49 protein-coding genes, 4 tRNA genes, 2 pseudogenes and 1 riboswitch (1 of these 56 cut by a window edge) are annotated in these 50,993 nt (G+C 75.6%); of the genes and pseudogenes, 31 read left to right on the top strand and 24 right to left on the bottom strand.

All coding sequences use genetic code 11. The features are described 5' to 3' along the window. The first annotated feature begins 293 nt into the window (after positions 1-293). From rph to rdgB, 3 genes are all read left to right on the top strand, one after another. On the top strand, positions 294-1,025 hold the full coding sequence (rph, locus tag IE106_RS22655; protein WP_189536978.1) for a ribonuclease PH: 732 nt from the start codon (positions 294-296) through the stop codon (positions 1,023-1,025). A gap of 92 nt (positions 1,026-1,117) precedes the next feature. Continuing rightward, the gene (locus IE106_RS22650) at positions 1,118-1,498 is read left to right on the top strand and encodes a DUF8711 family protein (protein ID WP_189536976.1); all 381 of its coding nucleotides are present in this window, start codon (positions 1,118-1,120) and stop codon (positions 1,496-1,498) included. Positions 1,499-1,563: 65 nt separating this feature from the next. After that, complete coding sequence (rdgB, locus tag IE106_RS22645) at positions 1,564-2,166, top strand: RdgB/HAM1 family non-canonical purine NTP pyrophosphatase (protein WP_189536974.1); 603 nt, start codon at positions 1,564-1,566, stop codon at positions 2,164-2,166. 56 nt (positions 2,167-2,222) lie between these two features. On the opposite strand, the gene IE106_RS22640 is transcribed toward rdgB, so the two are convergent. From IE106_RS22640 to bcp, 4 genes are all read right to left on the bottom strand, one after another. Continuing rightward, positions 2,223-2,295 (bottom strand) — tRNA-Leu (locus tag IE106_RS22640). An 11-nt stretch (positions 2,296-2,306) separates the two neighbouring features. Then, on the bottom strand, positions 2,307-2,990 hold the full coding sequence (locus IE106_RS22635; RefSeq protein ID WP_229840699.1) for an HNH endonuclease signature motif containing protein: 684 nt from the start codon (positions 2,988-2,990) through the stop codon (positions 2,307-2,309). A gap of 8 nt (positions 2,991-2,998) precedes the next feature. After that, a complete protein-coding gene (locus IE106_RS22630) occupies positions 2,999-3,649 on the bottom strand; it encodes an HNH endonuclease signature motif containing protein (RefSeq protein WP_189536970.1) in 651 nt (216 codons plus the stop codon). 141 nt (positions 3,650-3,790) lie between these two features. Then, positions 3,791-4,258 (bottom strand): thioredoxin-dependent thiol peroxidase, encoded by a 468-nt coding sequence (gene bcp / locus IE106_RS22625; RefSeq protein ID WP_189536968.1) that lies wholly within the window; start codon positions 4,256-4,258, stop codon positions 3,791-3,793. Between the two features lie 138 nt (positions 4,259-4,396). Between bcp and IE106_RS22620 the strand changes: the two genes are divergently transcribed. The 3 genes from IE106_RS22620 to IE106_RS22610 all read left to right on the top strand — a co-directional run bounded on the left by IE106_RS22620 (position 4,397) and on the right by IE106_RS22610 (position 5,530). Beyond that, on the top strand, positions 4,397-4,717 hold the full coding sequence (locus IE106_RS22620) for a DUF3618 domain-containing protein (protein WP_189536966.1): 321 nt from the start codon (positions 4,397-4,399) through the stop codon (positions 4,715-4,717). 47 nt (positions 4,718-4,764) lie between these two features. Then, the gene (locus IE106_RS22615; protein WP_189536964.1) at positions 4,765-5,103 is read left to right on the top strand and encodes a GroES family chaperonin; all 339 of its coding nucleotides are present in this window, start codon (positions 4,765-4,767) and stop codon (positions 5,101-5,103) included. After that, positions 5,104-5,173, top strand: a riboswitch (guanidine-III (ykkC-III) riboswitch). A 36-nt stretch (positions 5,174-5,209) separates the two neighbouring features. Then, the gene (locus IE106_RS22610) at positions 5,210-5,530 is read left to right on the top strand and encodes a DMT family transporter (protein WP_189536962.1); all 321 of its coding nucleotides are present in this window, start codon (positions 5,210-5,212) and stop codon (positions 5,528-5,530) included. A gap of 95 nt (positions 5,531-5,625) precedes the next feature. On the opposite strand, the gene IE106_RS22605 is transcribed toward IE106_RS22610, so the two are convergent. Beyond that, positions 5,626-7,899, bottom strand: a complete 2,274-nt coding sequence (locus tag IE106_RS22605; RefSeq protein ID WP_229840698.1) for a transglycosylase domain-containing protein — start codon at positions 7,897-7,899, stop codon at positions 5,626-5,628. Positions 7,900-8,129: 230 nt separating this feature from the next. Between IE106_RS22605 and IE106_RS22600 the strand changes: the two genes are divergently transcribed. From IE106_RS22600 to IE106_RS22580, 5 genes are all read left to right on the top strand, one after another. After that, positions 8,130-8,930, top strand: coding sequence for an ABC transporter permease (locus tag IE106_RS22600; RefSeq protein WP_189536960.1), 801 nt, complete (start codon positions 8,130-8,132; stop codon positions 8,928-8,930). Positions 8,931-8,985: 55 nt separating this feature from the next. Then, on the top strand, positions 8,986-9,753 hold the full coding sequence (locus IE106_RS22595) for an ABC transporter permease (RefSeq protein ID WP_189537023.1): 768 nt from the start codon (positions 8,986-8,988) through the stop codon (positions 9,751-9,753). Positions 9,754-9,765: 12 nt separating this feature from the next. Then, a complete protein-coding gene (locus IE106_RS22590; RefSeq protein ID WP_189537021.1) occupies positions 9,766-10,734 on the top strand; it encodes an ABC transporter ATP-binding protein in 969 nt (322 codons plus the stop codon). 102 nt (positions 10,735-10,836) lie between these two features. Then, a complete protein-coding gene (locus tag IE106_RS22585) occupies positions 10,837-11,142 on the top strand; it encodes a hypothetical protein (RefSeq protein ID WP_189536958.1) in 306 nt (101 codons plus the stop codon). Positions 11,143-11,287: 145 nt separating this feature from the next. Then, positions 11,288-12,595 (top strand): DUF445 domain-containing protein, encoded by a 1,308-nt coding sequence (locus IE106_RS22580; RefSeq protein WP_189536956.1) that lies wholly within the window; start codon positions 11,288-11,290, stop codon positions 12,593-12,595. A gap of 78 nt (positions 12,596-12,673) precedes the next feature. On the opposite strand, the gene IE106_RS22575 is transcribed toward IE106_RS22580, so the two are convergent. The 3 genes from IE106_RS22575 to IE106_RS22565 form a co-directional block, all read right to left on the bottom strand. Beyond that, on the bottom strand, positions 12,674-12,991 hold the full coding sequence (locus IE106_RS22575; protein ID WP_189536954.1) for a hypothetical protein: 318 nt from the start codon (positions 12,989-12,991) through the stop codon (positions 12,674-12,676). Positions 12,992-13,152: 161 nt separating this feature from the next. Beyond that, positions 13,153-13,659 (bottom strand): excalibur calcium-binding domain-containing protein, encoded by a 507-nt coding sequence (locus IE106_RS22570; protein WP_229840696.1) that lies wholly within the window; start codon positions 13,657-13,659, stop codon positions 13,153-13,155. A 145-nt stretch (positions 13,660-13,804) separates the two neighbouring features. Beyond that, the gene (locus tag IE106_RS22565; RefSeq protein WP_189536952.1) at positions 13,805-14,821 is read right to left on the bottom strand and encodes an SEC-C domain-containing protein; all 1,017 of its coding nucleotides are present in this window, start codon (positions 14,819-14,821) and stop codon (positions 13,805-13,807) included. A 144-nt stretch (positions 14,822-14,965) separates the two neighbouring features. Here IE106_RS22565 and IE106_RS22560 point away from each other — a divergent pair, with 144 nt between their 5' ends. The 3 genes from IE106_RS22560 to IE106_RS22550 all read left to right on the top strand — a co-directional run bounded on the left by IE106_RS22560 (position 14,966) and on the right by IE106_RS22550 (position 17,065). Then, positions 14,966-15,259 carry a DUF6412 domain-containing protein gene (locus IE106_RS22560; RefSeq protein WP_189536950.1) on the top strand — a complete coding sequence of 98 codons (294 nt, stop codon included), beginning with the start codon at positions 14,966-14,968 and terminating at the stop codon, positions 15,257-15,259. Positions 15,260-15,388: 129 nt separating this feature from the next. Further along, a complete protein-coding gene (locus IE106_RS22555; RefSeq protein WP_229840695.1) occupies positions 15,389-16,102 on the top strand; it encodes a YidC/Oxa1 family membrane protein insertase in 714 nt (237 codons plus the stop codon). A gap of 105 nt (positions 16,103-16,207) precedes the next feature. Then, entirely contained in the window at positions 16,208-17,065 is an 858-nt protein-coding gene (locus IE106_RS22550; RefSeq protein ID WP_189536946.1) for a fumarylacetoacetate hydrolase family protein, read from the top strand. Positions 17,066-17,187: 122 nt separating this feature from the next. Here IE106_RS22550 and IE106_RS22545 read toward each other — a convergent pair whose 3' ends face one another. Beyond that, positions 17,188-18,267: a Gfo/Idh/MocA family oxidoreductase gene (locus IE106_RS22545; protein ID WP_189536944.1), complete on the bottom strand. Its 1,080-nt coding sequence runs from the start codon at positions 18,265-18,267 to the stop codon at positions 17,188-17,190. Between the two features lie 58 nt (positions 18,268-18,325). On the opposite strand from IE106_RS22545, the gene IE106_RS22540 reads away from it, so the two are divergent. From IE106_RS22540 to IE106_RS22515, 6 genes are all read left to right on the top strand, one after another. After that, on the top strand, positions 18,326-19,408 hold the full coding sequence (locus IE106_RS22540) for an ROK family transcriptional regulator (protein WP_189536943.1): 1,083 nt from the start codon (positions 18,326-18,328) through the stop codon (positions 19,406-19,408). A 294-nt stretch (positions 19,409-19,702) separates the two neighbouring features. After that, a complete protein-coding gene (locus tag IE106_RS22535; RefSeq protein ID WP_189536941.1) occupies positions 19,703-20,467 on the top strand; it encodes a hypothetical protein in 765 nt (254 codons plus the stop codon). A 65-nt stretch (positions 20,468-20,532) separates the two neighbouring features. Then, positions 20,533-21,288: a GntR family transcriptional regulator gene (locus IE106_RS22530; protein ID WP_189536939.1), complete on the top strand. Its 756-nt coding sequence runs from the start codon at positions 20,533-20,535 to the stop codon at positions 21,286-21,288. A 169-nt stretch (positions 21,289-21,457) separates the two neighbouring features. Continuing rightward, positions 21,458-22,237, top strand: coding sequence for an HAD-IIA family hydrolase (locus IE106_RS22525; RefSeq protein ID WP_189536937.1), 780 nt, complete (start codon positions 21,458-21,460; stop codon positions 22,235-22,237). Between the two features lie 178 nt (positions 22,238-22,415). Further along, positions 22,416-23,045: a hypothetical protein gene (locus IE106_RS22520; protein WP_229840694.1), complete on the top strand. Its 630-nt coding sequence runs from the start codon at positions 22,416-22,418 to the stop codon at positions 23,043-23,045. A 41-nt stretch (positions 23,046-23,086) separates the two neighbouring features. Further along, on the top strand, positions 23,087-23,713 hold the full coding sequence (locus IE106_RS22515; RefSeq protein WP_189537016.1) for a class F sortase: 627 nt from the start codon (positions 23,087-23,089) through the stop codon (positions 23,711-23,713). A gap of 104 nt (positions 23,714-23,817) precedes the next feature. On the opposite strand, the gene IE106_RS22510 is transcribed toward IE106_RS22515, so the two are convergent. Beyond that, positions 23,818-23,891, bottom strand: a tRNA-Lys gene (locus tag IE106_RS22510). 169 nt (positions 23,892-24,060) lie between these two features. Here IE106_RS22510 and IE106_RS22505 point away from each other — a divergent pair. After that, positions 24,061-25,371: a peptidoglycan-binding protein gene (locus IE106_RS22505; RefSeq protein WP_189537015.1), complete on the top strand. Its 1,311-nt coding sequence runs from the start codon at positions 24,061-24,063 to the stop codon at positions 25,369-25,371. A gap of 1,697 nt (positions 25,372-27,068) precedes the next feature. Next, the gene (locus IE106_RS22500; RefSeq protein WP_229840693.1) at positions 27,069-28,007 is read left to right on the top strand and encodes an SPFH domain-containing protein; all 939 of its coding nucleotides are present in this window, start codon (positions 27,069-27,071) and stop codon (positions 28,005-28,007) included. A 51-nt stretch (positions 28,008-28,058) separates the two neighbouring features. Here IE106_RS22500 and IE106_RS22495 read toward each other — a convergent pair. The 4 genes and pseudogenes from IE106_RS22495 to IE106_RS22480 all read right to left on the bottom strand — a co-directional run. After that, a tRNA-Lys gene (locus tag IE106_RS22495) sits at positions 28,059-28,132 on the bottom strand. A 152-nt stretch (positions 28,133-28,284) separates the two neighbouring features. Further along, positions 28,285-29,043: an IclR family transcriptional regulator gene (locus IE106_RS22490; protein ID WP_189536932.1), complete on the bottom strand. Its 759-nt coding sequence runs from the start codon at positions 29,041-29,043 to the stop codon at positions 28,285-28,287. Between the two features lie 165 nt (positions 29,044-29,208). After that, positions 29,209-29,358: pseudogene (locus IE106_RS22485) on the bottom strand (L-cystine ABC transporter ATP-binding protein YecC); the annotation flags it as partial. Positions 29,359-29,462: 104 nt separating this feature from the next. Beyond that, positions 29,463-30,356, bottom strand: a pseudogene (locus IE106_RS22480) (transporter substrate-binding domain-containing protein); the annotation flags it as partial. A 66-nt stretch (positions 30,357-30,422) separates the two neighbouring features. On the opposite strand from IE106_RS22480, the gene IE106_RS22475 reads away from it, so the two are divergent. From IE106_RS22475 to IE106_RS22465, 3 genes are all read left to right on the top strand, one after another. Beyond that, positions 30,423-31,109 (top strand): aspartate racemase/maleate isomerase family protein, encoded by a 687-nt coding sequence (locus IE106_RS22475; protein ID WP_189536929.1) that lies wholly within the window; start codon positions 30,423-30,425, stop codon positions 31,107-31,109. A gap of 256 nt (positions 31,110-31,365) precedes the next feature. Next, positions 31,366-32,415 carry an LLM class flavin-dependent oxidoreductase gene (locus IE106_RS22470; protein ID WP_229840709.1) on the top strand — a complete coding sequence of 350 codons (1,050 nt, stop codon included), beginning with the start codon at positions 31,366-31,368 and terminating at the stop codon, positions 32,413-32,415. Positions 32,416-32,610: 195 nt separating this feature from the next. Then, on the top strand, positions 32,611-34,305 hold the full coding sequence (locus IE106_RS22465) for a glycosyl hydrolase family 18 protein (protein ID WP_229840692.1): 1,695 nt from the start codon (positions 32,611-32,613) through the stop codon (positions 34,303-34,305). Positions 34,306-34,395: 90 nt separating this feature from the next. Here the strand turns inward: IE106_RS22465 and IE106_RS22460 are convergent, their stop codons facing one another. Further along, a complete protein-coding gene (locus IE106_RS22460; protein ID WP_229840708.1) occupies positions 34,396-36,087 on the bottom strand; it encodes a putative bifunctional diguanylate cyclase/phosphodiesterase in 1,692 nt (563 codons plus the stop codon). Between the two features lie 548 nt (positions 36,088-36,635). On the opposite strand from IE106_RS22460, the gene IE106_RS22455 reads away from it, so the two are divergent. Then, positions 36,636-37,880 carry a M6 family metalloprotease domain-containing protein gene (locus IE106_RS22455; RefSeq protein WP_189536925.1) on the top strand — a complete coding sequence of 415 codons (1,245 nt, stop codon included), beginning with the start codon at positions 36,636-36,638 and terminating at the stop codon, positions 37,878-37,880. Positions 37,881-37,937: 57 nt separating this feature from the next. Here the strand turns inward: IE106_RS22455 and IE106_RS22450 are convergent. From IE106_RS22450 to IE106_RS22425, 6 genes are all read right to left on the bottom strand, one after another. Beyond that, positions 37,938-38,011 (bottom strand) — tRNA-Lys (locus IE106_RS22450). Beyond that, positions 38,002-38,658 (bottom strand): hypothetical protein, encoded by a 657-nt coding sequence (locus IE106_RS22445; RefSeq protein WP_189536923.1) that lies wholly within the window; start codon positions 38,656-38,658, stop codon positions 38,002-38,004. Before IE106_RS22445 ends, IE106_RS22450 begins: the two co-directional genes overlap by 10 nt. Before the next feature lie 133 nt (positions 38,659-38,791). Further along, on the bottom strand, positions 38,792-39,148 hold the full coding sequence (locus IE106_RS22440; RefSeq protein WP_189536920.1) for a DUF8844 domain-containing protein: 357 nt from the start codon (positions 39,146-39,148) through the stop codon (positions 38,792-38,794). 266 nt (positions 39,149-39,414) lie between these two features. Further along, positions 39,415-40,752, bottom strand: a complete 1,338-nt coding sequence (locus IE106_RS22435) for an AAA domain-containing protein (RefSeq protein WP_189536919.1) — start codon at positions 40,750-40,752, stop codon at positions 39,415-39,417. After that, a complete protein-coding gene (locus tag IE106_RS22430; protein ID WP_189536915.1) occupies positions 40,749-42,359 on the bottom strand; it encodes a hypothetical protein in 1,611 nt (536 codons plus the stop codon). Before IE106_RS22430 ends, IE106_RS22435 begins: the two co-directional genes overlap by 4 nt. Then, positions 42,350-43,738 carry a hypothetical protein gene (locus IE106_RS22425; protein WP_229840691.1) on the bottom strand — a complete coding sequence of 463 codons (1,389 nt, stop codon included), beginning with the start codon at positions 43,736-43,738 and terminating at the stop codon, positions 42,350-42,352. The genes IE106_RS22430 and IE106_RS22425 overlap by 10 nt, the downstream gene beginning before the upstream one ends. A 155-nt stretch (positions 43,739-43,893) precedes the next feature. Here IE106_RS22425 and IE106_RS22420 point away from each other — a divergent pair, with 155 nt between their 5' ends. Then, on the top strand, positions 43,894-44,490 hold the full coding sequence (locus IE106_RS22420) for a histidine phosphatase family protein (protein WP_189536913.1): 597 nt from the start codon (positions 43,894-43,896) through the stop codon (positions 44,488-44,490). Between the two features lie 115 nt (positions 44,491-44,605). Here the strand turns inward: IE106_RS22420 and IE106_RS22415 are convergent, their stop codons facing one another. Beyond that, positions 44,606-45,994, bottom strand: a complete 1,389-nt coding sequence (locus IE106_RS22415) for an NsdA family TPR-like regulatory protein (RefSeq protein ID WP_189536912.1) — start codon at positions 45,992-45,994, stop codon at positions 44,606-44,608. A gap of 235 nt (positions 45,995-46,229) precedes the next feature. On the opposite strand from IE106_RS22415, the gene IE106_RS22410 reads away from it, so the two are divergent. Both IE106_RS22410 and IE106_RS22405 read left to right on the top strand, forming a co-directional pair. Further along, positions 46,230-46,742: a hypothetical protein gene (locus tag IE106_RS22410; protein WP_229840706.1), complete on the top strand. Its 513-nt coding sequence runs from the start codon at positions 46,230-46,232 to the stop codon at positions 46,740-46,742. A 122-nt stretch (positions 46,743-46,864) separates the two neighbouring features. Next, positions 46,865-47,737 (top strand): spermidine synthase, encoded by an 873-nt coding sequence (locus IE106_RS22405; RefSeq protein ID WP_189536910.1) that lies wholly within the window; start codon positions 46,865-46,867, stop codon positions 47,735-47,737. Between the two features lie 55 nt (positions 47,738-47,792). Here the strand turns inward: IE106_RS22405 and IE106_RS31025 are convergent, their stop codons facing one another. After that, positions 47,793-48,365, bottom strand: a complete 573-nt coding sequence (locus tag IE106_RS31025; protein WP_189536908.1) for a hypothetical protein — start codon at positions 48,363-48,365, stop codon at positions 47,793-47,795. Between the two features lie 449 nt (positions 48,366-48,814). Between IE106_RS31025 and IE106_RS22395 the strand changes: the two genes are divergently transcribed. Together IE106_RS22395 and IE106_RS22390 are read left to right on the top strand one after the other, a co-directional pair. Next, a complete protein-coding gene (locus IE106_RS22395) occupies positions 48,815-49,501 on the top strand; it encodes a response regulator transcription factor (protein ID WP_189536906.1) in 687 nt (228 codons plus the stop codon). Continuing rightward, positions 49,498-50,886, top strand: coding sequence for a sensor histidine kinase (locus tag IE106_RS22390; RefSeq protein ID WP_189536904.1), 1,389 nt, complete (start codon positions 49,498-49,500; stop codon positions 50,884-50,886). The genes IE106_RS22395 and IE106_RS22390 overlap by 4 nt, the downstream gene beginning before the upstream one ends. Before the next feature lie 27 nt (positions 50,887-50,913). Here IE106_RS22390 and IE106_RS22385 read toward each other — a convergent pair whose 3' ends face one another. Further along, on the bottom strand, positions 50,914-50,993 hold the 3' portion of the coding sequence (locus IE106_RS22385; RefSeq protein ID WP_229840689.1) for a serine/threonine-protein kinase. 1,849 nt of this gene lie beyond the right edge of the window; 80 of the gene's 1,929 nt are visible here — the last part of the coding sequence; the start codon falls outside the window, past its right edge; its stop codon occupies positions 50,914-50,916.

The raw sequence follows: 50,993 nt of genomic DNA, 5'->3' as shown, positions 1-50,993 counted from the left end.
GCACTCGGCGGACACCCGCCCATCAGCCGCGTCAACAACGCTCCGGGTCAATACACCTAGGTCGTGTCTTCAAAGTCTCGTCTGCCCTACGGGCGAACGACACCGCTTCGAAGACACTCCCCAGCCCCACGACACGGCCCGCCCCCACCCCGACCGGCACGGAGGCGGGCCGCGCCACACCCCCGACGGAACAGGGACCCGGCACGGACGAACCCCCCCGCCCACCCGAACCGCACACCCCCGCCCCCGACCGGCCGGCGCCCCACCCCCACGACACGGCCTAGGCTCTCCCCATGACCCGTATCGACGGCCGCACCCCCGAACAGCTCCGCCCGGTCACCATCCAGCGCGGCTGGAGCAAGCACGCCGAGGGCTCCGTCCTCATCTCCTGCGGCGACACCAGAGTCTTCTGCACCGCCTCCGTCACCGAGGGCGTCCCCCGCTGGCGCAAGGGCAGCGGCGAAGGCTGGGTCACCGCCGAGTACTCCATGCTGCCCCGCTCCACCAACACCCGCGGCGACCGCGAGTCCGTCCGCGGCAGGATCGGCGGCCGCACCCACGAGATCTCCCGCCTCATCGGCCGCTCCCTGCGCGCCGTCATCGACTACAAGGCACTCGGCGAGAACACCATCGTCCTCGACTGCGACGTCCTCCAGGCCGACGGCGGCACCCGCACCACCGCGATCACCGGCGCGTACGTCGCCCTCGCCGACGCCGTCGCCTGGGCCCAGCGGCAGAAACTCGTCAAGGCCGGCCGCAAGCCCCTCACCGGCACCGTCGCCGCCGTCTCCGTCGGCATCGTCGACGGCACCCCCCTCCTCGACCTCTGCTACGAGGAGGACGTACGCGCCGAGACCGACATGAACGTCGTCTGCACCGGCGACGGCCGCTTCGTCGAGGTCCAGGGCACCGCCGAGGCCGAACCCTTCGACCGCAAGGAACTCAACGCCCTCCTCGACCTCGCCACCGGCGGCTGCGCCGACCTGGCCGCACTCCAGCGCGAAGCCCTCGAAACGACCCTCTGAGCAACCGCGCCGCCACCCGGCGGCGTCTCACCGGACACGGGCGTGCGGAAGGTACCGTACGCCCGTAACCAGCCAGGGGAGGACACCCGCTCATGCGCCGTCACCGCACCACCGCCCTCGTCTCCGGCGTCGCCCTCGCCGCCGCCCTCACCCTCACCGGCTGCGGAGCCCTGGACAAGGCGTTCGACTGCGTCCAGGCCGCCGAGGCCATCGCCACCAGCGTCGACCGCCTCAGCCAGGCCGTCGCCAACGCCGGCGACCCCACGCAGATCGAGGAATCCCTCAACGCCATCGACAAGGAACTGACCACCCTCAAGGACAAGACCGGCAACGCCGACCTGTCCAAGGCCGTCGACGACCTGGCGAACGGCGTCGAACAGGTCCGCACCTCCGTCAAGAACGGCGACACCACCCCCGACATCAAGCCCGTCACCGACGCGGCCACCGAAGTCGGCAAGGTCTGCACCCCATAACGCACCGCGCACCCCGCACCCCGCACCCCGCACCGCGCAACGCACCGCCCGCGATACTGGACGCCATGACCCGCCTGATCCTCGCCACCCGCAACGCCGGGAAGATCACCGAACTGCGCGCCATCCTCGCCGCCGCCGGGCTCACCCACGAGCTCGTCGGCGCGGACGCCTACCCCGACGTCCCCGACGTCAAGGAGACCGGCGTCACCTTCGCGGAGAACGCCCTGCTCAAGGCCCACGCCCTCGCCCAGGCCACCGGCCACCCGGCCGTCGCCGACGACTCGGGCCTCTGCGTCGACGTCCTCGGCGGCGCCCCTGGCATCTTCTCCGCCCGCTGGGCCGGCCGCCACGGCGACGACCGGGCCAACCTGGACCTCCTCCTCGCCCAGCTGTCCGACATCGACGACCCGCACCGCACCGCCCACTTCGCGTGCGCCGCCGCACTCGCCCTGCCCGACGGCACCGAACGGGTGGTCGAGGGCCGACTGCCGGGCGTCCTGCGGCACACCCCCGCCGGCACCGGCGGCTTCGGCTACGACCCGATCCTCCAACCCGAGGGGGAGACCCGGACCTGCGCCGAGCTGAGCCCCGAGGAGAAGAACGCGATCAGCCACCGGGGCAAGGCGTTCCGCGCCCTGGTACCGGCCGTCCGCGAGCTGCTGGGCTGATCACACGAAAAGACCCCGCACCTTGGAATCCAAGGTGCGGGGCCCTTTCCACCCTGTGCGCCCGGTCGGATTCGAACCGACAAACACGACCACCTAAAGATCGCCGCTCAGCCCTTGGCGTACGGGCGCCTGGCCGCGCCCTACTTTACTGGCCCGGCCCCCCGGCCGGGAGGCGGACGCCGGACACCTCCTCGCGGACGGCCCCCGCGGCACCAGGTGCCGGTGACGGCATGGCAGTTGGGGCACAGCAGCCGCAGGTTCTCGCGCCGGTCGTCGCTCCAGTCGCCGTTGACGTGGTCGACCTCCAGCGTCATGGGTTTCCCCCGCCACTCGGGCCCCACCCCGCACCCGGCGCACACCTCGGGCACACCGACTTCGTGAAGCGCGCGGCGCAGGAGGAGGGTCCTGGTGCGGCGCTCGCCCCCGTGCTTGACCAGGATCTCCTCGGCGCGCCTGACCGGCGTCGCGCCCGGCTTGCCGCGCCGGTGCGCCTGCCCCAGGAAGTGCGCGGTCGAAAGGCCGTCCTCGGCCACCCACTGACGGAACTTCCTCCGCTGGGTGCCGCTGTCCGGCCGGCCCAGGCGGCGCAGCGCCTCGGCGAGGGAGACCGACTTCGCGACCGCCTCACGCAGTTCGCCGGGCGTCGGCCGGGCCGGGCCGTCACAGGGGGCCAGGTGCGAGATGTCGATGCCGAACCGCGCGAACCGCCCGACGAGGTACGCGCGGAGCTTGCCGCACGGCCGTGCGCCGAGGAAGGCGATCACCTCGTCCAGGTCCGCGCACTGCTCGGCCGCCTGCGCCAGCCGCTCACGGGTGTACCTCACGCCCCCGCTCACGCGGCTCCCTCCGCGGGGCGCCTCTTGGCGCGGCCCCGGTAGCCGTCCGTGGTGGAGTGGCAGTTGGGGCAGAGGTAGCGCAGGTTCTCGATCCGGTTGTCGCGCCAGTCGCCGTCGACGTGGTCGACCTCCAGGGGCAGAGGGCTGCCCCGCCAGACCGGTCCCGTGCCGCACAGGGCGCACCGCTCCGGGACCCCCAGTGCCGCCATGGCGGACCTGAGCCGGTCGCCCGGGACGCGCCTGGCCCGGTCGGCGGGCTGCCGGACGAGCACGTGTTCCGGCGTCCCCGGGCGCCGGGGCACCCCGCGGCGTTCGGGTGCCCGGAAGTGCGAGGTGTCGATGCCGTACGCCCTGATGCGGCGGCTGATGTGGGTGTGGTGTCCGCCGACGACCCCGAGGCCGAGGTGGCGCAGGACCTCGCACATGTTCGTGGACGCCGCGACCGCGGACCGGAGGACGTCCCTGGTCCACTTCGTCTCCCGTTCGAAGTGCGAGGTGTCCACCCCCAGCCGCCTCATCCGCTCGCGTAGGTAGCGCCGTGTCGGACTCGCCGGGTCCACCCCGAGCCGCTCCATCGCCTCCGACAGTGATCGCGCCCCTCGGGCGGCCTGCTCCAGGCGTTCCTTCGTGTACGGGCTGACCGGCATCGCTTCCTCCCCCACGCGGCCGTCTGTTCGTGGCCTCGTACGGAGTAACGAACCGATGGTCGGATGGTTGCGTCCGGAGAACGGAGCGGCCCGCGCCGCCGGTGGGGCGGTGCGGGCCGTTCGGGGCCGGGGGAGCGGGGCTCAGATCCCCAGGTCCTTGATGATCTTCGCGACGTGGCCGGTGGCCTTCACGTTGTACAGCGCGCGCTCGACCTTGCCGTCCTCGTCGACGACCACCGTGGAGCGGATGACGCCCGTCACCGTCTTGCCGTAGAGCTTCTTCTCGCCGTACGCGCCGTACGCCTCCAGCACCTTCTTCTCCGGGTCGCCCACCAGCGTGACCTTCAGGTCCTCCTTCTCCCGGAACTTCGCCAGCTTCTCCGGCTTGTCCGGGGACACGCCGATCACGTCGTAGCCGGCGTCCGCGAGCAGCGCCAGGTTGTCCGTGAAGTCGCACGCCTGCTTGGTGCAGCCGGGCGTGAGCGCCGCCGGGTAGAAGTAGACGATGACCTTGCGGCCCTTGTGGTCCGCGAGCGAGACCTCTCCGCCGTCCGCGTCGGGCAGGGTGAAGGCGGGGGCGGTGTCGCCGGGCTGCAGTCGCTCGCTCATGGCTGTGGCTCTCCTCACGGGGTACGGGCGGGTACGCGACCGAGCCTAACGGGGGTCTGGGACAGCTCCGGGCCGGTGGAGCTGACAGACTGTCCTGACGAAGCGACCGCAGATCACGGCCACCAAGGAGGCAGCTCGGTGTCGGACGCCAGGACCCCCGCGCAGATCGAGGCGGACATCGTCCGCCGCCGCGAGCAGCTCGCCGTCGCGCTCGACGAGATCGGCGTGCGGTTGCACCCGAAGACGATCATCGGTGACGCGAAGGCGAAGGTGGCGTCGACCGTCGACGAGACGGCCGGCCGGGCCTTCGTGGCCGTCAACCGGGTGGTGACCGACGTGAAGGCCCGTTTCGTGGACGAGGGGGGCGCGCCGCGTCTGGAGCGGGTGGTGCCGGTGGCGCTCCTGGCGGCCGGCGTGATCGGGCTGGTCGTCGTGTCGTCCCGCCGGCGCGGGGTCTGAGGGGCCCCTGGGGCCGGGAGCGGCGTCCGGCCGGGTAGGTTCGTGGGGTGAGCGAGAACACCCACGACAAGTTGCCCATCCGGATGCTGCACGACCGGGTGCTGGTCCGGTCCGACGTTCCCGAGGGCGAGCGGCGCTCGGGAGGCGGCATCCTCATCCCTGCGACCGCCGCGGTGGGCCGCAGGCTGGCCTGGGCCGAGGTGGTCGCGGTCGGCCAGAGCGTCCGTACCGTGGAGCCCGGTGACCGGGTGCTGTACGACCCCGAGGACCGTGCCGAGGTCGAGGTGCGCGGTGTGGCGTACGTCCTGATGCGCGAGCGCGACCTGCACGCGGTCGCCGCCGACCGTTTCGAGGGCTCCGAGGACTCCACGGGGCTCTACCTCTGACGGTTGTCACCGTGGAGGCACCACCCGACGAGACGCGCCGTACCGGGTCCCGAGGCAAAGACGACGCACCCCGAGAACCTCTCGTCCCCGAAGGGTGTGTGTGGTCATGGCCTGGGTCCTGCTCGTCGTCGCCGGTCTGCTGGAGGTCGGCTGGTCGGTCGGCATGAAGTACACGGATGGTTTCACCCGGTTCTGGCCGAGTGTGCTGACCTGTCTCGGCATCGTCGCCAGCATGGTCCTGCTGGCCCAGGCGACCCGGACGCTGCCGATCGGCACGGCGTACGGGGTGTGGGTCGGCATCGGTGCCGCGGGGGCGGCGGTGGTGGGGATGCTCGTCCTCGGTGAGCCCGTCACCGCGGCCCGGATCTTCTTCGTGTGCCTGCTGCTGGTCGCCGTGGTGGGGCTCAAGGCCACGTCGGGCCACTGAGGTCCCGCCGGCTCCGGCCCCGCCCCGGTCGCGGCCGGGGCCCCGCCGGGGTGCGGCGGGGCGCGGGCGGTGTGCGGCGGCGGTGTGCGCCGCCGTCACTCCGTGATGCGGATCTCGTCCTCGGGCGCCGTCCGGTCGGGCGGCGGCGGGTCCTGGGGCCGGGGCCGGTCGTCCGTCGCCTGGTCGGTGGTGTCCTCGGCGCCGGCCTCCTCCGTGAGGTCCTCCGGTTCCCGGTCCCTGTCGATCTCCGAGCCCTCCGGGAGCCGCAGGTCGAAGTCCCGGGCGGGGGTGCCGTCCAGGGCCGTGCCGGTGTAGTGGGCCCACACTTCCGCGGGGGCGCCGCCGCCGTTGATCCGGGCCAGGCCCATCGCGCCGTACAGCGGTTTCTGCGCGCCGGTCTTCGGGTCCTGGCCCATCAGCGCGACCACGGTCGCCAGGTCCGGGGTGTACCCCGCGAACCAGGCGGCCTTGTCGTCCTCGGCGGTGCCGGTCTTCCCGGCCGCGGGGCGGCCGACCGCCCGTGCCGCGGTGCCGGTGCCGCCTTCGACGACGCCGCGCAGGACGGCCGTGGTCGTGTCGGCGGCCTCGCGGCTCACGGCCTGGCGGGCGCCGGAGCCGGCGGCGGGCAGCGGCAGGGGGTGGTCGCCGTCCGGGTCGATCCGTTCGACCTTCTCGACCAGCGTGTACAGGCCCCGCCTGCCGTGGTTGGCGAGGGTGGCGTAGGCCTCGGCCATGTCCAGGACGCTCGCCGTGGCGGGGCCGAGGGCGATGGACGGGGACGCGTTCAGGTCGGGGGTGTCGGCCGGCAGGCCGAGCGCGATGGCGGTCCGCTGCACCTTCTTCGGGCCGACGTCCACCGCGAGCTGCGCGTACACCGCGTTCACGGACCGGTCGGTGGCGGTGTGGAGGGGGATGCCGCCGTACGACACGTCGTCCTCGTTGGCGGGGGCGTAGGCCTTGCCGGTCCAGCCCTGGACGGGGCGTTTGTTGGTGCCGTCGTAGACGGTGTTGGGGGTGATCGGCTCGCCGTGCTGGGTGGTGGCGCCGTGCGCGACGGCGGAGGCCAGGACGAACGGTTTGAAGGTGGAGCCGACCTGGTAGTCGCGGCGGGTGGCGTTGTTGACGTACTGCCGTGTGTAGTCGACGCCGCCGTACAGGGCGATGATCTTGCCGGTGGAGGGTTCGATGGACGCGCCGCCCACCCGGACGTAGCGGTCGGCGGGGTTGGTGTCCGGGTCGAGCCGGTCGAGCACCTGCTCCCTTACCGCCTCGCTGAAGGCGTCCACCCGGTCCTTGCGCAGGGTGGTCGTGATGCGGTAGCCGCCCGCGGCGAGTTCCTTCTGGGAGAGGACGCCGTGGCGGGCGAGGAAGGCGTTCACGGCCTGTACGGCGTAGCCGCGCTGGCCGGCGAGTCCGGCGGTGGGGTGGGAGGGGAGCACCACGGGGAAGCGGAGGGCGGAGCGCTGGGCCGCCGTCAGCCACCGTTCCTGGACCATGGCGTCCAGTACGTAGTTCCACCGGGCCAGGGCGCGGGGGCGGTTGGAGGGGCGTGCGCCCACGTCGTACGCGCTGGGGGCGTTGAGGAGCGACGCCAGGTAGGCGCCTTCGGAGGTGTCGAGGTCCTGGACGTCCTTGCCGTAGTAGGCCTGGGCGGCGGCCTGGGCGCCGTAGGCGTTGCGGCCGTAGTAGCTGGTGTTCAGGTATCCCTCGAGGATCTCGTCCTTGGACTTGGCGCGGTCCAGTTTGATCGCGATGAAGAACTCCTTCACCTTGCGGGTGACGGTGCGTTCCTGGCCCAGGTAGTAGTTCTTCACGTACTGCTGGGTGATCGTCGAGCCGCCCTGGGTGCCCTTGCCGGTGAGGGTGTTCCAGGAGGCGCGGAGCAGCGCTCCGGGGTCGACGCCCGGTTCGGTGTGGAAGTCGCGGTCCTCGGCGGCGAGCACGGCCTGTTGCAGGGGGCGGGGGATGCGGGCGAGGGGGACGCTCTCGCGGTTGACCCGGCCGCCCTGGGCGAGCGGGCTGCCGTCCGCGTACAGGTAGACGTTGGCCTGCGCGGTCGCGGCGGCGTTGGCGGGCGGGATCTCGATGAGGTGGTACCCGGCGAGGAAGCCGCCGCCGAGGACGAGGACGAGGAGCAGCAGGCCGCCGAGGACCGTGCGGCGGGTGGGCAGGGCGCGGCGCCACCCGGTGCGGCGGGGCCGGGTCCGGCCGGGGTCCGGGGTCCGGTCGGGGTGCGGGGTCCTGGCCCGGGGCCGGTCGGGGCCCGGGGGGCGGGGGGAGGGCGGGGCGTCGGCGTCGCCCGGGGTCTGGACGGTGGGGTCACGGGGCTCCCAGCCTCCGGCGGGGGGCTGCGGCGGGGCGTCGCTCACTGGGTCTCCGGCACGGTTGCGGTCATGGTCGCGATCACTGTCCGAATTGTGATGTTTTATCACTCCCCACATAGTGCACCGCGCCGAGCGCCGACCCGTGCATCCCGCCCCGGAGCGCCTGTCCCGCGACGCGAAAAGCGGTCGCGTGCCCGGGGTGCGGCCGGTTAGGCTCACCCGCTTTGACGGGGTGTCGGACGGCGCGGATGCGGCCAGAGGGGGGAGGCGGTGCCATGCGGTTGTACTGGACCGTCCTGGCCAGCGGCTTCCGCCGCCACGCCACCTACCGGGTGGCCACCGCCGCCGGGGTGTTCACCAACACCGTCTTCGGCTTCGTCCTGACGTTCACCTATGTGGCCCTGTGGGACGAGCGCCCCCGCCTCGGCGGCTACGACATGGCCGAGGCCCTGGCGTACGTCTGGATCGGCCAGTCCCTGCTCGCCGCCTGCTCCCTGATGGGCGGCGGCTTCGAGGAGGAGCTGATCCAGCGCATCAAGACCGGCGACATCGCCGTCGACCTCTACCGGCCCGCCGACCTCCAGCTGTGGTGGTTCTCGGCCAACCTGGGACGGGCCGCCTTCCAGCTGCTCGGACGGGGGGTCGTCCCGATGGCGGTGGGCGCGCTCGCCTTCGACCTGGCCCTGCCCGAACACCCCCTCACCTGGCTCGCCTTCCTGGTGTCGGTGCTGCTCGGCGTCACGGTGAGCTTCGCGGTCTGGTACCTGGTCGCGCTCTCCGTGTTCTGGCTGCTCGACGGGGCGGGGGCGGTGCAGGTGGCGTGGCTGTCGGGGGTGTTCTTCTCCGGGATGCTGCTGCCGCTGACCGTCTTCCCCGGCGCGCTCGGCGAGGTCGCCCGCGCGCTGCCCTGGGCGTCGATGCTGCAGGTCCCGGCCGACGTGTTCCTGGAGAAGCGGACCGGCTGGGAGCTGTGGGAGGCGTACGCCTTCCAGGCGGGCTGGGCCCTGGTGCTGCTGGCCGCGGGCCGCGCGGTCCAGGCGGTCGCGACGCGCCGGGTGGTGGTCCAGGGTGGCTAGCGGGCGGGTGGCGACGGCCGCCGAGGGGCTGCGCGCGTACGGGCTGATCGCCGTCATGTGGATCCGCTCCACGATGACGTACCGCTTCTCCTTCGCGATGACGCTGGTGTCCAACCTGGTGGTGAACTTCTTCGACTTCGTCGTGATCCTGCTGATGTTCGGCCACGTGCGGGGGCTCGGCGGGTTCGCCTTCGGCGAGGTGGCGTTCCTGTACGGGACGACGAGCACCGCCTTCGGGCTGGCCGACCTGGCGATGGGCCAGGTGGGGAAGGTGGGGCGGCGGGTGCGGGACGGCACGCTCGACACGTTCCTGGTGCGCCCGGCGCCCGTCCTGGCGCAGGTGGCCGCCGACCGGTTCGCGCTGCGGCGGCTCGGCCGGCTGGCGCAGGGGCTGCTGGTGCTGGTGTGGTCGCTGGTGGTGTTGGAGGGCGTGGAGTGGACGGTGGCGAAGGCGGCGATGGTGCCGCTGATGACCGTGACGGGCGCCCTGATCTTCGGCTCGCTGATGACGGCCGGGGCGGCGTTCCAGTTCTGGGCGCAGGACGGCGCGGAGGTCGCCAACTCCTTCACCTACGGCGGGAACACCCTCCTCCAGTACCCGCCGTCCATCTTCGCGGGCGAGCTGGTGCGGGGCGTCGTGTACGTCGTGCCGCTGGCGTTCGTCAACTGGGTGCCCGCGCTGTACGTGCTGGGCCGCGAGGCGCCGGCCGGGCTGCCGCCGTGGGCGGCCTTCGCCTCCCCGCTGGTCGCCGCGGGGTGCGTCGCGCTGGCGGGGCTGGCGTGGCGCGTGGGGATCCGTTCGTACCGGAGCACGGGGAGCTGACGCGTGACCGCCATGGAACCGGACTTCATCGACCTCGACGGCGTCGAGAAGGTCTTCGAGGTGCGCCGCAGGGTGGGCCTGCTGCGCCGGGAGAGGCGCCGGGTGCGGGCCGTGGACGGGCTGACCTTCCGCGTGGCGCGCGGCGAGATGGTCGGCTACATCGGCCCGAACGGCGCCGGCAAGTCCACCACCGTCAAGATGCTCACCGGCATCCTCACCCCGAGCGGCGGCCGGCTGCGCGTCGCCGGCATCGACCCCGCCAGGGAGCGGACCCGCCTGGCCCGCCGCATCGGCGTCGTCTTCGGGCAGCGCACGACGCTCTGGTGGGACCTGCCGCTGCGCGACTCCTACCGGCTGATGCACCGCATGTACCGCATCCCCGACGCCCGCTTCCGGGAGAACCTCGACCGGTGCGTCGAACTCCTCGACCTGGGCGCCCTGCTGGAGGTGCCGGTCCGCCAGCTGTCCCTCGGCCAGCGGATGCGCGGCGACATCGCGGCGGCGCTCCTCCACGACCCGGACGTGCTGTACCTCGACGAGCCGACGATCGGCCTCGACGTCGTGTCGAAGGCGAAGGTCCGCGGGTTCCTGCGGGACCTCAACGCCGAGCAGGGCACGACGGTGCTGCTCACCACCCACGACCTCACCGACATCGAACAGCTCTGCAAGCGCGTGATGGTCATCGACCACGGGCGGCTGGTGTACGACGGCACGCTGAGCGGGCTGCGCGAGGCGGGCGCGGCGACGCGGACGCTCGTCGTCGACCTGGAGCGGGAGGTGCCGCCGATCGAGGTGGCCGGCGCCCGCGTGGTACGGGTGGAGGGGACCCGGCAGTGGCTGGCGTTCCCCGCGTCCGCGTCGGCGGCGCCGCTGGTCGCGGAGGTCGCCGGGGCGTACCCGCTGGTCGACCTGTCCGTACGGGAACCGGACATCGAGGCGGTCATCGCGCGGATGTACGCCGAGCGGCGGCCGGTCCGGTGACCCGGGCCGGGCCCCCTCGGGCCTTCGCCCGCCCGGCCGCCCGCCCCCCGGCCGGGTGCGTTCCGGTGGCCCCGGGCGGCGGGGAGCGCCCAGGCTGGTGACATGCCGAAGGAGCCCGACGAGGACGGCCGCAAAGGGGCCAGGGAGTGGCTGACGCCGGCCGTGGCGGTGGTCGCCGTCGCGCTCTCCCTGCTCAGCTTCCTCGAAGCCCGAAGGGCCAACGACCAGGCCCGGCAGGCCAACCGCGAGTCCCGCCGCCAGGCCGAGCGGGAGCAGGCGAGCCGGATCGACTTCATCGCCTGGAACCAGGGCGGCGTGGAGAGCCTCAGCATCGCCGACCACACCCGCTCCCTGATCACGGACGTCACCCTCGGCTTCCGCCCTGGGCACGGCAACCCGAAAGGGTGAGAAAGCGCATGAGTACCCGGAAAAGTATTCGCCCCAGGAACTAGCGGCCCGCCTCGGGAGTACCTGGAATAGGACAAGTGGCGGTGCCGGCTCGCGCGCAACTCCCCGGAGGGGGGACGAGCCCGGGCCGAAGAGGGCGGAGCGAATGACCGGAACGGGCACGAAGGCGACGCGGACGGCGGGCGCCGGCGGCTTCTCGTACACGGCGGAGGACGAGGAGAAGCGCCGCGGGGTGCGCCGCATGAAGACCGCGGCGACGGCGCTGCTGCTCCTGGTGGCGGTGGTCTACGCGCTCGCGACCTGGGCGGAGTCCTCCGGCGTGACCGGCTGGCCCGGCTACGTGGCGGCGGCCGCCGAGGCGGGCATGGTGGGCGCGCTGGCAGACTGGTTCGCGGTCACGGCGCTGTTCCGCCGCCCGATGGGCCTGCCCATCCCGCACACGGCGATCATCCCGACGAAGAAGGACCAGCTGGGCGAGTCGCTGGGGAAGTTCGTCGGGGAGAACTTCCTCTCGGCGGACGTCGTACGGGCCCGGCTGCACGCCCTGGACATCGCGGGCCGCCTCGGCGCCTGGCTGGCCGAGCCCGCCCACGCCGACCGGGTCACGGCGGAGCTGTCCACGGCGCTGCGCGGCGCCCTGACCGTCCTGCGGGACGCGGACGTGCAGGCCGTCGTCGGCGAGGCGATCACGCGGAGGGCGGAGGCGGCGGAGATCGCCCCCGGCATCGGCAAGACCCTCGACCGGGTCGTCGCCGACGGGGCGCACCACCGGGCGGTCGACCTGGTCTGCGCCCGCGCCCACGACTGGCTGGTCACGCACGGCGACTCGGTGATGGACGCCGTGCAGGGCGGGGCCCCGGGCTGGACGCCGCGGTTCGTGGACCGGAAGGTGGGGGAGCGGGTCTACAAGGAGCTGCTGCGGTTCGTCACCGAGATGCGCGACATGCCGGGGCACCCGGCGCGGGGCGCGATCGACCGGTTCCTCGGGGACTTCGCGACGGACCTCCAGGCGGACACGGAGACGCGGGCCCGCGTGGAGCGCCTGAAGTCCGACCTGGTGGCGCGGCCGGAGGTGCAGGACGTCATCGCGTCGGCGTGGGGGGCCGTCCGCTCGATGATCATGTCGGCGGCGGAGGACGAGCGGAGCGAGCTGCGGCTGCGGGCGCGGACGTCGCTGCTGTCCCTGGGCACCCGGCTGACGACGGACGCGCACCTCCAGCGGAAGGTCGAGGGCTGGCTGGAGGACGCCGCGGCGTACGTGGTGACGACGTACCGGGCGGAGATCACCTCGCTGATCACCGACACGGTGGCGAGCTGGGACGCCGACCAGACGTCCCGCAAGATCGAGGCGCACATCGGCCGCGACCTGCAGTTCATCCGCATCAACGGCACGGTGGTGGGGGCGCTGGCGGGTCTGCTGATCCACACGGTCTCCCACTCCCTGGGCGGGTGACCGGCCCCCGCCGGCCGGCCACCCGCCCGGGTGCCCACGGGGAGGCGCCCCCGAACACGCGCGCGGGTGCGCGGGCGTTCACCCCCGCGGTGCCCGCTCCTGGCACCGGGTGACCGCCCAGGAGGCCAGGGCCATGCCGCCGGCGACGGAGAACACCGCCGGCCAGGGGCCGACCTTCCTCGCCAGCGGGTGGGACCCGGCGAACGCCGCGACGTACGCGGCGCTCAGTCCGGCGGCCGTGGCGTTCCCGCCACGCCGCCGCCACTCCCGCGCGGCCACCGCCCCGGCGGCGGCCAGTGCGACCCCGCCGAGCGGCCGCTTCTTCGTCCACCGGGCGACGCCGTATCCCCCGACGAGCCCACCTGCGGCGACGACCGACGCCGGAACCCTGGCCATGTGAAAACCCTCCTGCCACATCGACAACACCCCGAGGCTAACCCCGTCCCGGCTCCGGGCCCCGGGCGCCCGCCCGTCCGGCGGGCGACGCCCTCCGGACGGCCCCCGCCGGGACTCCCGGCGGCACGGACACGAACGTGGGCGTGGGTGGGGTGCGGAGGTCAGCCCTCGCAGCCGACGCCGTCGCCGTCGCGGTCGAGGTGGCGGCCGTAGCCCGGGTCGCCGAGGCGGACCGGGGCGGCGCCGGCCGCGCGGGCCGCGGAGCAGTTGTCGTAGAAGACGCTGCCGCCGCCGGACGTACCACCGCCGGACGTGCCGCCGCCGCTCGACCCGTCGCCGTCGGCGGGGGCCTCCCGGGTGACCGTGGCGGTGGCCGTCATGGTCGCCGTCGCGGTGGCGGTGGTGGTGACGGTGACGGTCGGGGCGGGCTTCGCGGAGGCCGGCGCGGGGGGCGAGGCGGTGACGGTGGCCGTGGCGGTCACCGTGGCGGCGGGCGCGGCGGTTTCGGCCGCCGGCTCGGCGCCGCCCGAGTCGCCCATCGCCCCGCAGCCGCCGCCGATCAGCAGGAGGAGCAGCCCGCCGCCCCACACGCGCTTCATGCGGTGGAGCGGACGCTGCGTCGCGGGCGCCGGGGGCGGGGTGTGGGGCTGCTGGTACGGGTTGCTCATGGACAGGGGTCTCCCTCGGGCACACGGGACTGGGGTGCGTGGGGGGACGGCCGAGCCACCAGTGATGGTTCAGAGTGAAACTACTGGACCCGGGACGCCAGGAAAAGGCGAACGGGTGTTCCCGTGGCCGAGGGGTGTGCCCGCCCTACAGCTGCGCCTTGCCGTGACAGTCGGCGTAGGGGGCGCCCGAGCCGCACCAGCAGGGGGCGGTGCGGTGCGGGGGCCAGGGGAGGGCGCGGCCGCGGGCGGCGAGGGTCGTGGCGTACTGGGGCAGGAGCGCCGCCTGGGACGGGGAGGCCCCCTCGGAGGCGGCGAACGCCTCGTACGACGGGACCGTGCCCTGCACGACACCCAGGTTCGGCGTGCCCGCCGCGGCCAGTTCCCGCAGGGAGGCCTCCAGGTCCGTCAGGTGCGCCTCGTGCGTCGGGTACTCGGCCTCCAGCTCCGGATAGGCCGCCAGCAGCTCGGCCAGCTCCTCCCGCGGCCACAGCAGGACGGCGACCGGGAACGGGCGGGACAGGGCCGTGCGGTACGAGCCGAGCTCGCTGCGCAGGCGGGTGATCTCCGCCTGGAGCTCCGCCGGGTCCGACGAGCCCAGCGCCCAGGTCCGCTTCGGGTCGTGCAGCTCGTCCAGCGGAACCGCGCCCGTGTGCAACCGGTCCGCCAGGACGTCCCAGTCGTCGTGCTCCCGCGCCAGCAGGCGCCGCACCCGGTGGCGCGAGGTGAGCAGCGACTGCGCCGCGTACGGCACCTCCTGCTCGTGCGGCAGCGGCACCAGCGCCTGCGCCGCCGCCGTCAGCGTCTCCTCCGACGCCTCCAGCTCGTCGTGGGCCTCCAGCGCCTGCCCGGCGATCTCCCACGCCGCCGCGTCCGTCGGCGTCGTCGCCCGCAGGCCGTCGATGATGACGCGGGCCTCCGCCTCGTGGCCGTACTCCCACAGGTTCGCCGCCTTCAGCGCCCGCACCAGGTGCGGGTTGTCCGGCTCGGGCGGCGAGGACAGCAGCGTGTCGTACAGCGCCGTCGCTCGGGCGCGGTCGCCGGCCAGCTCCAGGTGCGCGGCCGCCCGCAGGAGCAGCGGCTCGCGGTCCCCGGGGTACTGCTCCGCGGTGCGCAGCAGGCGCTCGGCTTCGTTGGTGTGGTCAGCAGGCGTGTCGAGGCGCATGGTCACCACCGTACTGCTGTGCGCCCCGCCTCCGGTGGGGTTGCGGGCGGACCGGTCGGGCGCGCGGGGGCGCCGGGGCGCCCGAGGGGTGAACTCCTGTACGGTGACGGGGAGAACAGTCGTGTGTACGGGAGGGGAGGCGGCGTGTACGGGACGTTCCTGCGCCTGCTGCTGCCGCTCCTCCTCGCCGTCGTCCTCCTGGCGGACGGCCCCTCCCTCTCCGCCGTGGCCCTCGCCGCCGCCGCGCTCGTCGCCTGCGCCGTCGTCAGCGCCCGCAGCGTCCCGTCCGTGCCGCCCACGCGGGTGCGCACCGCCCTGCGCGACCGGGACCGGCGCACCGCGTTCCTGCCGCAGCGCGACCCCGACGCCTCGGGGCGCCGGCGTCCCAGGGCCCCCGGCCGCCGCCTCCCGGCGGCGGTCACGGTCGCGGCGCTCTGACCCTCGGACGGGTCCCCCCGTCCGCGCGTCCCGTCCCGCCCGCTCCGCCGCCACGCCGCGTGTTCCTCACTCCGGCCTGGCCGTCGGCACGACGGCACGACGACTCAGGGGTCTCCCTTGTCCGCATGCGTGGCTTTCCTCACGTGGCTCTCCGGGCTCGTCCCGGCTCCCGCCGCGATCGTCCTGCTCACCCTCCTCGTCCGCACCGCGCTCCTCCCGCTCGCCGTCGCCGCCGCGCGCGGCCAGCGGGCCCGCGCCCGGCTCGCGCCGCAGATCGCGGCGCTGCGGAAGAAGTACGCCAAGGACCCGGACCGCCTCCAGCGGGCCGTGCTCGACCTCCACGCGCGCGAGCGGGTGTCGCCGCTCGCCGGGTGCCTGCCGGGCCTCCTCCAGGCGCCGGTCTTCTTCCTGCTGTACCACCTCTTCTCCCGCGACGAGCTGTCCGGCCACTCCCTGCTGGGCGCGCCCCTGGGCGGCCGGTGGACGGACGCCCTGGCGGGGGACGGCCTCCTGGGGCAGACCGGGCTGGTGTACCTGGCGCTGTTCGCCCTGGTCGCCGCCGTCGCCACGTACACCTACCGCAGCACCCGGACGCAGCTGGGCGAGGTGCCGGCGGACCCGGCCGTGCCCGGCATGGGGCAGGTGCTGCGGTTCGCGCCGCTGCTGTCGTTCGCGACGCTCGTGACCGTCGCCGTCGTCCCGCTGGCGGCCGCGCTGTACGTGGTGACCAGCACGACCTGGAGCGCGGGCGAGCGAGCCGTGCTGCACCGCCCGGAACGCGGCGCCGGTGGCGGGTCCCCGGACGCGGCCGGGCGCGGGGCCGGGCGGCGGTCCGGTACGTGAACACGGGCTTGCGGGGATGATCGGATGTCTTGGAGGATCAGCCGATCCTGACGATGGCCGCACCCCATCGGCCGGGGCACACCTCGACCACCAGGGAGAGAGACCATGAAGCTGTTGCGCGTCGGACCGGCGGGCGCCGAGCGTCCCGCCCTGCTCGACCAGGACGGCACCCTGCGCGACCTGTCCGCCCTCGTCACGGACGTCGACCCGGCCCTGCTCTCCGACGCCGCCGCGCTGGACCGCCTCCGGGCGGCCGCGGGGGCGGGCGTCCTGCCCCCGCTGGACGCCGCGGGGCTGCGGATCGGCCCGCCGGTCGCCCGGATCGGCAAGGTCGTGTGCATCGGGCTGAACTACCACGACCACGCGCGCGAGACGGGCGCCGAACCGCCCGTCGAGCCGGTCGTCTTCCTGAAGGCGGCCGACACGGTCGTCGGCCCGCACGACACCGTGCTCGTCCCGCGCGGCAGCCGCAAGACGGACTGGGAGGTCGAGCTGGCCGTGGTCATCGGACGTACGGCCCGCCGCCTGGACTCGGCGCAGGAGGCCCTGGCCCACGTCGCCGGGTACGCGGTCGCGCACGACGTGTCGGAGCGGGAGTTCCAGCTCGAGCGCGGCGGCACCTGGGACAAGGGGAAGAACTGCGAGACGTTCAACCCCCTGGGCCCCTGGCTCGTCACCGCCGACGAGGTGCCCGACCCGCAGGACCTGCGGCTGCGCCTGTGGGTGAACGGCGAGCTGAAGCAGGACGGCAGCACGGCGGACCAGATCTTCCCGGTCGGGGAGGTCGTCCGCTACGTCAGCCACTTCATGACGCTCCACCCGGGCGACGTCGTCAACACCGGCACGCCCGCCGGCGTCGCCATGGGCCGGCCGGAACCGAAGCCGTACCTGCGGGCGGGGGACGTGGTGGAACTGGAGATCGACGGGCTGGGCCGCCAGCGGCAGGAGCTGAAGGACGCCTGAGGGCGGGGCCGGCCGGGTGCCCCCGCGCGGGGGCACCCGGCCGGCCGGTGCGGTCCGCCGCGGCCGGCCGCCTTCGGGCCGGTGGTCAGGCCGGCTCGACCGTCACGCCTTCGGGCCGGTGGTCAGGCCAGCTCGACCGTCACGCCCTCGCGGGCCGAGCGCCGCGCCGCCTCCAGGACGTCGAGCGCCGCCGCGGCCTGCTCGGCGGTGACCGGCGGGGCCGTGCCGTCGCGCAGGGCGGCGGCCACCGCCGCGTAGTACGCCGGGTAGTCGCCCGGCAGCGACGGCACCGGCCGTCCGCCGCCCGTCACCGGCGACTCGCCCGCGCCGACCCGGCCCCACAGTTCCTCCGGCTCCATGCCCCAGGGCTCCCCGGCGACCGGCCGGGCGCCCTCGCGCAGCGCCGCCTCCTGCGGGTCGAGCCCGTACTTCACGAAGCCGCCCCGCTCGCCCAGCACCCGGAAGCGCGGGCCCAGCTGGGCCGTCGTCGCGCTGACGTACAGGTGCGAGCGCACCCCGCCCGCGTGGGTGAGGGCGAGGAACGTGTCGTCGTCCGCCTCGGCGCCCGGCCGCCGTACGTCCGCCTCCGCGTACACCCGCACCGCCGGGCCGAACAGCACCAGGGCCTGGTCCACGACGTGGCTGCCCAGGTCGTACAGCAGCCCGCCGATCTCCTCCGGGGCGCCCGACTCCCGCCAGCCGCCCTTCGGCCGCGGCCGCCACCGCTCGAACCGGGACTCGAAGCGCTGCACGCCGCCCAGCTCGCCGCTCTCCAGGAGGGCCCGCAGGGTGAGGAAGTCGCTGTCCCAGCGGCGGTTCTGGAAGACGGAGAACAGCAGGCCCCTCCGCGCCGCCAGCGCCCCCAGGGCCCGTGCCTCGGCCGCCGTGCCGGCGACGGGCTTGTCGACCACGACCGGCAGACCGGCCTCCAGCGCGGCCGTCGCGAACGGCACGTGCGTCTTGTTCGGGGACGCGACGACGACCAGGTCCAGCTCGTCCGCCCGCGCCCACAGCTCGTCCGGCGACGCGGCCAGGCGCACGTCCGGGAACTCGGCGCGGGCCTGGTGGCGGCGCTCCTCGTTCGCGGTGACGACCGTGTCGAGCACCATGCCCCCGGTCGCGGCGATCAGCGGGGCGTGGAAGACGGAACCGGCCAGGCCGTAGCCGACGAGACCGACGCGCAGGGGAGGAGGAGTGCTCATGCCCGCTACTTAAGCAACGCTGTTGCGTTACCGCAAGCCAGGGCCCCACAATGCGGACGTGAACCTCTCCGGCCTGCGCAGCCACAACACCGCCCGCGTCCTCGGCCTGCTCCGCGCGGCCGGCGGGGACGGGGTGAGCCGGCTGGAGGTCGCCGAGCGGACCGGGCTCACCCCGCAGGCCGTCAGCAAGATCACCGCCCGGCTGCGGGAGGAGGGCCTCGCCGCCGAGGCCGGGCGCGGCCCGTCCACCGGCGGCAAGCCCCGCACGCTGCTGCGCCTCGTCCCGGACGCCGCCCACGCGGTGGGCCTGCACCTGGACCGGGACCGGCTGACCGCCGTCCTGGTCGACCTGGCGGGCGTGACCGTCGCGGCGCGCACCGGCGCCCTGGACCTGGGCGCCGGCCCCGCGGACGTACTGGCGGCGGCCGCCGCCGAGGTGGCCGCGCTGCGCGGCGGCGGCACGCTCATGGGCGTCGGCGTGGCCATGCCGGGGCCGCTCGACCACGCCACCGGGGTGCCGCACCGGGTGACGGGCTTCCCCGCGTGGGACGGCTTCCCGCTGCGCGAGGCCCTGCGCGGGGCCCTGCGCGACGCCCTGTCCGGGCGGCCGGGCGACGCGCCGCCCGTGGCGCTCGACAAGGACACCAACGCGGCGGCCCTGGCGCTGGCGCTGCGGGAGCCGGGCGCGGGGTCGTTCGCGTACGTCCACGTCGGCACGGGGCTGGGCGCCGGCCTCGTCCTGGGCGGCGCGCTGCACCGGGGCGCGCGGACCGGCGCGGGCGAGTTCGGGCACCAGACGGTGCAGTTGGACGGCGTCGCGTGCGGGTGCGGCGGCCGGGGCTGCCTGGAGGCCCTGTGCCTGGCCGCCGTCGCCCGCGGCGACCTGGACGGGGCGGCTCGCGTCCTGGGCGTCGGCGCCGCGAACCTGGCGGGACTGCTGGACATCGACCGGGTCCTGCTGGGCGGCCGGGTCGTGGCGGCGGCGCCGGAGCCGTTCGTCCGGGGCGTGGGCGCCGCGCTCGCGGAACGCGCCCGCCGCACGGGCGAGCCCGCGGTGCCCGCCGCCCCGGCCCCCGGGACCCCGCACCTGGTCGCGGAGGGCGCGGCCCAGCTGGTCCTGGCCCCGGTCTTCGGCCTCTGACCCGGCCGCGTCACCGCCCACGACGGGCCACCCGGTCTCGGCCGGTCACCGCTCCGACAGCCACCGCTCCGACAAGCCGTCACCCCGACAGCCTCCGCTCCGACAGTCACCGCCCCGACAAGCCGTCACCCCGACAGTCACCGCCCCGACAAGCCGTCACCCCGACAGGCCGCCGCCCCGCCCGCTCGGCCGCTGGGCCGATCGGGCGCATTCCGCCGTACGGGCGGGGGAGGGCGCCGCACCGGTGGAAGGCATCCGGGGACGACCGCCCGGCGAGCAGCGAAGGCAGTCCCCATGCGCGTGCGTACCGCCCTGGCCGCCTCGGCGGCGCTGGCCGTCCTCGCGGTCCCGTCCCCGGCCCCGGCCGCCCCCGCCGGACCGCGCGCCGACGTGTCGGTCGCCGGCCGCGAGCCGAGCTGCGGCGACCGGGCGGCCGCGGTCTTCCCGCTCCGCACCCGCATCACCGGCGGCCCGGCGGCGTACGAACCGGGCGCGGCGCCCCGCACCTGGTACGTCGAGCTGACCAACACCACCCGGCAGCCGTGCCGCAACATCCATCCGGTGATCGTCCTCACCGACGCGTCGGGCCGGCTCGTCCCGGCGGGGGTCCGGATGGGGTTCTCCACCGCGGCCGGCGGCGACCCGCGCCCGGTGCGCGTGGAGCACACCGACCGCCGCGAGGTCGTCGGCGTCCTCGACGACGACACCGACCGGGCCTTCGCCGGCTTCACCGTCCCGCCGTCCGGCACCGTCCGCGTCCCGGTGCACCTCGCCTTCGCGGCCGGCACCCACCCGGACGAGATGACGGCCGCCGCGGCGGTGGTGCAGCGCAGGGGCGACGACGGCGACTGGGTCGGCACGTCCCCGCCCTACCGCTTCACCCTCACCGGCCCCCGGCCGTCCCGGACCGCCTCCCCGGAGGAACTGGCCGGCACGGGCCGCCGCGCCGCCCCCCTCCTCCCCCTCGCCGCGGCGGCCGCCGCCTGCCTCGCCCTCGGCGCGGGAGTCGTCGCCCTCGCCCGGCGCCGCCCCCGGTCCCGCGCCCGCCGGCGCGGCTGACGCGCCCGGACCGGTCGTAGCGTCACCGCAGTCCCGCGTTCACCTGGGCCTGGGAGCATCGCCGTGTGGGACATCCGAGTCATCCGGCACCGGGCGCCCCCGTGCGCTCCGGGGTGCCCGAGCACGGGCGGGTGCCGAAGTACTACGCGGTCAAGGCGCAGGTCGCGCTGCTCGTCGAGGAGTTGGGGGAGGGCGGGGCGCTGCCCGCCGAACGGGACCTCGCCGTGCGGTACGGGGTGTCGCGGGAGACCGTGCGGCAGGCGCTGCGCGAGCTGCTGCTGGAGGGGCGGCTGCGGCGGCGGGGGCGCAGGAGGGTCGTCGCCGGGCCCAAGCTGGAGCAGCCGCTCGCCCCGGCCGGCCGCGCCCAGGGCGTCCGCGGGCAGGGGCACCGGCCCGGACGGCGGCTCGTGACGCTCGAACGGTTCCCCGCCCCCGCCCCGCTCGCCGCCGACCTGGACCTCGCGGAGGGGGAGGCCGTCTGGCACATGGAGCGCGTCCTCCTCGCCGACGACGAGCGCATCGGCCTGGAGAGCACGTACGCGGCCGTCGCCCGGGCCCCGCGCCTGGACGTCGAGTTCGATCCGGACTCGTCGTTCCACACGTACCTCCGCGAGCGCCTGGGCACCGGCTTCGGCGACGCCGACGAGCGCATCGAGACCGTCCTCGCCACCCCGCGCGAGGCACTGCTCGTGGGCACCCCGCCCGCGCTGCCCATGCTGCTGCTGCACCGGCTGTCCCGCGACACCGAGGGCCGGCCCCTGGAGCGCGTCCGCAGCCTCTACCGCGGGGACCGCTTCAGCTTCACCACCCGCCTGGGGTGAACCGCCGGCCGCCGCGACGGACGGCGGCGCCACGGGAGGACGTCCGGCACCGGGTGATCGACGGGGTCGGGATCCGCACATCGTGATTACCCTGGGGGCGCCGCCACAGCGCTGTCGCGGCGCCCCCAGCACGCAAGACGCGGTATCTGTACGGCAGGAGTCCCGCCCCATGGCAGAGCGCAAGCCGATCGAATCCTGGCTGACCGACATGGACGGCGTCCTCATCCACGAGGGCGTGCCGATCCCCGGCGCCGACGCTTTCATCAGGAAGCTGCGGGACAACGAGAGGCCCTTCCTCGTCCTCACCAACAACTCCATCTACACGGCCCGCGACCTGCACGCCCGGCTGTACCGCATGGGCCTGGACGTGCCGGTGGAGAACATCTGGACGTCGGCGCTGGCCACGGCCCGGTTCCTCGACGACCAGCGGCCCGGCGGCACCGCGTACGTCATCGGCGAGGCGGGGCTGACGACGGCGCTGCACGACATCGGGTACGTCCTCACCGACCACGACCCGGACTACGTGGTCCTCGGCGAGACCCGCACGTACAGCTTCGAGGCCCTCACCAAGGCGATCCGGCTGATCAACGGCGGCGCCCGCTTCATCTGCACCAACCCGGACGAGACCGGCCCGTCCACCGAGGGCCCCCTCCCGGCGACCGGCTCGGTCGCCGCGCTGATCACCAAGGCGACCGGCCGCGACCCGTACTTCGCGGGCAAGCCGAACCCGCTGATGATGCGGACCGGGCTGAACGCGATCGGCGCCCACTCCGAGACCAGCGCCATGATCGGCGACCGGATGGACACGGACGTGCTGGCCGGGCTGGAGGCCGGCATGGAGACCTTCCTCGTCCTCACCGGGCTCACCACGCCGGCGGACGTGGACCGCTACCCGTTCCGCCCCTCGTCGGTCGTCGACTCCATCGCCGACCTGGTCGACCGGATCTGACCGACCGGATCCGACCGACCGCACCCGGCCCACCGCACCCGGCCCACCGGATCCGACCGTCCGGGAGCCGGGGCCGCCCGCCGCCCGGTGGACGCCGGCCGGGGAGGCCGCTGCGGATGCGGGGAGCGGTGATCCGGGTGAACCTTCTCCTACGAGGAGGTTCACGATGCGTTCAGGTGTGGCTGCTCTCCGTGCCGCGGCGGCGGCCGTCCTCGCGCTCGTCCCGGCGGCCGGCCCCGCCCTGGCGGCGGGCGACCCGCCGGAGGCGCGGGTCACCGCCGTGGTCGCCCCGGCGGACGTGGCACCCGGCGGCGACGTGGACGTCCGCGTCGAGGGCTGTGCGGGGCCGGGCGGGACGGTCCGGTCCGAGGCGTTCGTCGCGGACGTGCAGCTGTCCGGGCGCACCGGCGGCGAGGGCGGCGCCCTGCACGGCGACACGACCGTCCGGTCGGGGACGGCGACCGGCACGTACCCGCTGACCGTCGTCTGCGCCGGCCGCGACCACCGCGGCGCCGGACGCGTCCACGTCGAACCGGCGCCGCCACCCAGCCCCCACGCCCCCGTCAGGGCCGGCGGAGGGGGCGCCGCCCTGCCCGCCCCGAACATGCCGAGCGCCGCCGAATGGCCGACCCCGGACATGCCGAGCGTCGCCGAACACCCGGTCGCGGACGCCCCGGGCGTCGCCGAACAGGGACCGGGCACCCGGCACACCGTCATCGGCCTGGTCCTCGCCGCGGCCGCCGCCGTCGCCGTCGCGGTGCGCTCCGCGCGCCGCCGCCGCCGCGGACCGGGCGCGGACCGCCCGTGACCGCGGCGCCGCCCCCGCGCGCCGCGTCCGGCGCCGGCCGGATGGCCGTCGGCCTGGTCTGGGCGCTCGTCCTGGTCCTGATGTGGCTGTGGGGCAAGGAGGTCACCGCCGGGCAGGGCGGCCTGTCCGCCCCCACGACCGGGGACGTCGCCGCGGTCGGCCGCCCCCGCGGCGTGCCGCTGCCGCCCCCGCGCGAACCGGTCGGGCCGTCCCGCCCGCAGCGGCTGGACATGCCGTCGCTCGGCATCGGCGCCCCGGTCGTGGAACGCGGCCTGGAGGCGTCCGGCGCGGTCGAGGCACCGCCGTACGAGACGCCGGGGACGGTCGGCTGGTACGCCGCCGGCACCGCGCCCGGCGCCCGCGGCACCGCGCTCCTCGTCGGCCACGCCGACACCGAGACCCGGCCCGCGGTCTTCCACCGCCTGAGCACCGCCCGGCCGGGCGCGGTCGTGCGGGTGGGCCGCGCGGACGGCACCGTCGCGGAGTTCACGGTGGAGGACGTGCGGGTCTTCTCGCGGCACGCCTTCGACGCCCACCGGGTGTACGGCCCGCGCGACGCGGCCCGCGCGGAGCTCCGCCTGATCACCTGCGGCGGCACCTTCGACCGGCGGACGGCCACGTACACGGCGAACGTGGTCGTCTCGGCGTACCTGACGGCGGTCCGCTGAGCCGCAGTGCGCCGGCCGGCGGCGGCCCGGTGGCGGCTCGGTGGCGGTTCGGCGGCGGGCGCACGAAGAAGCCCCCCGCTTCCGCGAGGGGCTTCCTCCGTCTGTGCGCCGCCAGGGACTCGAACCCCGGACCCGCTGATTAAGAGTCAGCTGCTCTAACCAACTGAGCTAGCGGCGCCTGCTGACCTGGACAACTTTACCCGACCCCGGGGGGTGCTCCCGACCACCCGCTCGCCCGGCCGAGAATTTCCCGCCCCTCCGCGCCTGTCGGATGGTCGTTTCTTCCCTTTTGGCGGTCAAAATGCGGTATGCACGGAGAGATCTCGTCGAACGTCGAGGGGAACCGCATGCCCGTTCCGGTCTTCGAGGAGTACGAGCCCGCCGCCGACTGCCCCTGCCCCGGCTGCGCCCGGCGACGGCGGGAGCTCGTGCTCCGCCGGGCCGTCCGGGCGGGCGGGCACCCCGCCGCGCACGGCGCCCGGCGCGCCCTCGTCCTGTTCACCGCGGCGGGCGTCGTCCTGGGGGGCGGCGCACCCGCCGCGGGCGGCGCCGCCCACCCGGCGGGGCCGCTCCACCCGGCAGGACCGGCGGGCCGCGACACGGACGAGCCCGGCCCGGAGACCCCCCAGGGCGGTACGACCGGGCTGCACGGCTTCCCCCTGACGGGCCCGGCGACCGGCTCCGTCGTGACGGCGCCGCTGCCCACGATCACCCGTACCGGCATCATCGAACGGGCCAAGCGCTGGGTCGCCGAGAAGGTCCCGTACTCCATGGAGAAGTACTGGACGGACGGCTACCGCCAGGACTGCTCCGGCTACGTCTCCATGGCGTGGAAGCTGCCCGCCAACGAGTGGACCGGCAGCCTGCACCGCTACGGCACGAAGATCGCCTGGGCGGACCTCCAGCCGGGCGACATCCTGCTGTTCCACAACCCCGACAATCCCACCAAGGGCTCCCACGTCACGATCTTCGGCGGGTGGACGGACCAGCGGCGCACCCACTACATCGCGTACGAGCAGACGAAGCCGCACGCCCGCCGGCAGGCGACACCGCTGGCGTACTGGACGAACTCCGACCGGTACGTCGGCTACCGCTACCTCGGCGTCGTCGCCGACGACCTGTCCGTGGGCGGCGACCCCCCGTCGTCGGCCTTCCCGGGCGCCCGGCGCTTCGGCCCGGGCGCGGCCAACGCGCACGTCACCCGCCTGGGCCGGATGCTCGTCGAGCGCGGCGGCGCCCGCTTCTACGACAAGGGGCCGGGCTTCGCCTGGTCGGAGGCGGACCGCAGGGCGACGGCGGCGTTCCAGCGGGCGCAGGGCTGGCGCGGCGCGGAGGCGAACGGACTGCCGGGGCCGCACACGTGGCGCCTGCTCACCACCGGCCGGGGCCGGGACATCCCGCCGGTCGCGGGCCAGTCGCCGCCCCCGTACCCGGGGCGGGGCCACTTCCGGCCGGGCCAGGCGAACCAGCACGTCGAGGCGCTGGGCCGGCAGCTGGTGCGGCGCGGCTACGGCAAGCACTACCGCACCGGGCCGAACCGCCGCTGGAGCGAGGCGGACCGGCGCAACGTCCAGGACTTCCAGCGCGCCCAGGGCTGGCGCGGCGGCGCGGCCAACGGCTACCCGGGCCCGGAGACATGGAGGCGGCTCTTCCGATGACCGAGCACCACACCCGCAGGACGCCCCCGCCCCCGGTGGAGGTCCCCAACCTGCTCCAGCCGACCCCGTCCGTCGTGGTCGAGGGCCCCCGTACGGAATCCCCGCCCCGGCCGTCGGCGGCGCAGCGCACCCGGGAGGCGGCCCCTCCGCCCAAGCCCCCGGCCCCGGCACCCGCCCCCCGGCCGGAGGCACCGCACTCCGGCCCGGCCGCCGAGCCGGGCACGGCGGAGCCCACGGGCACGGAGCCGGAAGCCGGGGCACCGGGCCCCGCACCCGAGCAGCCCCCCGCCCCACCCGGCACGGCCACGGCCTCCGCTCCGGCCGCGGTTTCAGCTGCGGCTGTGGCTTCGACTCCAGAGGCCACGGCCACGGCCACGGCTCCGGACGGGCCCGTGCCGCGGCCGCCGGCGAACAGCACCGTCGCGCCTGCCCACCGGCAGCCGCCGGACGCCGACCCCCGCACCCCCGCCACCCCGCCCCGCCCGGCGACGACCGGGGGGCCGGACGGACCCGGGCACGAACCGGCGCCCTCCACCGCCCCGGCGGCGGACCCCGCACGGGCGGGCGGCCCCGACGCGTCTTCGGAACCCGGCGGGACGACGCCGCCGGGGGAGCACGCCGCCGGACCGGACCGGCGGTCGCCCGATGCAGCCCCCGCCGACCCGACGGGGGAGGCGGCCCTGGCCGCGCGCGCCGACGGACCGGACACCGCCGGGCACGGGGACGGAACGGACTTCGGCCCGCACGCCCCCGCCGCCGGGGAGGCCAGGAGCCCCGAGGGCCCCGGGGTCACCGGTGCGGTGCGTGCGGGCGAACCGGTGGAGGACAGGACGGCGGCTCCGGACGCCCCCGCCGCACCGGACCGGACCGGGCCGCCCCGCACCGGTGGACCCGGCCGTACCGGGCCGCTCCCCGCCGACGGACCGTACCGAGCGGAGCAGCTTCCTCCCGGCGATCCGGGTCCGGCCCGGGCGCTCCACGCCGGTGGGCCCGCGGCCCCGGACGGGACGGGCGCCGCCGGGGCCGCGCCTCCCGCCGGGCCGTTCCTCGCGGAACCCGTGCTCGCGGGCGGGGGCGTCGCCTCCCACGCGCCGGACTCCGCCGGGCGGCCCGGACAGCCGGGGGACACGACCGGTCCGGGCTCCGGTGGGCGGCCGGGGGACTCGTCCGGTCCGGGCGCCGACCGGCCGGCGCGCCCGGACGGAACCGCCGGTGGCCACGATGGCCCGGCCCCCGCCGGGACCGTGCACTTCGGGGCGCCGGCCGCCGGGACCGCCCCCGCGGCGGGAGCGGCACCGCACACCGCCCCCGTGGGGCTCACCCCTCCGGCGGACACCGACACCGGGATCCGCACCGGCGGGAGCCGCACCGAAGGGGTCCGCACCCCCGGGACCCGTACCCCCGGGACCACGCCCCGGACCCGTCCCGCCGCGGGCTTCGGGGCCGAGGCCTCACCCGGCGCCAGCCTCACCCGGCCCATGGACCTCACCCAGCCCATCGACCTCACCAGCCCCGCTCGCCTCCCCGGCTCCCACGGCGCCACCGGCTCCCGGCGCGCCCGTGGCGGAAGCGGTGCCGGGCGGGCCGGGGGCGGGCCGGGCGGTGGGCCCGCCGGTGCGCGGACCGGGGAGGCCGGTGGGCGGACCCGGGACGCCGGCACGCGGGCGAAGGGGGCCCGGCGGGGGAGGCACGCCGGGGTGCGGCGGGGGTGGGCCCCGGCCGACGGGGAGCTCGTCGAGCGGGAGGGGGCCGTCCTGCCCGGATGGGCGGGGCTGGTCGCCGGTGCCCTGGCCCTCGCCGGGTGCGGGGTCGCCGCCTGGTGGTCGGGCGCCCTGCCCGAGGACGTGGGCCCGCTGCTGGGCCTGCCGTTCCGGCCGTACCGGGGCCTCACCCCGGGCACCGTCGTGCTGCTGGCGGCCGGTGTGCTGCTGGCGCTGTTGGCGTTCGGCGGGCTGGTGCGCGGCCGGGTCGGGAACGCCTTCGTCCTCACCCTGTTCGGCGACTACCGGGGCACGGTGCGCCGCGCCGGCCTGCTGTGGGTGAGCCCCCTGCTGCTGCGCCGCCACCTCGACGTGCGCCTCCGCCACTGGCGCAGCGAACCGCTCCCGGCCGTCGACGCGAACGGCACGGCCCTGCGCGTCGTCGTCCTGGTGGTGTGGCGGATCCAGGACACGGTCCGTGCGGCGCTCGCCGTCGCCGACCACGAGCGGTACCTGCGCGAACAGGTGGAGGCGGCCCTCGCCCGCGTGCTGTCCCGGCTTCCCGCCGACGTGTTCCACGGCGGTTCCCCGACGCTGCGGGACGCCGACGGGGTCGGGGAGGCGATGACGCGGATGGTGGCCGCCGAGTGCGACCCGATCGGTGTCGAGGTCTTCTCGGTGCAGCCGACCCGCATCGAGTACGCCCCGGAGATCGCGGCCGCGATGTGGCGCCGCCGGATCGCGGCGATCGACGCCCAGCACCGCGACGCGGTCCTCGGCTCGGTCGTGGACGCCGTGGACGACATGGTGCACCGGCTCACCGAGCGGGGCTTGGTCGAGCTGGACGACTACGAGCGCAAGGACCTCGTGAAGGACCTGGCGGTGGCGTTCTACACGGGCCACGCCCTGCCGGTCGGCGCGGAGCGGGGCGCCTGACCCCGGACAGCAGGAAGGCCCCTCGCTTCCGCGAGGGGCCTTCCCCGTCTGTGCGCCGCCAGGGACTCGAACCCCGGACCCGCTGATTAAGAGTCAGCTGCTCTAACCAACTGAGCTAGCGGCGCCTGCTGACAGGAGTAATACTACCCGGCCCTCAGGAGTGCTCCTGACCACCACCCGCACCGGCGTCCCCACGGGCACCCCCGGCCCCTGCCGGACTCGCTCCCACCACCCGAGCCGACCCGTGCCGCCGGGGCCTCACGGCGCCGTCCGGACCTCACAGGGCCAGCGACAGCACCACCGGGGCCGCCTTGCGGTTCAGGACGTCCGCCGCCGAGCGCAGCCGGTGGGCGTGCTCGATCGGCAGGGACAGCGCGAGGCAGCCGACCGAGGACCCGGCCGTCAGCGGAACCGCCGCGCACACCGTGCCCACCGCGTACTCCTGGAGGTCCAGGACGGGGACGGTCGGCGGCTGGCTGTCCAGCTTGGAGAACAGCACCCGCTCGCTCGTGATCGTCCGCGACGTCAGCCGGGCGATCTTGTGCCGGGCCAGGCGGTCGCGCCGCCCGTTCTGGTCGAGCTGGGTCAGCAGGCACTTGCCGACCGCGCTGGCGTGCGCCGCCGAGCGGAAGTCCACCCACTCGTTGACCTTCGGCGTGTGGGGGCCGTCCGCCATCTGCGTGATCTTGACCTCGCCGTCGATGTACCGGCTGATGTACACGGCCGCGCCGACCGAGTCGCGCAGCTCCGTGAGCGTCTCCTGGAGCTTGGCCTCCAGGGCCTCGCGCCGCGTCACGCCCGAGCCGAGGAGGACCAGTGAGTCGCCCACGACGTACGCGCCGTCGGCGACCTGCTCGACGTACCCCTCCCGGCGCAGCATCCGCAGGAGCGGCGTCAGGTGCGCCGGGGGCAGCCCGGTCTCGCGCGCGATCTGCACGTCGGTGACCCCGCCTCCGTGCCGGGACACCGTCTCCAGGACGCGCAGGGCGTACTGCACCGAGTGGAACGGCGCGGTCGGCTCGGGCTTCAGCGCCACGGTTCCCCCTACCAGGTCGTGACCGCAAGCTTCCGTACCACGATAACCGCCAAGGGCCGTTTACGGGCCACCCGTTGGCAAGATGGGCCTCCCGTCCCGCCGCGCATGCTGGGGAGTGCCCCTCCGGCATATGCCGCAGGCATGGCGGAACCGAGGAGGGCGAGGTCAGAGCACCGCGCCGAGGAATTCGCGCGTGCGTTCGTGGTGCGGGCCGGAGAAGATCCTCTCCGGCGAACCGGATTCGATCACGCGTCCGGAGTCGAACATGAGAACCTCGTCCGAGATGTCCCTGGCGAGATTCGTCTCCTGGGCGACGCCGAACGCCGCGACCGTGCCGATCGCCGCGCTGGGGACGAACAGCCGGACGGTGACCCGGATGCCGGGCAGGACCCGGTTCTGCCGGAGTCCGGCGGCCGTCGGCACGGCTCCTCGGCGGTCAGGGCGGTCATCTCGGCGCGGGTGGAGCCGAACCGCCGCATGACGCGGAACGGTTCCCCGCTCTCCTTCGCCCGGTGGATGCCGGTGTCGAAGGCGTCCCGCGGTTCCCGGCCGGTGCGGCGGAAGGCGAACCCGCCGCCGCCGATCCGGCGGCGCCCGCCGGCGACGGGGGCGAACGCCCCGACGGGCCCTCACCCGGGCCTTCCCGCGCGCCACTTGACGAAGGGTGAGGGCGGCCGCCGCGAAGGCGTCGACGCGGCCGGACTCGACGGCGTTCACCCCGGCCACCCGGTCCGGAGAATGACGAGCCCCTTCCCGGGGTACCCGGCGGCCACGGCACGGGCGCTCCGGGCGTGTCCGGAGCCGGTGGCGGGGCGGGCCCGCCCCGCCACCAGGTCCGCGTACGAACGCAGCCCCGGCGGGTTGCCCTCCCGCACGACGAAGGAGTCGAGCATCTGGTACTCGGGATCGGAGAAGAGCACCTGCCGGCAGCGTTCCCCCCGGGCGCACGCGCCGGCGGACACGACGTCGGACTGCCGGGAGCCGAGGCCCGGTACGAGAGAGCCGAAGCCGGTGGCCACGGGCCGGACGCGGTCGACGCCGAGGCGGCGGAGGGCGGCCTCGGCGAGTCCGGGCGCCTCACCGGTGAACGCGCCCCGCGCGTCGACGTACCCGTAGGAGACCCCGCCGGCGATGCCGAGCCGTACCGTGCCCCGCGACCTCGGGCGGGCGAGGACGTCCCCGGACGGGAGGCGGGCGCACCCGGCGGCACCGAGGGCGCCCGACACGCCGGGCGCCGCCGTGCCGGGGAGCGACGAGCGGCGTCTCACCGTTCCTGATTCCCTGTTGTCTGCGCGACGAGCTGTACGAGCCATGGGCGCGCGGCCACCCGGCCCCGTGCGGGGTGTGCCCGATCGACGCCCTCAGGACAGGAGGCCTGCATGACCACCGTCGGACTTCTCCGCCCGGAGGGTCACCCGGAGGACGACTACCGCCGTATCGAGACGCTGCTGGACAGTGACATCCGCGTCGACTCCGTCGTGTACGCGGGACCCGGCGCCGACCCCGGGCAGCTCGCCGCCGGCGCGGAGCGGCTGCGGCTGGCCAGCACCGACGCGGTGGTGTGGGCGTCGGCGAGCGCGACGTTCGCCCAGGGCCGGGAGGCGGCGGGCGAACAGGCCAGGTCGCTCGCGCTGGCGGCGGGCATCCCGGCCTCCAGCACGGCGATCGGCTTCACCCACGCGGTACGGGCGGTGGGCGCGTCCCGCGTGGTGGTGGCCGGCGCCTATCCCGAGGAGGTCGCGGGGGCGGTGGTGCGGTTCCTGGAGGCGGCCGGGGTCGAGGTGGTGGGGGAGCGGCGGGCGTACGGCGGGCTGTCGCTGCCCGAGCTGGTACGGGCCGCCGACGACCCGCGCGCGGAGGCGGTGCTCGTGCCGGACACGGCCGTGCCGACCGTCGCGCAGGTGCCGGAGGCGGAGGCCGCGGTGGGCAAGCCGGTGCTGACCGGGACGCTGGTCACGGTGTGGGAGGGGCTGCGGCTGGCGGAGCGGCACGGGGCGTGGGCGGACGAGCTGGGCGCGCTGTTCGTCCGGCGGAGCCCGCAGGACGTGTGGGAGCCCGGGGAATAACCGGATGGTCCCTCCTGTTAGACGGTGGCGTAGAGACGTCAGGTGCAGGAGGGCCCCACAGGTGAGTGACGACGAGGCGACACGAGGGACGGCGGCGGACGGGACGGCCGCACGGCCCGGACCGGCGCCCACGCGGGACGCGCCGCCGCCCGCCGGGGACACGGCCGGCGGCGGCGCGGGGCCCGGCGCCCCCGGCGACCGGGCCGCGGCCGGCGACCCCGTCCGCGGCACCCCGTCCGGCACCGCCCCCGTCCCCCTGTCCGTACTGGACCTGGTGACCGTCGGCAGCGGGTCCACCGCCGCGCGCGCCCTCGCCACCAGCGTGGAGATCGCCCGGCTGGCCGAGCGGCGCGGCTACCACCGCCACTGGGTGGCCGAGCACCACTCGATGCCCGGCGTCGCCTCGTCGTCCCCGGCCGTGATCCTCGCCCACCTCGCCGCCCACACCCGCCGCATCCGGCTGGGCTCGGGCGGCGTCATGCTGCCCAACCACGCGCCCCTCGTGGTCGCCGAGCAGTTCGGCACCCTGGAGGCGCTGGCCCCCGGCCGGGTCGACCTCGGCCTCGGCCGCGCGCCCGGCACGGACGGCGCCACCGCCGCCGCGCTGCGCCGCGCGGACCGGCTGGACGAGGGGGCCGACGAGTTCCCGCAGCAGCTGGCCGAGCTGATCCGGTTCCTGGACGACGACTTCCCCGACGGCCACCCCTACGCCCGCATCCACGCCGTCCCGGGGCCGGTGCAGGGCCCGGTGGGACGGCCTCCGGTGTGGCTGCTCGGCTCGTCCGGCTTCAGCGCGCGGCTCGCCGGGGCGCTCGGCCTGCCGTTCGCCTTCGCCCACCACTTCTCGGCCCGCAACACGATCCCGGCGCTGGACCTGTACCGGTCGTCGTTCCGCCCGTCCGCCGTGCTCGACGCCCCGTACGCGCTGATCGGCGTCTCCGCGCTGGCCGCCGACGACCCGCGCGAGGCGCGGCGCCAGGCGCTGAGCGGCGCGCTGTCGATGGTGCGGCTGCGCACCGGGCGGCCGGGCCTCGTGCCGACGCCGGAGGAGGCGGAGGCGTACCCGTACGGTCCCGCCGAGCGGGACTTCGTCGACGGCTGGCTGGCGAACGTGGTCCACGGCACGCCCGACGAGGTGCGGGCCGGTCTGGACGACCTCCGCGAGCGGACCGGCGCCGACGAGCTGATGATCACGGCCAGCGTGCACGGCGGCGAGGCGCGGCTGCGCTCGTACGAGCTGATCGCGGACGCGTACGGAATGGGAGGCGCTGGTTCCTCCTCGGGAAGCGGCGCACAAGATTCCTAAGGCAGCCTTAAACCGCTCGTCACCCTGGGTGGCGAGCGGTTCTTCTTGCACTCGCACGCCTCTGATGAGGGGTTTTTCCCGCCGGGTGGTCTAGTCCTCATCTGGTGCAGACCATTGACGCGGCGTTCTCGCGGCGGTTATCAATTCGTCAACTTCCGCTCGCGTACCACGCTTCACCCCCCCCGGAGGCTGCTCGTGCACGCCCGCAAACCCCTGCTCGCCGCGCTCACCGGTCTGGCCATCGCCGCCACCGGCACGCTGGCCGCCGTCGCCGGCCCCGACACCGCCCGCGCGGCGGAGACCACCTCCTCCGCGGCCTCCACCGGCGGTGTGAAGATCGCCTACTACGACCAGTGGAGCGTCTACGGCAACGCCTTCTACCCCAAGCACCTCGACACGAGGGGCATCGCGGCCAAGCTGGACGTCATCAACTACTCGTTCGGCAACATCCACCCCACCGAGCACACGTGCTTCATGGCCAACAAGGCGGCGGGCGACGACAACAACCCCAACGCCGGTGACGGCGCGGGCGACTCGTACGCCGACTACCAGCGCTCCTTCTCGGCCGCCGACAGCGTCGACGGGGTCGCCGACAAGTGGGACCAGCCGATCGTGGGCGTCTTCAACCAGTTCAGGGAGCTGAAGGCGAAGTACCCCCACCTGAAGATCAACATCTCGCTGGGCGGCTGGACGTACTCCAAGTACTTCCACGACGCGGCGAAGACCGAGGAGAGCCGCAAGAAGCTCGTCTCGTCCTGCATCAAGCAGTACATCCAGGGCGACCTGCCCGTCGAGGGCGGCTACGGCGGTCCCGGCACCGCCGCCGGCATCTTCGACGGCATCGACGTCGACTGGGAGTACCCCGGCTCGGACGGCGGCCACCTCGGCAACCACTACGGCCCCGAGGACAAGCGGAACTTCACGCTGCTGCTCGCCGAGTTCCGCAAGCAACTCGACGCGTACGGCGCCGCGCACGGCGGCAGGAAGTACCTGCTGACCGCCGCCCTGCCGGCCGGCCAGGACAAGATCCGGCACATCGAGACGGACAAGATCGGCGCGTACCTCGACTACGCGAACATCATGACGTACGACATGCACGGGGCCTGGGACGGCGACGGGCCGACGTACCACCAGTCGCCGCTGTACTCCGGCGCCGACGACCCGACCGACCCGATCGCGCCGGGCACCGAGAAGTACTCGGTCGACGACGCCATCGACGCCTGGATCGACGGGGAGCCCGCCTACGGCATCGCCGGCGGCTTCCCCGCGAACAAGCTGACCCTCGGCTACGAGTTCTACTACCGCGGCTGGAAGGGCGTCCCCGCCGGCGCGAAGAACGGCCTGGCGCAGCCCGCGACCGGCGCCTCGGCGGCCCGCCCGGTCAGCCAGCAGGCCGGCATCGCCCACTACAAGGAGCTGGGCGGCATCGTCGACAACCCGGCGACCACCTTCTGGGACGACCAGGCGAAGGCCTCGTACTTCTACAAGGACGGCGAGTTCTTCACCGGCCTGGACAAGCGGGCCGTCCAGGCGCGCGCCGCGTACGCGCACAGCCGCGGTCTGGCGGGCGCGATGATGTACTCGCTGCTCGGCCTGGACGAGAAGGCCACGCTGCTGAACGAGATCGCCGCGGCGGTCGGCGGCACCCCGCAGACCCCGGACCCGACCCCGACGCCCACTCCCACTCCCACCCCGACGCCCACTCCGACCCCGACCCCGACGGGCCCGGCGGCGTGCTCGGCCCCGGCGTGGGACGCGGCGGCCTCGTACGCGGGCGGCGCGCAGGCCTCCCACAAGGGCCGTACGTGGAAGGCGAAGTGGTGGACGCGCGGCGAGGAGCCCGGCACCACCGGTGAGTGGGGAGTCTGGCAGGACCTCGGCGCCTGCTGACCCGGAACCCACCCCCCACACCACCGCCCCTGCCCGGAGAGCCCCGGCCTCCCGGACAGGGGCGGTTCCCATGGGCGCGGCCCCGCCCCCTCAGGCGACCCTCCCGCCGCCGCGGATCATCTCGGCGATGCGCTCCGGGGCGACCGCCCGCGAGTACCACCAGCCCTGGCCGGTGTCGCAGCCGATCCTCCGCAGGCGGTCCGCCTGCCCGGCGGTCTCCACGCACTCCGCCGTCACGGTCAGCCCCAGCCGGTGCGCCAGGTCCACCATCGCCTCGACGATCACCTCGTCGGCCGGGTTCGGGTGCGCCTCGTCCTGGAACCCGCGGACGAAGGACCCGTCGAGCTTCAGCACCGACACGGGCAGCCGGCTCAGGTAGGCGAGGTTGGAGTACCCGGTGCCGAAGTCGTCGATGGCGATCCGCACGCCCATCTCGCTGAGCGCCTGCAGCGCCCGGAGGGGGCGCCCGGCCGAGCCCATCACCGCCGACTCGGTGAGCTCCAGTTGCAGCAGCCCCGGCGCGAGGCCGGTCTCGTCGAGGATCTCCGCGACGTCCGCGACCAGGTCGGAGTCCCACACCTGGCGCACGGCGACGTTGACGCTGACGAACAGGGGCGGCGCGTCCGGGTGGTCGGCCCGCCAGCGGCCGGCCTGCCGGCACGCGGTCCGCAGGACCCACCGGCCCAGCTGCACGATGGAGCCGTCCTCCTCGGCGATTCCGATGAACCGATTCGGCGCGAGCGAACCGAACCGCGGGTGGTTCCAGCGGACCAGCGCCTCGACGCCGCTGACCGTCCCGTCCGCCATGCCCACCAGCGGCTGGTACTCCAGCGTGAACTCGCCCCGGTCGACGGCGGGGCGGAGCGTGGAGCTGAGCGCCTGCCGGGTCATGCGGTGGGCGTTGCGCTCCGGGTCGAACAGCGTCCAGCGGGCCTTGCCGTCCGCCTTCGCCCAGTACTGCGTGGTCTCGGCGGCCTGCATCAGGCCGTTGACCGTGGTGCCCGCCGCGGGCCGCTCGACGACGCCGATGGACGCGGACACCGACAGCCGCTGCCCGGCCAGGTCGAAGGGCCGCTGCACGGCGGCGAGCACCGCCCCGGCGAGGTCCGTGAGCTGCTCCGTGCCGGTCGAGTCCTCGACGAGGATCGCGAACTCGTCGCCGCCGAGCCGCGCCACCAGGTGGCCACCGCCGCGCGCGTACCCGTCGCGCTCGGCGCATTCGGAGAGCCGGGCGGCGACGGCGGCGAGCAGCTGGTCCCCGATCCGGTGGCCGAGCGTGTCGTTGACGGCCTTGAAGCCGTCCAGGTCCAGGTAGCACAGGCCGATCCGGCCCGTCCCGCCGTCGCCGTCGCCGTACGCGTCGTAGGAGTCGTACGAGGAGTTCTCCAGCGCGGACGTGAGGCGCTCGAAGAACAGGGTCCTGTTGGGCAGCCGGGTCACCGGGTCGTGCATCTGCAGGTGCCGCAGCCGGTCCTGGAGCTCGCGGCGGTCGCTGACGTCGGCGACGGACAGCAGCAGGTGCCGGCTGCGGGGGACGGGCGCGACGGTGACCTCCGCCCACAGGGACCGCCCGTCGGGGTGCTTGAGGCGGCGCGTGCAGCGGAGGCGGGAGCGGTGGCCGCGCAGCACCTCGCGGTACGCGTGCCAGGCGCGGTTGTCGGCGGCGAGGTCGACGAGGTCCGCGGCGGCCCGGTGGCGCAGGGACGCGGCGTCCGCGCCGAGGAGGGCGGCCAGCCCGTCGTTCGCGCTGACCACCAGGCCCTCGGTGTCGACGACGGCCATGGGGAGCTGCGCGGCGTTGAACGCGGCGTGGACGTCGCGCAGCTCCGCGGCGGGCGCGGGCGCGGGGCCGGGGCGCGGCGGCGGCTGGCAGCACGCCGTGGGTCCGCCGTGACCGCGGCCGGTCGCCGCCCCGCCCTCACGCTCCGTGGTCGCGTGGAGTGCGGTGCAGGGCTGTGCGACTGCCGTGTGTCCCGGTCCTTCTGGGGTTCCGCTCACCGCTCGCTCCCGCAGGGCAGTTGTGACGTACAGATGTGGTCGGGCGAGGTCAGCCATGGAAGTGTGCCGATCATAGAGGCTGCCGTGGGGCCGTTCCAGCGACTCCTCCGGCCTGTGGACAACGGCTGGGACGCCCATGGGACACGGCCGATCGTTTCTGCGCGGGTGTGGCGGCGCTCGGTCGGGGTCTGAACGGATGTGACTGTCAGTGAAGTGACTCATGTGATCGGGGAGTGTCGCTGCTCACCCGAGTGGTGCAGCGGAACAGGGCGTATCACCACAAAATCACCCAGGGTGGGGAGACGTCCCGTATCTCGCACCCGGAGGTCGACGTGGAGGGTCAGCAGTCGCTCGCGCAGCCACCCGGGGGAGTGCACCGGCCGAGTCTGCGCTCCGCGGCCGCGGGGGTGTTCTCCCTCCTCGCGATCGCCGCGACGAGCCTCGCCGCGGGGCCCGCCGCGGCCGGACCGCCGGCCGGCCCGTGCGCCCTGCCCCGCACCGAGGCCCACCACTCCCTCGGGCTGGACACCTGGAACACGGCGTACCCCAGACCCGAACGGACGCTCGACGCGGTCATGGTCTTCCTGTCGTTCCCGGACGCGGTGCCGGCGCACCCGACGGAGACGATCGCCGCCGACTACTTCCCGGAGACCGGCGAGTTCTTCGAGCGGGCCTCGTACGGCCGGTTCTCGCTGCGCGTCCGGCCGCGGCACGGCTGGCTGCGGATGCCGCGCCCGTCCACGGAGTACGCCGTGCGGCGCGACTGGGCGGTGGACCGGCGGGCCGCTTACCTGCGGGACGCGCTGGCCGTCGCGGACCCGGTCGTCGACTTCTCGCGGTACGACATCGTCTACCTGGTCACCGACCCGGACGCGCCGGGCGTCGACTCGGACGCGACGAAGGTCGTGAACCTGCGGACGCCGCTGCGGGCCGACGGCACCGACATCGACCGGGTGGTGACCCTGTTCGAGCGGCACCCGCCGGACCGGAACGTCCTGGCCCACGAGACGGGCCACGTCTTCGACCTGCCGGACCTGTACAACCGGCCCGCGGACGGCAAGGGCGACTGGGACACCCACGTCGGCGACTGGGACGTCATGGGCAGCCAGTTCGCGCTGGCCCCGGAGCCCTTCGGCTGGCACAAGTGGAAGCTGGGCTGGCTCGGCGGCCACCAGGTGCGCTGCGTACGGGACCCGCAGCTGGTGACGCTCCAGCCGCTGGCGGCGGAGACCGACGGCCCGGCCGCGCCGGGCACCCGCCTGGCGGTGGTCCGCACGGGCACGGGCAGCGCCCTCGCGTTCGAGGCGCGCGGGGCGGTCGGCAACGACCGGGACACCTGCACGGAGGGCGTACTGGTCTACCGGGTGCGCAGCGAGACGGAGTCGGGCGCGGGACCCGTGGAGGTCGTGGACGCGCACCCGCTGACGGAGGCGTGCCGGGACCGCTCCGTCTACCCGCCCCTCGCGGACGCCCCGCTGGCGGAGGGCGAGGCGTTCACCGTCCCGGGGGAGGGGACCCGGGTGGAGGTCCTGCGCCGGACGGCGGCGGGCGCCTGGACGGTGAGGATCACCCCGTGACCCGGTGACGGGCACACGAAGAAGCCCCCCGCTTCCGCGAGGGGCTTCCTCCGTCTGTGCGCCGCCAGGGACTCGAACCCCGGACCCGCTGATTAAGAGTCAGCTGCTCTAACCAACTGAGCTAGCGGCGCCTGCTGACGTCGTAGACATTAGCACCCCGGTCGACGTCAGGAGAAATCGATACCCGCACGTCACCGGCGGATGTGGCGCGCGCCACCCGCACGCAGGCCCACAGCAGCACCTCCGGTCCCGGCAGCCAGGGGGAGCGCGTGTCGGGCGCCACCAGCCAGCGCGGACCCTCCGCGGCGCCGGACGCCGGCGGCGGGATGGTGACCGCGTCCCCGACGCCGTGGCACAGCAGCGGCGGGACCGCGTCGCCCCACTCCTCCCAGCCGAGCAATGCGGGCAGCCGCTGGCCCGTACCGGGGGCGGTGAACAGCAGCATCCGGCCGAGGTGCGCGGCGACCGGCCCGGAGCCGGGCCCCTCGTCCCACAGCCGGTCCAGGAGGCGGCGCCCGAAGATCGCCGGGACGTTCACCACGTCGAAGACGGTGCCGCAGGGCAGGACGGCGGGGGTGCCGGGACGGGTCCCCCACCGGGCGAGGGTGGCGGCCGGGTGCGGGGAGGCGGACGCGAGCCACTCGGCGCCGTCGGCGGTGACCTGCGAGGTGTGGCGCGGGCCGTGGTCCCGCGACCGCCCGAGGAGGTCGGCGCGGCGCCCGTCGGCACCGGTGTGGACGGGGCTCGGAAGGGTCTGTTCTCGCAGCCAGGTACTCATGGACCCAGATCTACCGGCTGTGACGGCCCGATTTCGCTGAGTTTTCGGAAACGGGGACAGAAAGGGAACGAGAGGGGTATCTTTCGCCCTCGGCATATGCCCAGGGCGTGCCCGCCGGGTCTGGGCGGCCGGCTCAGTCCTCGCCGTCGCGGGCGCCGCCGCGCAGCAGGTCCCGGCCGAACTCGACCATCCTCGTCGCGTAGTCCTCGCTCCACTCCGCGCGCTCCGCGATGTCGGCGGTGGACAACCGGTCGAAGCGGCGCGGGTCCGCGAGCTGGGCCGCGGCGATCGCCTGGTACTCGGCGGCCCGGTCGGCGGCCGCGCGGAAGGCGAGCGTCAGCTCCGTGGACCGGGCGAGCAGCCGCCGGGGGTCGTCGATGGACTCCAGGTCGAAGAAGTGCTCCGGGTCGGCGGCGGCCTCGGCAGGCTCGAAGAGCAGGGGCGCCGGCCTGAGCCGCCGCTGCTGCTCGTTCCGCTCGGTCTCCGCCATCGAGGACTCCGTTCCGCTCGCCGTGCCGCCGCCCGTCCGGTTCGGCGGCCACCGACCATTGTCCCGCCTCCCGCAAGACCGCGTGCCGGGCGCTCGGGGACCCCGGCGGACGCGGTGCCCCGACAGGTGCGAGAGCACCGCGCGGTCCGCCTCCCGGCCGTCGGGGGCCGTGACCGTCGGCCGCCTCCGGCGGCGTGCCGGACCCCGCCCGGCGGACGGGGCGGGCACCGCACCGGTCGTCCGCCGCCCGGGTGCCGGAGGGGCGGTCAGGGACGCCAGGCCACCCGGTGCTCGGACAGGTGCGAGAGCACCGCGTGGTTCGCCTCCCAGCCGTCCGGGAACTTGACCGTCACGCCCAACTGGACCGGCTCCGTCGACGGGTGCTCGTCCAGGAGGTCCGCGACGCCCTCGCGGCAGACCACCACGCACGCGTGGCGGTGGCGGGACGCCAGGACGCACAACCGGCCCGTCTCCAGGTGGAACGCCGTCGCGTCGGGGCGGCCCGACAGGGGGTGCAGGACGACCGTCACGTCGTACTCGCGGCCCTGCAGCCGGTTCGCCGTGTCGACCGTCACACCGGCGACCCCCAGGTCGGCGAGGGCCGCGCGGACGGCGGCCGCCTGGTCGCGGTGGGCGGTGCCGACCGCGACGCGGTCCGGGGTGACCGGTACGGGGTGCTCGGCGCGTTCGCTGACGGCCGCCGCGCCCCGGTCCAGGAGCCGCCGCACCACCAGCGCGCACGCCCGGACGGCCTCCGGGTCCGTGCGCGGCGTGTGCCGGGCCGGCAGCTCCAGCAGGCCCCAGCCGGACTCCGCCGCCTCGTCCAGCACCCGGTCGGCCGCCGAGCCGTCCGACGCCGCGCCGAACGCCAGCCGACGGTCGCCGTGGCCCGTGCCCGCGCGGAACGGCGTGTACGGGTAGAACGCCTCCGACACCAGCGGCGCCGCCGACGCGGGCAGCCGCCACGACACCGGCAGCCGGTGCTGCGGCAGGTCCGGGTTGTGCGCCAGCAGCGTCGACACGGCGCTCGCCGACGGGTCGTAGGACAGGCCCGCCCACTGCTCGGCGCCCACCACCGAGAAGGGGTCCAGCTGCCCCGGGTCGCCCACGAACAGCGCCCGCTCGAACAGCCCCGCCACGGCCAGCAGCGCGTCCGAGCGCATCTGGTACGCCTCGTCGACGATGGCGTGCCGCCACGGCTCGACGCCCTTCACGTGCGCCCACTTCGCCGCCGTGGAGACGACCACCGGCAGCCCCGCCAGGTCCGCCGCCTTCGTCGACGTCACGACGCCGTCCAGCGCGTCCAGGGCCTTGTCGTACGCGTCCGCGTCGCTCGCGTGCAGCCGCCCCACCGGCAGCTCCGGCTCCTTCTCGGCGAGCCGCAGCACCAGGTCGTCGACCTGCGCGTTCGTCTGCGCGACCACCATCAGGGGGCGGCCCGCGGCCGCCAGCTCCAGCGCGGCGCGCACCACCAGCGTCGACTTGCCCGCGCCGGGCGGCGAGTCCACGACGACGCCCCGCGCGTCCCCGTGGAGGGTGTCCCGCAGGATCCCGCGGGTCGCCTCGGCCGCCGCCGACGACGGGTCGGACACCTCGTGGTTCACAGCACGTCCTCCGGGGTCACGGGGTCCGGGGCCTCCGCCGCGTCCTGGCGGGGCGGGCCGCCGTGCGTCCACGGCGTCTCCTCCGGGTCGGGCAGCTTCGGGCCGACCCGCTGGTCGTGCTCGAACAGCGTCCACACGATCCGGTCGCCCTTCTCCGGTACGGAGCCCTCCGCCGGCTCCCTCGACCGGCCCATCCGGTCCAGCACGCGCAGCACCACCGTCCGGCCGCCCCCCGCGCCCCCTCCGTCCTCCTCGTACCCGACGAACACCGCCGTCTGCGGCCGCCCGTCCAGCGACCGGTACGCCTTCACGCCCGCGCCCAGGTGCGGCGCGTCGTCGGTCCGCACGGACACCAGGGGGCGCGGCGACGGGCGCTTCGACTCCGTCCACGTCATCGTCACGTCCACCACCTCCCCGGCGAACGCCTCGCCCGCGAGCCGCCGCCCCGCCATCACCAGCGGGTCGTCCAGCGCCTCCTGCGCCTCCAGCTGCGCCTGCGCGGCCTCCCGCGCGGCCAGCTTCCGCGCCGCCGTCACCGCGTCGTCCCGGCGCGGCTGCGGCGGCTCACCGGCCCGCACCCGGTCCCGGTGCCCGGTGAACGACCAGCGGTCGCGCGTCCAGCGGTCCGCGACGCGCCGCCCGGGCGGCAGCTCCCGCACCAGCTCCAGCGCCCGCCACACCGCGTCCCACGTGGGCCGCAACTGCGACAGGACCAGACGCCTGACCTCCCGCTCCGCCCGGTGCAGGGCGCCCAGCCGCTCGTCGGCCGCCTCGCCGTCCTCCGCCGCGCCCAGCGCCTGCCGGGCCCGGTCGTACCGCTCGATCGCGGGCGCCAGCAGCCGGTTGTCGAACGCCGGGTCGGTCGCCGGGCCCGCCGGCGGGCACAGCAGCTGCCCGCCCTGGTCCCGGCCCAGCTCCGCGCGCAGGGCGGCCGCCTCGCCGGACTCCCCGGCCGGCGGGTCGATCCACGCGAGCAGCGCGCCCAGGTGCTGGTCCTCCAGGGACGACTGGCCGGTCGCCCAGTGCCGGTTCAGCAGGTCCGTCGCCGCGACCAGCAGCGACGAGCCGGGCACCCGCGCCCGGTCCCCGTAGTGGGTCAGCCACCGGCCCAGCAGCGGTACCCGCGGCGGGGCGGGGAACGGCGTCTCCGGGTCCTGCTCGGCCGTCCGCCGGAACCGCATGGACCGCCCCAGCAGCCGTACGTACTCCACGCCGGCCCGGCTCGGCACGACCAGCTGCGGCGCGTCCAGGCACAGCTCGACCTCGACCTTCACCTTCCCGCCGGTCGCCGGGTCGGTCTCGGACCGCTCGACCGGCTCGACGGCGTCCGCGTACGCGTCGACGTACGGCAGCACGGCCTCCGCCAGGTCGGCGAGGAACGCGAACCGCAGGTCCCGGTCGCGGGGCTGCGGCACGACGAGCAGCCGCGGCTCCGCCGGGTCGGTGCCGACCAGGGCGCCCAGCGGCGCACCGGCCTCGCCGGCCGTGGTCAGCGGCACGAACACGAGCGGCCGCTCCGACACGTGCCGGTGCCGCACGGTGGCCAGCGCCCGGGCCCGCCCGGCCTCGACGGCCTCCAGCCGCGCGAGGGTGGAGATCAGCGACATCCCGCCACCCCCGACCCGGTCCGCGCACCGGTCTCCGCGTCCGTCTCCGCACCGGTCTTTGATCCGGTCCGCGCGCCGGTCTCCGCGGGGGCCTGTCCGGGCACGACCGCGCCTTCCGCCGGGTCCGGCCGCCCCGAGGCCGCCCTCGCCTCGGCGGCCCGGGCGAGCGCCTCCGCGCGCAGGGCCGCCGCCCGCCGCAGGGCCGCGACCGCCGGGTCCGCGGAGTCCGCCGGGCCTGTGGGGGTGGCCTCCTCCGGCCTCCCGTCCCCGTCCGGGCCGGGGCCGTCCGCGTCGCCGCGGGCCGCGGACAGGACGGCGCCGATCGTCGTCAGGCCGCCCAGCTCGGCCCGGAGGGAACGCCCCAGGGCCTCCACCGCGCCGGCCGCGCGGGCCCGCTCGCGGCAGTGGAACGCCAGCTCGCACGCGGCCAGGCACTCCGGCGCGTACGCGTGCGGCACCGCTTCCACGGCCGCCGCCAACTCCTCCGCCGAGCACGCCGCCACATCGAACGTCACGTCCTGCGGGACCGCCGCCGCGATCTCCTCCAGACGCGTCAGCCGCGCCAGTTGACGCCTCGTCACCGACAACTGCCTGCGCACGTCGACGAGCGAGCCGGTCGGCTGGTTGGAGAAGTCCTTCGGGCAGACCAGCAGCACCGTGTGGTCCACCTCCGCCCCGTCGGTGACCGCGGCGACCCGCTCCAGCGCCAGTACGTACACCGCCGCCTGCCGCGCGGCCGCCCCGACCTTCGCCGCGTCCGCCGAGCCGTCGATCATGGGGAACGACTTGATCTCCACGACGACCCACCGGCCGTCCGGCCGCACCACCACCGCGTCCGGCTCCAGGTACGCCGGCGAACCGGCCACCTCCAGCGCCAGCAGCGGGTGGTCGAGCAGCGCCCAGCCGCCCGCCTCCGTGGCCTCCCGCAGCGCCAGCGCCGTCCGCGCCGCCCGCCCCTCGGGCCCGGCGGCGGCCAGGTCGGGCGTGTGCGCCTCCTCCGGCGCGTCAGCCCCGAGGAGCCGCAGCAGTTCGGCGCCCCCGTCGGCCTTGACCTTCGCCTCGAAGGCGTGGCCCCGCATGAAGGCGAACTGCGACTGCCCGAACCCGGACGGCGCGCCCAGCGCCGACGCGAGCGCGGTCTTGTCGACCCCGGCGCCGTCCAGCAGGGCGCGGCGGCGGCAGCCCGGGTTGGCGGCGAGGGCGGCCAGCGCGCGGGCGTCCAGCGGGTGCGGTGCCGCGGCGGGGCCGCGCAGTTCGGCCAGCCGCCGCCGCAGGGCCGCCTGCCGCGGCACCTCCGGCTCCTGCGGGGTCCGCGCGGCGTGCGGGGTCTGCGGAGTTCGCGGAGCCGGACGCGGTCCGCTGCCCAGGGAATCGCTCACCGCGGAAGTCTCGCATCCGCCACCGACAAACGGGACCGGGTCCCGCCGCTCGCCCGCTTTCGACCGCTCCGCGCGTGTACGCGATGATGGACGGGTACGTCACTGCACCCGCCGTCGTGTGCACCCTTCCGCGTGAACCCCCAGGAGTACGCCCCATGGCACCGCGCATCCTGCTCGCCCGGCACGGCCAGACCGAATGGTCGCTGCTCGGCAGGCACACCGGCCGGACGGACATCCCCCTCCTCGCCGAGGGCCGGCGGGGCGCCGAGCTGCTGGGGAAGCGGCTGCACCAGGGCCGTTGGGCGGGCCTGGAGGGGTACGAGATCCGGACGAGCCCGCTCGTACGCGCGCGGGAGACCTGCGACCTGGCCGGCTTCGGCGGCCGCGCCGAGGAGTGGGACACGCTCATGGAGTGGGACTACGGCGCGTACGAGGGCCTGACGCCCGCCGAGATCCGGGCGTCCCGGCCCGGTTGGCTGATCTGGCGCGACGGCGTCCCGGAGGGCGAGACCCTGGCGCAGGTGTCGGCCCGCGCCGACGAGGTCGTGGAGTGGGCCCGCTCCGCCGACCGCGACGTGCTGGTCTTCGCGCACGGCCACATCCTGCGGACGATCGCCGCGCGCTGGCTGGGCGAGGACATCGCCTTCGGGGCCCGCGTCCGCCTCGACCCCACCAGCCTGTCGGTCCTCGGCTGGGCGTACGGCATGCCCGCGCTCGAACGCTGGAACGACACCGGCCACTTGGAGCCGTGACCCGCACCGCCCGGCCGTACGGCCCGGCCGTACGGCCCGGTCGCGCCGCCCGGCCGTTCCGCCGAGCGGCCCGGCCGACGGCCCCCGCCGGCCCCGGCCTTCGCCTCCGGCCGCCCTACCCCCCGCCCTGGTGGGGGACCATGGGCCGGCGGCGGGTGAGGAACGCGGCGACCCGCGGGGCGGCGCGGTGGGGGTGCAGGACGCGGGCGGTCTCGGCCAGCATCGCCCCGATGCGGGTCGACCGGACGTCACCCAGCAGGTCCAGCACCTGCCCGCCGGCCGCCGCCGCCTCCTCCGGGGCGCCGTCCCGGGCCAGGTCGGCGGCGAGCTGGGCGCGGTACAGGGCGAGGTTCCTGGTGAAGTGCGGGTCGTCCAGCGCGGCCGCCCGGCGGGCGTGGCGCACCGCGCGGGCCGGCTCGCCCAGCAGCGACCAGCACTGGGCCTCCAGGAACTCCAGCTCCGGCTCCCCGAAGAACGACATCCACTCGGGGTCCGCGTCCGAGCGGCCCCGCCCGAACAGGGTGTGTGCCCGCCCCAGCGCCTCCTCGCACGCCGACCGGTCGCCGAGCCCGGCCCAGCCGCCCGCCTCCCGCAGCGCCAGCAGGGACAGCAGGCGCGCCGACGACAGGTGCCGGGCCGCGCGCTGCCCGGCCTGCGCCGCCCGCACCGCCTCCCGGAACCGCCCGCCGTCCCTGGCCAGGAACGACGTGTTGGAGAACGCGTGCGCCTCCAGCCCCGGGTCGCCCCCCACGCGCGCGGTGGCCAGCGCCTCCGCGTAGTGCGAGCGGGCGTCCTCCAGCCGGCCGGAGTCATGGGCCAGCCACCCCACCGACAGGGCCAGTTCGCCGGCGCCCGAGTGGAGCCGGTCCACCGTCGACTGCCGGGTCGCCCTGCCCGTGTCGAGCAGCGCGTACGCCGAGCGCAGCGGCCCCGCCGCCCGTGCGTACAGGCCGTCGGCGCCGTGCCGGTCGTCGAGCAGCCGGATGCGCCGTACGGCCTCCTCGACCGCGGCCACCTCGGACTCGCCGAACCGGCCGCCGGCGCGCGGCGCGGGGATCGCCCCGAGCGGGTCCGGGCCGCCGCCCCGCCCGGCGGCCCCGGCGGCGGGGCCGCGGAGCAGGGAGACGGCCGCCACGGTGGCGGTGCCGCCCGTCATGAATGCGCGACGCAGCACGTCGCTCTCCTCATCGTTCCGGAAAGGTGTGGGGGGCGCCGGCGCACCGGTCGCCGCACGCGCCGCCCGGCCCCGCACGCGTTCCCGCGCGAGGAACCCCAGGTCGGTCAGCGACAGGCCGGGGAACATGTGCAGGAACACCCGTTCGTACGCGTAGTTGGGGCAGCGGATCTCACCCGACTCCACGCGGCCGACGTAACGGGCGTCGCACGCCACCTGCTCCCCGATCTCCCGGGCGGCCCGGCGTACCGCGGCGGCGAACTCCGCGGGGGAGCGCTGCCCCCGCAGGCGGCGGAAGGCGAGATTCGGAACTGCCCGTGACGAGGCCATGGCGAGCCCTCTCCTACGTGCTGCCGATGCTCCGGCGGGGCAAGAACGTACCGGCTGCGGCACGGTGCATACCCATGGTTTAGCTACAAACGGGATATCTCACCCACCATCTGCCATGAAGTGCCATCCTTTGCGGCGGGATATCGCCGTAGCTGTTGACGCCCCGCGCCGTTGAACTCCGCGGAGAGACGGAACGTGTCTCCACTCGGAACTCGAGCGAGGAGGGGATCCCTTGTTGGAGGTCGGTATGGAGGCCAGCCCGCGCGACGACGGCGAGCCACGGGGCGGCCTGCGGCACGAGCCCACCCGGGACGAGAGCGCCCGCCCCCCGGCGGGGCCCGACGGCGGCGCCCGGGCCCGTGAGCACCCCGCGGACGAGGCGTGCGACCTGGTGACGGTCCCCGCCCGGCAGGGCCTGGAGGCGGTCGACATCCTGCGCCGCGGCGCCCCGGCGGTCGGCCCGGTCCTGCACGACGGCGCCAGCGACACGCTCGGCTTCCTCGTCCCGCCGGGCACGGCCGCCGCCTGGGACGTACCGGGCAGCGCCTGCACCCGGACGAACGGGCGCGGCCTGCGCCTGCCCGCCGACCCGGACGCCCCGCGGGACGCGTCGCCCGAGCCGCCCGTGCCCGGCAGCGGCTGGCTCCTCCCGCCGGCCGACACGGATCCGGTCACCGACCCGGCGCTGCTGCGCGAGGCCCTCGACGAGGCCGCCCGCCTCCTCCGAGCCGCCGACGAGTGCTGCTAGCCGCCGGTGGGGGCCGGTGGTGCCGGTGGGTGCCGGTAGGGGTGGTGGGTGCTGCCGCCGTACGTCGGGCCTTACGGCTGCGGCCGCACCCGGGACGCCGTAGGTGAGCCGATAATGGGTGGGTGGCGAGAAACAGACAGCGGGGCGGGCGGGCGGCCGCGCCGGAGACGGTCAGCGAGACCGTCGACGGCGGCGTCGCCGAACTGGTACCCGACCGGGAACGGCCCCGGGCATGGACCCTGCTCATCGACGGCGCGCCGCAGTCGCACGTCGACCTCGACGACCCCGCGCACCTCGACTTCGCCTACCAGCGCCGCCTCGGCCACGTCATCGACCTCGCCGCGCCCCCCGGGCAGCCCCTGCGCGTCGTGCACCTCGGCGGCGGCGCGTTCACCCTCGCCCGGTACGTCGCCGCGACCCGGCCCCGCTCCACCCAGCAGGTCGTGGAGATCGACGCGCCGCTCGTACAGCTCGTACGGCGGGTCCTGCCGCTCGACCCCGCCGCCCGGATACGGGTACGCGGCGGCGACGCCCGCGCCGGACTCGCCAAGCTGCCGGACGACTGGGCGGACCTGGTGATCGCGGACGTGTTCAGCGGCGCCCGCACCCCCGCCCACCTCACCAGCACCGAGTTCCTCACCGAGGTACGGCGCGTCCTCACACCCGGCGGCCACTACGCCGCGAACCTCGCCGACGGGCCGCCCCTGACCCACCTGCGCGGCCAGATCGCCACCGCGGCCGCCCTCTTCCCCGAATTGGCGCTCGCCGCCGACCCGGTCGTGCTGCGCGGCCGCCGCTTCGGCAACGCCGTCCTGCTGGCCTCCGCCGCACCCCTGCCCGTCGCGGAACTCACCCGCCGCGTGGCGAGCGACCCCCACCCGGGCCGCGTCGAACACGGGCGGGAACTGGCCGACTTCACGGGCGGCGCCGCCCCCGTGACGGACGCCGCCGCCAAGGCGTCCCCGGAGCCGCCGTCCTCCGTCTTCCGCGACTAGGGCACCCGCGGGCGGCACGGGTCCGTCGTGGGGGCGTTTCGTCGTGAGGCGAGTGCTACGCGCGGCGGTCGTCGATCTCCACGCGGGGCGCCGAGTCGTGCCAGACGCAGAACACCGAGATCTCCCGGTCCTCCCGCGTGAACGTCACCCGGATCCAGCGGTCCTGCTTCCACACCTGCATCCGCCACCCCGACGCCGGCGTCGCGGACACCAACTCGGCCGACACGTCACCGAGGTCGAACGCCACACGACCGCCGTCGACGGCGTAACTCTTCACCGATCCGGTGGCCGGCGGCACGGACGGGGACGGGGACCACGGAGACGGCGTACGGCTCCGCTCCGGCGCAGGCGCGGACGAGACGGGAGCCGAGGAGGACGCCGACACCGGGCGCGCCACGGGCGGCACCTGCGACGCGGACGGGGACGGCGACGAAGAACGGGACGGCGAGGGCCGCGGCCGCCACGTCGACGACACCTGCGGCTCCGAGTCCGCCGCCGCCAACGGCAGGGCGCTCGGCCGGTCGTACACCGTGCCGGACATCACCGTGAGCACGCCCCACCACGTCAGGGTGACCGCCGCGCCCGTGGCGAGCAACCACGCCAGGGCGTGAACCAGTCCTCTTCGCACCGCGCCATACTGCACCCTTTTTTGGGCTCGTTGCGCCTCCGGGGCGCTTTGGGCGGGTGTCGACAGGCCGAACGTGCTCAGCCCTTCGTTCCTCAGGGCCTCCGCGCGATCGGCCTGTCGACACCCGCGCGCCCCTTCGGCTCCACGAGCGCCACAGGAGCGCACCGTCCCCCTCCCGACAATCGCGCGCCCCTTCGGCTCCACGAGCGGTACACGTGGGCATCCTCCCCCTCCCGGCATTCGCGCGTCCCTCCGGCTCCACGAGCGGCCCAACACGGCACCCTCCTCCCGGCATCCGCATGCCCTGCCCGGCTCGGCGGGTGGTCCACGGGGGCACCTCCTCTCGGCCCTCCGGTTCGGTGGACGCTTCGGGGAGGGGTCCGGCTCGGGGGTGTCGTTCCGGGCTTCGGGGGGCCTCCGGTTACGCCGTATGGCGTACGGTGCCGCCCATGGCAAGTGTGCTCGTGGTCGAGGACGACCCGTTCGTCCGCTCCGCCCTCGTCCGGCACCTGACCGAGGCCTCCCACACGGTGCGGAGCGTCGGCACGGCCCTGGAGGCGCTGCGCGAGGTCGCCCATCACCGTTTCGACGTGGTCATCCTGGACCTCGGTCTGCCCGACCTTGACGGGGCGGAGGCGCTGAAGATGCTGCGCGGCGTCACCGACGTACCGGTGATCATCGCGACCGCGCGGGACGACGAGGCGGGGATCGTACGGCTCCTCAACGACGGCGCCGACGACTACCTCACCAAGCCGTTCTCCGTGGAGCACCTGTCGGCGCGGATCGCCGCCGTACTGCGCCGGGCGCGCGGCGCCGGGGAGGGGACGCCCGGCACGGTCGTCCGGGTCGGCGGCCTCGCCATCGACCCGCTGCGCCGCCAGGCCGAACTGGACGGCAGGAGGCTGGACCTGACGCGCCGCGAGTTCGACCTGCTGGTGTTCCTCGCCCGGCGGCCCGGCGTCGTCGTACCGCGCCGGGAACTGCTCGCGGAGGTGTGGCAGCAGGCGTACGGCGACGACCAGACCATCGACGTCCACCTGTCCTGGCTGCGCCGCAAACTCGGCGAGACCGCCGCGAACCCCCGCTACCTGCACACCCTCAGGGGCGTCGGAGTGAAACTGGAGCCGCCGCGGTGAGGTGGGCGCTCGTCAAGGTCGCGCTGGCCGTCACGACGATGGTCGTCCTCGCCTTCGCCGTACCGCTCGGCATGGTCACCAGGGAACTGGCCCGCGACCGGGCCTTCGGCAACGCCGAGCGGCAGGCCGCCGCGATCGGCCCCACCCTGTCCGTCACCACCGACCGGGCGGCCCTGGACCGCGCCGTCGCCTCCACGCAGGCCGGGGCGGACGGGCGCATGGCCGTGCACATCCCGGCGCCGCCCGGCCGGACCGGCGCCGGCGCCCTGAAGATCGGCACGGGCCGGGCCGCCGAGGCGGACCTGGCGACCGTGCGGCGGGTGCCGCGCGCCTCCGTCGCGGAGGTGGCCGGCGGATTCGTCCTGCTCCAGCCGACCGCGCTGGGCACCGGGCAGATCGCCGTCGTCGAGGTGTTCGTCCCGGAGGGCGAGCTGACCGACGGGCCGGCCACCGCCTGGCTGGTCCTCGCCGGCGTCGGGATCGCCCTGGTCGTCGGGTCGGTCGCGGTCGCCGACCGGCTCGGCGTCCGCATGGTGCTGCCCGCCCGGCGCCTCGCGCGCGCCGCCCACGACCTGGGCGAGGGCCGGCTGGGCGCGCGCGTGCCGGAGGAGGGGCCCGCCGAACTGCGCTCCGCGGCCGTCGCCTTCAACGCCATGGCCGACCAGGTCGTCCGGCTCCTCGCCAACGAGCGGGAACTCGCCGCCGACCTGTCGCACCGGCTGCGCACCCCCCTGACGGTGCTGCGTCTCAACGCCGCCTCGCTCGGCGAGGGCCCGGCCGCCGACCAGACCCGTGCCGCCGTCGAGCAGTTGGAACGGGAGGTCGACACGATCATCCGCACCGCGCGCGAGGCCAAGCCGCAGACGACGGCGGCCGGTCCGGGCGCCGGCTGCGACGTGTCGGAGGTCGTACGGGACCGGATGGCGTTCTGGTCGGCGCTCGCCGAGGACGAGGGCCGCGCGGTGCGGACGGCCGGGGTCGGACGGCCCGTGCGGGTCCCCGTCGCCCGCCCCGAACTGGCCGCCGCGCTGGACGCGCTGCTCGGCAACGTCTTCCGGCACACCCCGGAGGGCACCGCGTTCGCGGTCGACGTGCACGACGGCGACGACGCGGTGATCGTGCTCGTCTCCGACGCCGGACCCGGCATCGCCGACCCCGAGGCGGCGCTCACCCGCGGCAACAGCGGGGCGCGCGACGGCTCGACGGGGCTCGGCCTGGACATCGTGCGCCGCGTCGCGGAGTCCACGGGCGGCGACGTGCGCATCGGCCGCTCCGCCCTGGGCGGCACGGAGGTCCGCGTCCGGCTGGACCTGGACGCCCGCCGCACCGCCCCGTCCGCCCTCCGCACCCACCGCGTACGGCGCCGCCGCGGGGCCTCCGCGTGAACCGGCCCCGCGGGCGTCCGCGTCCGGCTACGGGTCGACGCGGGTCAGTTCCTCCATCGCCGGGCCGCCCCCGCGCGTGACGTACAGCTTCCCCTCGCCGGCCGGGG

It is taken from the genome of Streptomyces roseolilacinus (genome assembly GCF_014649335.1).
Lineage (GTDB): Bacteria > Actinomycetota > Actinomycetes > Streptomycetales > Streptomycetaceae > Streptomyces > Streptomyces roseolilacinus.
The sequence above is the reverse complement of the archived record's forward strand: the minus strand, read 5'-3'. Positions and strand labels throughout refer to the sequence as shown.

What these genes read in the sequence shown, in the direction of transcription:
- rph (WP_189536978.1), top strand. Translation starts at nt 294, where the DNA reads ATGACCCGTATCGACGGCCGCACCCCCGAACAGCTCCGCCCGGTCACC.
- IE106_RS22650 (WP_189536976.1), top strand. Translation starts at nt 1,118, where the DNA reads ATGCGCCGTCACCGCACCACCGCCCTCGTCTCCGGCGTCGCCCTCGCC.
- rdgB (WP_189536974.1), top strand. Translation starts at nt 1,564, where the DNA reads ATGACCCGCCTGATCCTCGCCACCCGCAACGCCGGGAAGATCACCGAA.
- IE106_RS22630 (WP_189536970.1), bottom strand. Translation starts at nt 3,649, where the DNA reads ATGCCGGTCAGCCCGTACACGAAGGAACGCCTGGAGCAGGCCGCCCGA.
- bcp (WP_189536968.1), bottom strand. Translation starts at nt 4,258, where the DNA reads ATGAGCGAGCGACTGCAGCCCGGCGACACCGCCCCCGCCTTCACCCTG.
- IE106_RS22610 (WP_189536962.1), top strand. Translation starts at nt 5,210, where the DNA reads ATGGCCTGGGTCCTGCTCGTCGTCGCCGGTCTGCTGGAGGTCGGCTGG.
- IE106_RS22600 (WP_189536960.1), top strand. Translation starts at nt 8,130, where the DNA reads ATGCGGTTGTACTGGACCGTCCTGGCCAGCGGCTTCCGCCGCCACGCC.
- IE106_RS22595 (WP_189537023.1), top strand. Translation starts at nt 8,986, where the DNA reads ATGTGGATCCGCTCCACGATGACGTACCGCTTCTCCTTCGCGATGACG.
- IE106_RS22590 (WP_189537021.1), top strand. Translation starts at nt 9,766, where the DNA reads ATGGAACCGGACTTCATCGACCTCGACGGCGTCGAGAAGGTCTTCGAG.
- IE106_RS22585 (WP_189536958.1), top strand. Translation starts at nt 10,837, where the DNA reads ATGCCGAAGGAGCCCGACGAGGACGGCCGCAAAGGGGCCAGGGAGTGG.
- IE106_RS22580 (WP_189536956.1), top strand. Translation starts at nt 11,288, where the DNA reads ATGACCGGAACGGGCACGAAGGCGACGCGGACGGCGGGCGCCGGCGGC.
- IE106_RS22575 (WP_189536954.1), bottom strand. Translation starts at nt 12,991, where the DNA reads ATGGCCAGGGTTCCGGCGTCGGTCGTCGCCGCAGGTGGGCTCGTCGGG.
- IE106_RS22570 (WP_229840696.1), bottom strand. Translation starts at nt 13,659, where the DNA reads ATGAGCAACCCGTACCAGCAGCCCCACACCCCGCCCCCGGCGCCCGCG.
- IE106_RS22565 (WP_189536952.1), bottom strand. Translation starts at nt 14,821, where the DNA reads ATGCGCCTCGACACGCCTGCTGACCACACCAACGAAGCCGAGCGCCTG.
- IE106_RS22550 (WP_189536946.1), top strand. Translation starts at nt 16,208, where the DNA reads ATGAAGCTGTTGCGCGTCGGACCGGCGGGCGCCGAGCGTCCCGCCCTG.
- IE106_RS22545 (WP_189536944.1), bottom strand. Translation starts at nt 18,267, where the DNA reads ATGAGCACTCCTCCTCCCCTGCGCGTCGGTCTCGTCGGCTACGGCCTG.
- IE106_RS22535 (WP_189536941.1), top strand. Translation starts at nt 19,703, where the DNA reads ATGCGCGTGCGTACCGCCCTGGCCGCCTCGGCGGCGCTGGCCGTCCTC.
- IE106_RS22525 (WP_189536937.1), top strand. Translation starts at nt 21,458, where the DNA reads ATGGCAGAGCGCAAGCCGATCGAATCCTGGCTGACCGACATGGACGGC.
- IE106_RS22515 (WP_189537016.1), top strand. Translation starts at nt 23,087, where the DNA reads ATGGCCGTCGGCCTGGTCTGGGCGCTCGTCCTGGTCCTGATGTGGCTG.
- IE106_RS22505 (WP_189537015.1), top strand. Translation starts at nt 24,061, where the DNA reads ATGCCCGTTCCGGTCTTCGAGGAGTACGAGCCCGCCGCCGACTGCCCC.
- IE106_RS22475 (WP_189536929.1), top strand. Translation starts at nt 30,423, where the DNA reads ATGACCACCGTCGGACTTCTCCGCCCGGAGGGTCACCCGGAGGACGAC.
- IE106_RS22460 (WP_229840708.1), bottom strand. Translation starts at nt 36,087, where the DNA reads ATGGCCGTCGTCGACACCGAGGGCCTGGTGGTCAGCGCGAACGACGGG.
- IE106_RS22445 (WP_189536923.1), bottom strand. Translation starts at nt 38,658, where the DNA reads ATGAGTACCTGGCTGCGAGAACAGACCCTTCCGAGCCCCGTCCACACC.
- IE106_RS22440 (WP_189536920.1), bottom strand. Translation starts at nt 39,148, where the DNA reads ATGGCGGAGACCGAGCGGAACGAGCAGCAGCGGCGGCTCAGGCCGGCG.
- IE106_RS22430 (WP_189536915.1), bottom strand. Translation starts at nt 42,359, where the DNA reads ATGTCGCTGATCTCCACCCTCGCGCGGCTGGAGGCCGTCGAGGCCGGG.
- IE106_RS22420 (WP_189536913.1), top strand. Translation starts at nt 43,894, where the DNA reads ATGGCACCGCGCATCCTGCTCGCCCGGCACGGCCAGACCGAATGGTCG.
- IE106_RS22415 (WP_189536912.1), bottom strand. Translation starts at nt 45,994, where the DNA reads ATGGCCTCGTCACGGGCAGTTCCGAATCTCGCCTTCCGCCGCCTGCGG.
- IE106_RS22395 (WP_189536906.1), top strand. Translation starts at nt 48,815, where the DNA reads ATGGCAAGTGTGCTCGTGGTCGAGGACGACCCGTTCGTCCGCTCCGCC.